The organism is Rhodococcus jostii RHA1 (genome assembly GCF_000014565.1).
Classification (GTDB): Bacteria; Actinomycetota; Actinomycetes; order Mycobacteriales; family Mycobacteriaceae; genus Rhodococcus_F; species Rhodococcus_F jostii_A.
Genome location: NC_008270.1, coordinates 1 through 57,671, shown reverse-complemented (window position 1 = coordinate 57,671; position 57,671 = coordinate 1). Strand labels below are relative to the sequence as shown.

49 protein-coding genes and 2 pseudogenes are annotated in these 57,671 nt (G+C 63.0%); 21 read left to right on the top strand and 30 right to left on the bottom strand.

The window, feature by feature from the left end; all coding sequences use genetic code 11:
- Positions 1-206 precede the first annotated feature (206 nt).
- The 12 genes from RHA1_RS41020 to RHA1_RS40965 form a co-directional block, all read right to left on the bottom strand.
- Complete coding sequence (locus tag RHA1_RS41020) at positions 207-845, bottom strand: hypothetical protein (protein WP_011599920.1); 639 nt, start codon at positions 843-845, stop codon at positions 207-209.
- An 11-nt stretch (positions 846-856) separates the two neighbouring features.
- Positions 857-1,417 carry a hypothetical protein gene (locus tag RHA1_RS41015; RefSeq protein WP_011599919.1) on the bottom strand — a complete coding sequence of 187 codons (561 nt, stop codon included), beginning with the start codon at positions 1,415-1,417 and terminating at the stop codon, positions 857-859.
- Positions 1,414-4,557 (bottom strand): LysM peptidoglycan-binding domain-containing protein, encoded by a 3,144-nt coding sequence (locus RHA1_RS41010; protein ID WP_011599918.1) that lies wholly within the window; start codon positions 4,555-4,557, stop codon positions 1,414-1,416. The genes RHA1_RS41015 and RHA1_RS41010 overlap by 4 nt, the downstream gene beginning before the upstream one ends.
- On the bottom strand, positions 4,554-5,015 hold the full coding sequence (locus RHA1_RS41005) for a TadE/TadG family type IV pilus assembly protein (RefSeq protein ID WP_005560298.1): 462 nt from the start codon (positions 5,013-5,015) through the stop codon (positions 4,554-4,556). The genes RHA1_RS41010 and RHA1_RS41005 overlap by 4 nt, the downstream gene beginning before the upstream one ends.
- Positions 5,012-5,464: a TadE/TadG family type IV pilus assembly protein gene (locus RHA1_RS41000; protein ID WP_011599917.1), complete on the bottom strand. Its 453-nt coding sequence runs from the start codon at positions 5,462-5,464 to the stop codon at positions 5,012-5,014. The genes RHA1_RS41005 and RHA1_RS41000 overlap by 4 nt, the downstream gene beginning before the upstream one ends.
- Positions 5,461-5,877: a hypothetical protein gene (locus RHA1_RS40995; protein ID WP_011599916.1), complete on the bottom strand. Its 417-nt coding sequence runs from the start codon at positions 5,875-5,877 to the stop codon at positions 5,461-5,463. Before RHA1_RS40995 ends, RHA1_RS41000 begins: the two co-directional genes overlap by 4 nt.
- Before the next feature lie 190 nt (positions 5,878-6,067).
- Positions 6,068-6,325, bottom strand: coding sequence for a hypothetical protein (locus tag RHA1_RS40990; protein WP_016880429.1), 258 nt, complete (start codon positions 6,323-6,325; stop codon positions 6,068-6,070).
- A 126-nt stretch (positions 6,326-6,451) separates the two neighbouring features.
- Positions 6,452-7,351: a type II secretion system F family protein gene (locus RHA1_RS40985; RefSeq protein ID WP_011599914.1), complete on the bottom strand. Its 900-nt coding sequence runs from the start codon at positions 7,349-7,351 to the stop codon at positions 6,452-6,454.
- Entirely contained in the window at positions 7,348-8,223 is an 876-nt protein-coding gene (locus RHA1_RS40980) for a type II secretion system F family protein (RefSeq protein ID WP_011599913.1), read from the bottom strand. Before RHA1_RS40980 ends, RHA1_RS40985 begins: the two co-directional genes overlap by 4 nt.
- Entirely contained in the window at positions 8,223-9,869 is a 1,647-nt protein-coding gene (locus RHA1_RS40975; RefSeq protein WP_011599912.1) for a TadA family conjugal transfer-associated ATPase, read from the bottom strand. Before RHA1_RS40975 ends, RHA1_RS40980 begins: the two co-directional genes overlap by 1 nt.
- A complete protein-coding gene (locus tag RHA1_RS40970; RefSeq protein ID WP_237723814.1) occupies positions 9,866-10,645 on the bottom strand; it encodes a hypothetical protein in 780 nt (259 codons plus the stop codon). The genes RHA1_RS40975 and RHA1_RS40970 overlap by 4 nt, the downstream gene beginning before the upstream one ends.
- A gap of 45 nt (positions 10,646-10,690) precedes the next feature.
- The gene (locus tag RHA1_RS40965) at positions 10,691-11,398 is read right to left on the bottom strand and encodes an SAF domain-containing protein (protein WP_011599910.1); all 708 of its coding nucleotides are present in this window, start codon (positions 11,396-11,398) and stop codon (positions 10,691-10,693) included.
- Between the two features lie 805 nt (positions 11,399-12,203).
- On the opposite strand from RHA1_RS40965, the pseudogene RHA1_RS53060 reads away from it, so the two are divergent.
- Together RHA1_RS53060 and RHA1_RS52655 are read left to right on the top strand one after the other, a co-directional pair.
- Positions 12,204-12,425: pseudogene (locus tag RHA1_RS53060) on the top strand (helix-turn-helix domain-containing protein); the annotation flags it as partial.
- A gap of 102 nt (positions 12,426-12,527) precedes the next feature.
- Positions 12,528-12,986: an MmyB family transcriptional regulator gene (locus RHA1_RS52655; RefSeq protein WP_237727118.1), complete on the top strand. Its 459-nt coding sequence runs from the start codon at positions 12,528-12,530 to the stop codon at positions 12,984-12,986.
- Position 12,987: 1 nt separating this feature from the next.
- Here the strand turns inward: RHA1_RS52655 and RHA1_RS40955 are convergent, their stop codons facing one another.
- The 3 genes from RHA1_RS40955 to RHA1_RS40940 all read right to left on the bottom strand — a co-directional run bounded on the left by RHA1_RS40955 (position 12,988) and on the right by RHA1_RS40940 (position 16,357).
- A complete protein-coding gene (locus RHA1_RS40955) occupies positions 12,988-13,776 on the bottom strand; it encodes an alpha/beta fold hydrolase (RefSeq protein WP_011599907.1) in 789 nt (262 codons plus the stop codon).
- 809 nt (positions 13,777-14,585) lie between these two features.
- Positions 14,586-14,918: a hypothetical protein gene (locus tag RHA1_RS40945; protein ID WP_011599905.1), complete on the bottom strand. Its 333-nt coding sequence runs from the start codon at positions 14,916-14,918 to the stop codon at positions 14,586-14,588.
- Positions 14,919-14,986: 68 nt separating this feature from the next.
- A complete protein-coding gene (locus tag RHA1_RS40940) occupies positions 14,987-16,357 on the bottom strand; it encodes a hypothetical protein (RefSeq protein WP_237727097.1) in 1,371 nt (456 codons plus the stop codon).
- 166 nt (positions 16,358-16,523) lie between these two features.
- Between RHA1_RS40940 and RHA1_RS40935 the strand changes: the two genes are divergently transcribed.
- Positions 16,524-17,126, top strand: a complete 603-nt coding sequence (locus tag RHA1_RS40935; protein ID WP_011599903.1) for a helix-turn-helix domain-containing protein — start codon at positions 16,524-16,526, stop codon at positions 17,124-17,126.
- A 23-nt stretch (positions 17,127-17,149) separates the two neighbouring features.
- Here the strand turns inward: RHA1_RS40935 and RHA1_RS40930 are convergent, their stop codons facing one another.
- The 4 genes from RHA1_RS40930 to RHA1_RS50040 all read right to left on the bottom strand — a co-directional run bounded on the left by RHA1_RS40930 (position 17,150) and on the right by RHA1_RS50040 (position 19,296).
- Positions 17,150-17,509: a hypothetical protein gene (locus tag RHA1_RS40930; RefSeq protein WP_011599902.1), complete on the bottom strand. Its 360-nt coding sequence runs from the start codon at positions 17,507-17,509 to the stop codon at positions 17,150-17,152.
- 259 nt (positions 17,510-17,768) lie between these two features.
- Positions 17,769-17,951 carry a hypothetical protein gene (locus RHA1_RS40925; RefSeq protein WP_011599901.1) on the bottom strand — a complete coding sequence of 61 codons (183 nt, stop codon included), beginning with the start codon at positions 17,949-17,951 and terminating at the stop codon, positions 17,769-17,771.
- Positions 17,941-18,312 (bottom strand): hypothetical protein, encoded by a 372-nt coding sequence (locus RHA1_RS48080; protein WP_011599900.1) that lies wholly within the window; start codon positions 18,310-18,312, stop codon positions 17,941-17,943. The genes RHA1_RS40925 and RHA1_RS48080 overlap by 11 nt, the downstream gene beginning before the upstream one ends.
- 69 nt (positions 18,313-18,381) lie before the next feature.
- On the bottom strand, positions 18,382-19,296 hold the full coding sequence (locus RHA1_RS50040) for a hypothetical protein (protein ID WP_148228529.1): 915 nt from the start codon (positions 19,294-19,296) through the stop codon (positions 18,382-18,384).
- A gap of 274 nt (positions 19,297-19,570) precedes the next feature.
- On the opposite strand from RHA1_RS50040, the gene RHA1_RS40910 reads away from it, so the two are divergent.
- A complete protein-coding gene (locus RHA1_RS40910; RefSeq protein ID WP_011599898.1) occupies positions 19,571-20,611 on the top strand; it encodes an IS110 family RNA-guided transposase in 1,041 nt (346 codons plus the stop codon).
- 678 nt (positions 20,612-21,289) lie between these two features.
- Positions 21,290-22,219 carry a hypothetical protein gene (locus tag RHA1_RS40905; RefSeq protein WP_011599897.1) on the top strand — a complete coding sequence of 310 codons (930 nt, stop codon included), beginning with the start codon at positions 21,290-21,292 and terminating at the stop codon, positions 22,217-22,219.
- A gap of 131 nt (positions 22,220-22,350) precedes the next feature.
- Here the strand turns inward: RHA1_RS40905 and RHA1_RS40900 are convergent, their stop codons facing one another.
- The 8 genes from RHA1_RS40900 to RHA1_RS40865 form a co-directional block, all read right to left on the bottom strand.
- Complete coding sequence (locus tag RHA1_RS40900) at positions 22,351-24,711, bottom strand: FtsK/SpoIIIE domain-containing protein (protein ID WP_011599896.1); 2,361 nt, start codon at positions 24,709-24,711, stop codon at positions 22,351-22,353.
- Between the two features lie 1,397 nt (positions 24,712-26,108).
- Positions 26,109-27,755: a M23 family metallopeptidase gene (locus RHA1_RS40895; protein ID WP_011599895.1), complete on the bottom strand. Its 1,647-nt coding sequence runs from the start codon at positions 27,753-27,755 to the stop codon at positions 26,109-26,111.
- A complete protein-coding gene (locus RHA1_RS40890; RefSeq protein WP_011599894.1) occupies positions 27,755-30,034 on the bottom strand; it encodes a hypothetical protein in 2,280 nt (759 codons plus the stop codon). Before RHA1_RS40890 ends, RHA1_RS40895 begins: the two co-directional genes overlap by 1 nt.
- Positions 30,031-32,541: an ATP-binding protein gene (locus RHA1_RS40885; RefSeq protein WP_011599893.1), complete on the bottom strand. Its 2,511-nt coding sequence runs from the start codon at positions 32,539-32,541 to the stop codon at positions 30,031-30,033. The genes RHA1_RS40890 and RHA1_RS40885 overlap by 4 nt, the downstream gene beginning before the upstream one ends.
- Before the next feature lie 14 nt (positions 32,542-32,555).
- Positions 32,556-33,176 (bottom strand): hypothetical protein, encoded by a 621-nt coding sequence (locus RHA1_RS40880; protein WP_011599892.1) that lies wholly within the window; start codon positions 33,174-33,176, stop codon positions 32,556-32,558.
- 158 nt (positions 33,177-33,334) lie between these two features.
- A complete protein-coding gene (locus tag RHA1_RS40875; protein WP_005563479.1) occupies positions 33,335-33,661 on the bottom strand; it encodes a hypothetical protein in 327 nt (108 codons plus the stop codon).
- 6 nt (positions 33,662-33,667) lie between these two features.
- Complete coding sequence (locus RHA1_RS40870) at positions 33,668-34,876, bottom strand: conjugal transfer protein (RefSeq protein ID WP_011599891.1); 1,209 nt, start codon at positions 34,874-34,876, stop codon at positions 33,668-33,670.
- Positions 34,873-35,136: a hypothetical protein gene (locus tag RHA1_RS40865; protein WP_016880438.1), complete on the bottom strand. Its 264-nt coding sequence runs from the start codon at positions 35,134-35,136 to the stop codon at positions 34,873-34,875. Before RHA1_RS40865 ends, RHA1_RS40870 begins: the two co-directional genes overlap by 4 nt.
- Before the next feature lie 492 nt (positions 35,137-35,628).
- Between RHA1_RS40865 and RHA1_RS40860 the strand changes: the two genes are divergently transcribed.
- The 3 genes from RHA1_RS40860 (at position 35,629) to RHA1_RS40850 (ending at position 38,607) form a co-directional block, all read left to right on the top strand.
- Positions 35,629-36,315, top strand: a complete 687-nt coding sequence (locus RHA1_RS40860; protein ID WP_237727096.1) for a sigma-70 RNA polymerase sigma factor region 4 domain-containing protein — start codon at positions 35,629-35,631, stop codon at positions 36,313-36,315.
- The gene (locus tag RHA1_RS40855) at positions 36,315-36,578 is read left to right on the top strand and encodes a hypothetical protein (protein ID WP_011599888.1); all 264 of its coding nucleotides are present in this window, start codon (positions 36,315-36,317) and stop codon (positions 36,576-36,578) included. The genes RHA1_RS40860 and RHA1_RS40855 overlap by 1 nt, the downstream gene beginning before the upstream one ends.
- A 73-nt stretch (positions 36,579-36,651) precedes the next feature.
- A complete protein-coding gene (locus tag RHA1_RS40850) occupies positions 36,652-38,607 on the top strand; it encodes a cutinase family protein (protein ID WP_237727095.1) in 1,956 nt (651 codons plus the stop codon).
- Positions 38,608-39,232: 625 nt separating this feature from the next.
- On the opposite strand, the gene RHA1_RS52650 is transcribed toward RHA1_RS40850, so the two are convergent.
- From RHA1_RS52650 to RHA1_RS40835, 3 genes and pseudogenes are all read right to left on the bottom strand, one after another.
- Positions 39,233-39,565 carry a DUF2510 domain-containing protein gene (locus RHA1_RS52650; protein ID WP_237723821.1) on the bottom strand — a complete coding sequence of 111 codons (333 nt, stop codon included), beginning with the start codon at positions 39,563-39,565 and terminating at the stop codon, positions 39,233-39,235.
- 69 nt (positions 39,566-39,634) lie between these two features.
- Positions 39,635-39,733 (bottom strand): annotated as a pseudogene (locus RHA1_RS53870) (DUF2510 domain-containing protein); the annotation flags it as partial.
- Positions 39,734-40,721: 988 nt separating this feature from the next.
- Positions 40,722-41,018, bottom strand: coding sequence for a hypothetical protein (locus tag RHA1_RS40835; RefSeq protein WP_235214912.1), 297 nt, complete (start codon positions 41,016-41,018; stop codon positions 40,722-40,724).
- 819 nt (positions 41,019-41,837) lie between these two features.
- Here RHA1_RS40835 and RHA1_RS40830 point away from each other — a divergent pair.
- The 13 genes from RHA1_RS40830 (at position 41,838) to RHA1_RS40770 (ending at position 57,439) form a co-directional block, all read left to right on the top strand.
- The gene (locus tag RHA1_RS40830) at positions 41,838-42,506 is read left to right on the top strand and encodes a hypothetical protein (protein ID WP_011599882.1); all 669 of its coding nucleotides are present in this window, start codon (positions 41,838-41,840) and stop codon (positions 42,504-42,506) included.
- A gap of 913 nt (positions 42,507-43,419) precedes the next feature.
- Positions 43,420-44,388 carry a ParA family protein gene (locus tag RHA1_RS40825; protein WP_005574273.1) on the top strand — a complete coding sequence of 323 codons (969 nt, stop codon included), beginning with the start codon at positions 43,420-43,422 and terminating at the stop codon, positions 44,386-44,388.
- A gap of 1,207 nt (positions 44,389-45,595) precedes the next feature.
- Positions 45,596-45,853: a hypothetical protein gene (locus RHA1_RS40815; protein ID WP_011599879.1), complete on the top strand. Its 258-nt coding sequence runs from the start codon at positions 45,596-45,598 to the stop codon at positions 45,851-45,853.
- Positions 45,854-46,044: 191 nt separating this feature from the next.
- Positions 46,045-51,423 carry a telomere-binding protein gene (locus RHA1_RS51250; protein WP_011599878.1) on the top strand — a complete coding sequence of 1,793 codons (5,379 nt, stop codon included), beginning with the start codon at positions 46,045-46,047 and terminating at the stop codon, positions 51,421-51,423.
- On the top strand, positions 51,423-52,154 hold the full coding sequence (locus RHA1_RS40805; protein WP_011599877.1) for a hypothetical protein: 732 nt from the start codon (positions 51,423-51,425) through the stop codon (positions 52,152-52,154). Before RHA1_RS51250 ends, RHA1_RS40805 begins: the two co-directional genes overlap by 1 nt.
- A 149-nt stretch (positions 52,155-52,303) precedes the next feature.
- Complete coding sequence (locus RHA1_RS40800) at positions 52,304-52,789, top strand: hypothetical protein (protein WP_337464503.1); 486 nt, start codon at positions 52,304-52,306, stop codon at positions 52,787-52,789.
- The gene (locus RHA1_RS51010; protein WP_157180065.1) at positions 52,786-52,947 is read left to right on the top strand and encodes a hypothetical protein; all 162 of its coding nucleotides are present in this window, start codon (positions 52,786-52,788) and stop codon (positions 52,945-52,947) included. The genes RHA1_RS40800 and RHA1_RS51010 overlap by 4 nt, the downstream gene beginning before the upstream one ends.
- The gene (locus RHA1_RS40795; protein ID WP_011599875.1) at positions 52,917-53,513 is read left to right on the top strand and encodes a hypothetical protein; all 597 of its coding nucleotides are present in this window, start codon (positions 52,917-52,919) and stop codon (positions 53,511-53,513) included. The genes RHA1_RS51010 and RHA1_RS40795 overlap by 31 nt, the downstream gene beginning before the upstream one ends.
- A 182-nt stretch (positions 53,514-53,695) precedes the next feature.
- Positions 53,696-54,700: a DUF3560 domain-containing protein gene (locus tag RHA1_RS40790; protein WP_011599874.1), complete on the top strand. Its 1,005-nt coding sequence runs from the start codon at positions 53,696-53,698 to the stop codon at positions 54,698-54,700.
- A gap of 128 nt (positions 54,701-54,828) precedes the next feature.
- Complete coding sequence (locus RHA1_RS40785) at positions 54,829-55,044, top strand: hypothetical protein (RefSeq protein ID WP_016880451.1); 216 nt, start codon at positions 54,829-54,831, stop codon at positions 55,042-55,044.
- Between the two features lie 221 nt (positions 55,045-55,265).
- A complete protein-coding gene (locus tag RHA1_RS40780; RefSeq protein ID WP_167541013.1) occupies positions 55,266-55,658 on the top strand; it encodes a hypothetical protein in 393 nt (130 codons plus the stop codon).
- A complete protein-coding gene (locus tag RHA1_RS48040) occupies positions 55,655-56,239 on the top strand; it encodes a DUF4192 family protein (protein WP_011599871.1) in 585 nt (194 codons plus the stop codon). The genes RHA1_RS40780 and RHA1_RS48040 overlap by 4 nt, the downstream gene beginning before the upstream one ends.
- 225 nt (positions 56,240-56,464) lie before the next feature.
- Positions 56,465-57,439, top strand: coding sequence for a DUF4192 family protein (locus RHA1_RS40770; protein ID WP_011599870.1), 975 nt, complete (start codon positions 56,465-56,467; stop codon positions 57,437-57,439).
- The last annotated feature ends 232 nt before the right edge of the window (positions 57,440-57,671 follow it).

Genomic DNA, 57,671 nt, shown 5'->3' with positions numbered 1-57,671 from the left:
GTGACGCCGAAGGTACCTGGACGTAGCTGCCTTGAACGACAATGTTCGCACCCAGATTTCCGGAACCGGGAGCGACGTCGATTCCGCCAGAACCGAAGCCGGGTTGTCCAAGCGCTGAGTGTGGCGACGCAACCAGGCTCCCCAGAACGAGCGCGCCGATCACGGTCACATGAAAACGACGACGATTTGGCATGTGTTCTCCTTGGTTATGGTGCATCGCACGGTGCGTATCGGCCTGCTGCATCGCTGGTGACTCGCCAGCCGTTTGCATCGGGCCAATCCGCATTCCGGACGGTCAACTGAGCGAGCACAAACTGCGGACGGTTGACGTCGTAGGCGGGACTACCGTCTGACTTCGTCCAGGTCATACCGGAGATGTCGGTGCAGGCGCGCACGTGGACCCAGGCAGGCCCGGATATAGCCTTGCCGTCGTCGCCTACCGGTATGCCGGCGTCGGTGATCTTCGCATCGACAACCTTGACGTCGCCCGCTCCGACCACGTTCTGCGATCGACGCAGGGTGATATCTCCCCGCCAGCTATCCAGCACGGGACCACCGGCAACGGTGTCGAGCTGCTCAATCGGCGCAGCGGCATCGCCATCAAGCATGCCTACGACAGCGTAGAAATCGTTGACCTTCGCAAGCGCCTGTTCCCGTGCCAACTCGTCAGGAGTCTTCTTCGACGTGTCCACCCCGTCGGGACCCTCGAACGCCGGGTCACCGGTGACAGTGAGCCCTACCGCCGGATCCGCCGCGTCGGTGTCGGAGCAGGCGGTCACGCCGACCAATAGGGTCGTGGCGGCCAAGGCAGCGACGGCGGTTCGGCGGATGGTGGTGTGTGCCATAGTCGTATCTCCTAGAAAAGTCCGGCATTGCAGGGCGTACCGGGCAGTGTGTAGTCTGCTGTGACTCTCCATCCTGCTGGGTCGGGCCAAGCGGTGTTCGTCAGGATCGGCTTTCCGAGCTCGAGAACGTCGGTAGCGTGGGCGAGGCAGACGTCCATCTCGATGGTCGCGGTGCCGGGCGTAGGGACGCCGTTTTCGTCGATCGGGATGTTGTGGCGGGTGATGGTGTTCTTGAGAACCTTGACCTCGCCTGCGTTCGCCTCGATGCGATGCGCGGTGATGTCCCGCTTCGTCGATTGAAGGAAGTTGCCGGCCGCGACATTGTCGAGATCTGCGGGATTAGCGGCGGGATCGGCACTTAGTCGCGCGAGCACCGTGTAGTACTCGTTGACCTTCACCAGTGCGGCTTCACCGGCCTGTTGCTCGGGGGACTTTCCGGAGCCGGGCGGTCCGGTGAACGTGGGTCCGGTGCTGGTTTCGAGGGTGACCGGTTCTGGGGTCAGGATGCTGCAGCTGGCTGTCAGGTACATCGCGGCAGTGAGTGTCGCCAGTGCGGCGATGTGGCGCGTCATGATGCTGCTCCGATCCGGTAGTGGCTCCCGTAGGTGGAGTCGAGCTGACTCAAGAGCATCTTGGTTTCGTGCTCGGGCTCTTCTTCGAGTGCGTCGAGCTCGGCGATCATGCGATCGACCAACCTTTGGGTGGTCTCGGTGTCACCCGAGAAGTGGGTGGCGATGATCGCCGCACGCCAGCACCCTTCGTGGACAATGTCGACCTTGAGGCCTGTCTCCGCGGCGGCGTGTGCAGCCGCGAGGTCCTGGGGGACTTGTTGGCCGCGGATGTAGCGGGTGGCGAGCTCCTCGGCGACGTCGGTGACGTCGGAGATCATGTCTTGTTTGGTGTGGTCGGCCCACCCGTAAGCGGTGGGGTCATCGCTACTGAAGGGTTGACCGGTGACCAGGGCTAGTGCGGCGGATAGCCGGGCGGTGACGACGTCAGCGGGATGGGCGTTGACGAGTTCTTGCCAGTAGTCCCAGTCGGTCGTGACGGCGTCGTGGAGTCGTTGGGGGGTCCGGCCGGTTCGATCTCCGGACTTGATGAGGGCGGGTTCACCGGTCTCGGTGTCACCGAGCCACTTACGCAGGCGAGAGAGCGCTTCGTTGCGGCGCCGGCGGAGCCGGGCCTTCGCTTCTTTCTCCTGCTCGGCTGTGCCGGTTCTGGCGGCTTCGACGTCATGGGGCCAGATTTTGCTGTCGATGTCCGCGGCGAGGACTCCGCCGTCAGTGGTGATGAGAAGTGCGGCGATTTCGGTCAGGCTCTTCTCTCGGCCTTCGGCCGGCCCTGGTGACGGGGGTGTGACGGCGGGTTCGCCGAGCAGCCTGATCCAGATGTGATCCGCCTCCGGCAGCTCGCCTTCTGCGGTGATCTCATCCGAATCGGACGGCTCTGGGCGGTCGACGGCGTGGTCGAGGTCATCGTTCCCGACCACGCTGAAGGTGGCGGGATCGGAGCTGGTGATGAACTCATCGGTCGAGATGTCATTGTCGAGACGGGCTGCTTCCCATCGAATGTCAGGGTTATCGCCCGTGTGGGCGATGCGAGGTTCGCGTGAGGTGGTGGTCAGGAGGTCTAGGACGGACGCGTAGCTCTCCTCGTCGAGGGTGGTCACTGTGATGCCGGCCGACGCGATTCCTGGACGAGCAAGGACTGCCGAGCCGTTGTCGTCGACCTCGAGGGTCCATGTGGCGTTGGTATGTGCGCTCTCGGTGGTCACTGCGGCGAACGCGATTCGGGGTGCGTGTCGTGCGATGCCGGCGAGTAGCTCGGCCTGTGCCTCGATCACCGGATCGGCGATCAGAACGATCTCCGGTGCGGTCAGCTCGCTGGTGGTGTACGACGTGCGTGCCTGCGCGATTGACTCGAAGTCGTTGTCCGCGAGGATTTCGGAGTCGAGTTCGAGGTGATTGGCGAGTGTCGTCAGTACCGTGTCGGCGTACTCGGAGTGGGTGATGCGGCCGTTGTCGATTGCCTCCGGCAGGTCGGCGCAGTATCCGACGAGGTTGAGGTGGAGGCTGTCGGCGATGGGCGAGACTGCGAGCTCGACGGCGAGCGCACGCAGCACCCCGGCTGTTGCGGTCGGGGTGCCGCTGATGGCGAGGTGGCCGATCTGTTCGAGGTTGAGCATGAGGTCGCGACCGTCGTCGCTGGTTCCGACTGCCGTCAGCGCCGGGTACGGACTGATCTCGGCCTCGGGAACGCTGCGCGGGAACGCTCTCGGGTCTACTGACCAGGTGGTGTCGTCGATCTGTGTCCAAGGTGCGGGGAGTGAGACCTGTTCGACGAGTCCGAGCTCGATGTCGTTGTCACCGACGAATACCGCCAGCAGGCCCGGCAGAGCGATACTCGTGGACCTGCAGTGGTGCGCGAGGTGCCGCAATGCGATGTCGACGTGGGTGGTGGTGAGCGGATCAGCGGCGGCCGTGAGTGCTTGCTCCGTCTGGATCGCGGTTTCGGCGGGAAGGGCGATGCGCTCGCCGCGGCGGCGGCGGTGTTGTTGCTTGCGGCGACGAAGTGCGAGATGCCCGGTGAGTCCAGCTGCAGCAACCGCTGAGATTCCGAGACCGATGAACACGACGTCGGATGATCCGTCCTCGGTATCGGTCTCTGCCGGCGCGTCATTGGTGAGGAGGTCGGCAGGCATTTGGGGCTCGACGGGGTCGAGTTGCCAGTTGGGGGCGTCATCCACAGGCGCGGGCGCGGGCGCCGGAGCGGGAGCCGGAACAGCTTCCGAAGCCGGAGCCGGAGCCGGAGCGGGAGCCGGAGCCGCATCGGCCGGCGGCACCAAGGCCGGCGCCGGCGTAGCGTCAGCCGTCGCGGAGGCGGCGGTGGGCATGATCAATTGCTGGCCGACCGTGATCAGCTCGCCGGCCGGGGCACCGTCGGGAGTCGTGATCTCCGTGAAACGCAGAGGATCGCCGAGCTCTCGCTCGGCGATATCCCACAGGGTGTCGCCCTGTTTGACCGTATAGGCTCCGCGTATCACCTCGGGCTGGGATGCGGGCAGCTGCAGGGTCAACCCTTCGACCAGAAACCCTGGCTCGGGGACAGCGGTCCGGTTGAGGTCCAGGATCTCGGCGTAGCGGCGGCCCTCGCCGAGATGCTGCTGGGCCAATCCCCACAGAGTGTCTCCCCGCACGGTCGTCACTGTCGGCCCCGCCGGTTGTACCGCCACCCGGGTAGCCCGCGGATCCACCTGCGTCTGCGGTGACGCGCTCGGATCTTCCTGCTGCGAGTGCGGCGCGTACGGAGAGGTGCTTCCCCCGTCCGCAGGCTGGGTCAGGACGGGTGCGGCGGTGGCGGTTCCGGCGGTCAGGAGCAAGAGAGCGCCGCTGACGAGGAACGTCGCCGTCCGCTGTTGTGAGCGAAGAAGGCGCAGCTTCGGCGCTTTGACGCCACGCAGTGTCGCCGCGAGTTCGAGCAGAATCGGGACGGTGAAGGTGGCCCAGGCCGCCCAGCCCACAAGGGGAAGAAGGGCGATGAGAAGACTGCCGTCATCTGGACTCGCGAGCAAACCTTCGAAATCCGACCACGGTATGTCGAGCGGATTGCCGCGCAGCGCCCAGAGCGCGGCCGGGATCCCGGCGACAAGCATCACCAGGATCAGGAGGTAGCCGAGTCCGGCAAGGCGGGACCTCGCGGCGTTTGCGCTCACGGTATGTACACCTCCCCGGCGTTGGTGCGATTGAGATTCACCGCAGCCGTACCGACGAGCAGTTTCGTTCTGGGGTATGGCAGAAGTTTCGAGTTGTAGACGATGCGGGTCGTGATCAGGAGGGTGCGCGGGCCGGTGGGGATCACGTCGCCGTCGACGCCGGCCTCGAACAGGTATCTCTTGGCGGCTGCCGTCGCGCGGACCGGGTCGACGACCGTGTCGATGCCGCGGGCGCTCACCGATCCAATGATCTGCTGACCGGCTGCTCGGGCAGCATCCTCGGCGACGTTGTCGGCTCGCTGGTCGGCGGTGAGCATGCCGCCACCGTCGACGATCAGTCCCCAGACGAAAAAGATCAGGACAGGGGCGAAGACCACCGTCATCAGGGTGACGGCACCCTTGTCGCGGTGCTCCTCCGGCAGTCGGGAGGCGAGTCGCTTACGCAGGGCGTTGGTCATCGTGTGCGCTCCCGGTAGGTATCGATCGGCGAGATTGCGGTAGCGGTGACGGTGCGGGCACCATTGACTCCGGGCCATCCAAGAGCGTCGAAGGAGACCTGGCAGGTCACGGTGACCTCGACCGTGGCGGGGACACCAGGTCTGGTGCGGAATCCGCTGGTATCGGCGTTGACGTTCATGGTGGCGCACTTGAGACCTTGTCCGTCCATGCTGCCGGCCGCTGCTTGGTACGCCAGCGGAGTGGCCGTGGCGATGGTGCGGGCGAGTGAGGCTGCACGGGCACCCTCGGTGGCGGCGTGTTCAACCTTCTGGTGCGCCTGTCGGTTGACGCCGTACGCATACATCCAGCCCAGGAGCAAGATCAGGATGACGGTTGCGAGGCACAGCTCGATCGTGACGTCGCCCCGGTCATCTCGGCGGGCGCGGGATAGCCATCGGGTGAGTCTCATCCGATTCCTCCCGGGTTGGTGACGCGTTCAGTCGGTTTGGTGTGGTTGACGACGATGGGGAATTCGAGACCCGGGACGAGGGAAGGGGCCTTTCCGGTGATGTTGACGGTTGTTTCACGGATGTTCTTGCTGACGAGGACAACCGGGATCTGCAGGTCACCGGTGCCTGCCTGGGCGATGCAGGCATAAGCGGCAGCTGTTCCTAGCGCTTGGTTGCCGTACTGGGATCTCGTGTTCTGGAGTGCCTTTTCGGCGCAGCTGTTGGCGACGTCGCGGCCGTGGAAGAACAGAGCGGTTTGCAGCAGGACCGAAAAGATCAGAAGGAATGCGACCATCGCGATGACCGTCACGAGCGTCGCCGGGCCTCGGTCGTCGCGGCGCCATCGGTCGATCAACTGTTCCAGTGTGACCATGGTCTGCCTTCCGATAGTTGTTGGACGGCTGGCTTTTCAGGACGGAATAGGGATATACGGCCACGGCCAGGAATCGATTCCGAGCTGCACAAGCACCGCGGCGACCGCCACCATCGCAGCGGCCTGGAAGACCCTCACGAGGTATGTCACGTACTCACCGTCTCTCCAATCGATGCAGCGCTGTCTGATTTCAGTCGGGGATCGCGTTTGCGCGGGACATGATCTTGCGGACGACGATCGCACCGGCTGCGGCGGCGGCGCCGACGACCAGGACGGCGAGGAAGACGTACTCGAGGGTGGAGGGTCCGCGGTCTGAGTCTTTGCCGCCGGCGCGGTGGAGGAGGGTGCCGGCCAGTGCGGCGACGAACATCATTGTGAGGGTGATGTAGGTGGTCACGGCCTCGCGGGCGGTGCGCCGGGTGGCGGTAGCGACGGTGGTGATGCTCATGGTGGGCTCCTTGTGTTTGGTCGATGTGTAGCAGGTGAGCTGGACTGGATGATCGTGACCGGCCAGGCTCGGCGGTCTGGGGTTCTCGCTCCTTTCGCGGCGCTGGCGGCGCACCGTCGAATCGGATTAGCCGGTGATGATGGTCAGTGCCGGGATGAGCAGCAGCATGATGAACAAGCCGGCGAGTCCGGCCAGCGGCATGGCCAGCTTTTCGGTGGCCTCGGCGGCTGCTCCTTGTTCTGCGCTGGCCTGAGCGGATCGCAGGCCCGCGGCCTTTGCTCGCAGTGATGCGTAGACGGATGCGCCTTTGTCTCCGGTCATGTTCATGATGTCGGCCAGGTCGCCCAGTTCGGTCAGGCCGAGCTCTTGGGAGACGCGTGTCAGGGCATTCCACGGGGCTTCGCCGGAGCGCCCGGCTTCGTACAGTTCCTCGTCGAGGCGCAGGAACACCCATGAATCTCCCACCTGCGCAGCGCGCTCGAGGCTCTGGGTGGTGCCGATTCCACCGCGTCGGCACAGGGCGACGAGATCGATGTAGGAGCTCAGTGCCTGCGCGAATTCGGCTCGTGCCGCGGTTGCCCGGCGTCGGATTTCGATGTCGGGGATGAGGAAGAGCAGGAAGGCGGTCGCAATCGACAGGATGGCCGGGATGGACCATCCCAGGCCGACCCCGAATGCAGTCAGGACGAGGTTGAGGAGGGGGAAGATGAGCAGTCCGAGCAGTGCTGCGACGAGCTTTTCCCCGAGTACGTGGGCGGGATCTCGGTGCAGCAGGGCGAGATCGGCGTTGGGGAGCGTGAAGAATTTGCTGTCCTGCAGGTAGGGGTGGACCCGGATGCCGAGTTTGTTCGCCATCCCGTCGATCAGGGAGGTTCCGGCTGTCGACGTGCGCTCCGGGGCCGGTCCGGACAGGCGCGACATGGCATCGCTGAGTGCGGGTTGTGCGCGCATGAAGTAGAGGGCGACCAGGTAGATGCCGATTGTTCCGACGCTCGTGTAGAGGATGACCGTCATCTGAATGCTCATCGCTGCGCTCCTACGAGGTCGGTGCGGTTGACGCGATCATTGGTGCCGATAAAGCGGGGGTAGGTCGGCGGTTTGGTGGCCTGCTTCATCCAGTACAGGTCGGCCGCGAACAGGGTCAGCAGGATCAGTAGCACGATCTGCATTCCGCCCGACTTGTACGGTTCCATGAAGTTGGTGAACAGGAAGGCTGCCGCGAGTGTTGTGATCGCGATGATGGTGACCCATTTAGCTTGTGTACGGCTGGATTTGCGGTCGGCCTCGGTGCGGCGTCGGCGCGCGACCATGTCACCGACGTCTTCGGCGAGGCCTTCGAGTACGGCTGCAAGTCCCACGCCCCGCAGTTGCATGCTCAGTAGCAAGGCTCCGCAGATCTTGTCGCCGACGCTGTCGTTGAGGTCCGAAGCGAAACGTGTGATTGCATCCACCGGAGGGACGTTGTTGCGCAGGCGGCTGATGAACGCTGTGATCTCCTCCCGTAGCGCCTCCGGGATCGGAGTGGAGATGATGGTGTGCTCGATTCCCGAACCAGCCTTCATGCTGCTGGAGAGGTTGCGGGCCCACTCGTCCATGGCCGCCAGCCGACTGATCTGCTGTTCTGCTTCGGGACGGCCGAGCAGGTACGGCAAGCCGACCAGCAGCGCCGGGACTAGAAAGAGGGTGAAGAGCCAACCCGAGAGGGACGACACGACGATGCCGGCGGCGAAGCCCACGACGAGCAGGATCTGGGTGCTACGCGGGATCTTCGATGAGCTGCGGCGCCGGCGCTGACGCGTGGGCGCGGTGCGATCGCGGCGGTCTTTCCATCCCATGACGATGCAGGCGACCCCGGCGCACAGCAGTAGTACCAGGAAGATGCCGATTTGCTGATACATCACGCCACCTCTTCATCGTCGTAGAGGTCGCGTTCTTCGTCGAAGTGGCGAAGGCTGTCGCTGGGGAGGTTGATTCGCTTGAATCCGCCGGCGAGCAGCTTGCGGAGCAGCGGTTGTGGAATGGATCCGAATTCTCCTGTGCCGTCCGAGTATCCCCGGTAGATGGTGGAGAAGGACGGCTTCTTGTCGTCGCCGGGTTCGACGTAGACGACTTCGTCGACGTAGCGGACCGAGGTGCGTGACCCTTCGCCGTCGACGCGGACCTTCGTGCCGAGTTGGACGATCAGGTCGATGTGCTCTGCGAGCTGGCGTTCGACGTAGTCCACCGTCGCGTTCATCGGGGGTTCGGTCGCCAGGTTCACCAGACGGTCGACTACGCCGCGAGCGGTGTAAGCGTGCGTCGTGGATAGTCCTCCTCTGGCCGTCTGCAGTGCCTTGAGAAGAGCGAGGATCTCGTGACCGGCGACCTCACCGACGATCATGTAGTCGAGCTGCTGTCGCACGAACTCGTACAGGATGTCGGAGAGGGTGTAGCTGCCGGCGAGCTCGCCGTCTGCACCGCGTTCTCCGCCGCCCAGGATTGTCTCGGCGTCGACCACGAAATCCTCGCGGCCTGGCAGTTCGTCGATGAAGAGTTCCCGTTCGGTTTCCGCGATTCCGATTCGCGTCTGCAGAGGAAGCGCATTGGCCAGTGCACGCGTGAAGGTCGTTTTTCCGAAGCCCATTCCGCCGCCGGTGACCACCGAGGCACCGCCTCGGACCGCGCACGAGAGGATGGTCGCGAGCTCGATCGGCATCATCCGATGTTCGGCGGCGAGCTGATCGAGGGCGATGTTCTTGAGGCGGTGGATGCGGATTGCCACCGAGGGCCGTTTGACTGAGTAGCCCATGACCGACAGTCGGTGGCCTCCGCGCATTGTCAGGCGCAGTGACGGATTGAGCCGGGAGAAGGGCCGGCCGCCGTTGTCGGCGCGTGAGGCCAGCAGTCCCATCCACTCGAGGAGTTCCTCGGGGGTGTCGACGACTGGGTCGCGGTGTTCGTAGTGTCCGTCGGGGAACTTGACGTAGACGGCCGCGCCGTTGAGGAAGATGTCGGTGACGTGCGGCTCTTCGACGAGTTCCTGCAGCGGGCCCAGGTTGAACTGCGCGTCGAAGATGGCCTTGATCAGGGCTTCTTCTTCGACGATTGTGAAGGCTTCGCCGCCGGAGTTGATGGTCTTCTGGACGTGGTTCTTGACCAGGCCGGTGATCGTCTCACGGCCGAACTCGCGTTCTTCCTCCTCGGTGAACGGGGCGAAGTATTTGCCGGCGTTCTTCGGGTCGTGGCGCTCGCGGTCACGCGCTGACCGGTAGTCACGCAACAGTTCCGCAGCTTCTTTCTGCAGAGCGCGGACCAGGGCGCGATCGACCTTGACCTTCGCGGCCGGCGGCACAGGCCGTGGCGCAGTGCCGCTGTGCCCATTGGTGCTGGCCGGTGGCAGTTCGTGTAGGCGAAGCGATCGAAACGGATCGGTGTCGGGGAGCGTGATTTCCGATACCGAACTGCGGCCCCCACCTGCGAGGTCGGCGTCCGGGATCGAGGCTGAGAAGAAGGGAAGCTCCGTGATCTTGTTCTGCGGAGGCTGGGTCGCGTCGTCGGAGTTCATCGGCGTTCTCCTGTCAGTGTCGGCAGCGCAGCATTGAGCGCGGGACCGGACTTCCAGTCCGCCTGATGGCTCACCGCGAATTTGGTGATCTTCGGCCAGGTACTGCGGTGGAGGGTGTGCAGGTAGATCGAACGGCGACGGCGCCATTTGCTGATGGACAACCCGTCCGAGAAGACCTTGGCGTCACCGGAGTCGGGCAGGACCGCGATCACGTCAAGACCGGTGACTTTCGTGACTTCCTCTGCGTTATAGGGGGACTCACCGATCAGGATCAACCCCAGACTTGCCCGAGATTGCACCGCGGAGAGCTGCTGTCGCAGGGCGTTCTGCGAGGCGCGCAGCGCTGCGATTGCCGTTCGCTCAGTGCGGGTGACGATTGCGATCGTTGTCGCGTTGACGATCAGTTCGACCGGAGCGCCTCGTTGCCCGATCCGGCCGGCATCGACGATCACGTTGGTGTCGTCGACGCTCAATCCGGCCAGGTGGACACCCAGCGGCCCCCAGACGGGCCGCATCGCATCTGCCTGGGCGGAGTGGACCAGTCCCGGGAGCAATGACACCGACGACTGCGGGATCTGGATGAGTTGCTCGGTCAACGCAGTCTTGAGGCGCCCGTGACGATTCGCGTCGACGAGATTGATCAGGGAACGATCGTGATAGTGGTTTCCGAGCATGTATCCGGCCAGGACCGGCGAGGACCCGATGGCATCCGCTTCTACGAGCAGAGTCCGGTCGGTCGGTGAGTTCAGGGCCAGGGCGAGCGCCGTGGTGCTCACACCGGGTGAGCGTGAGGCGGATGTCAGTGCGAGAAACATCGCCAATCACCGCACTCGGTTGTCGAGGACGATCGCGACACGCTTGGTTGCGCCGCGGGCGGCGACCCAGTTGGCCTCTGCCTCGGGCACGAGCAGGTTGAGCGTTGTCTCGCCGGCTTCGGGGATCTCCTTGGTGGAGTACACCTGCGCCTTCGTGTTGATCGGGCCCTGGACGGGCGGGTCGTCCTGGTCGCGTGGTGTGTCCACGACACGGACCATGTCACCGGGGACGATCGGCTCGGAGGGGAGGTGGCTGTAGCTCACCGTGATGCCGACCATCGTGAGGCCTTCCCCGGGAACAACCTGATCGGTGATCGCGGACGGGAGCAGGACGGTGCCGGCCGGCAACCGGGTGCTGGCACTCATTCCTACGACGCGGCCGCGTTCGCTGGCGGGCAGCGCCCCGAGATCGGCATCGACGTTGACCGACTTGGCGGCCAAGTCCTTGGACTCGATGGTCTCGCCTTGCTGCACCTCGTTCGTCAGGACGAGCACATCGGTGGTTGCGCGCATCGCGTTGACCGCGGTGAGCATGCCGATCACTGCCACCACGACGAGTGCGACACCGATCGCCAGGTAAATGGGGCGTCGACGGACGCGCGCGCGGGTATTCAGATCGGGTGGCTCGTCCTGATCTGCGCCGTTGTGCGCCAGGGGCAGGTCATCCCCGGACGAGCGGAGCTTGTCGATTTTCTTGGTCAGCAGGGATGCCATGTGGTGGTCCTTCACAGTGGACGTGTGGACATATCGGACACTTTCGTACGGCGAACAGTAGAGAGCGACCTGGACAAGTTCGCTGCGACCACGTCACCTGCAAAGCTCCGACGGACTGGCGACGCCATCCGGTGCGACTGGTCCGGTGCGTGTGAGGGCGCCGCTGGGCGCGTGAACCAGCTGCGTTGGATGGCGGATTCCGTTGGGGCGGCGACCGTGTTGCTCGCCATGGCAGTAGTGCACGCCGCTACGTTTTCGCGGGTATGCACATGAAAACCAGTGCGTCCAGCGACATCCCGACCTCGGGTGCCGGAAACGACGGTTCCAACCATCCGGCGTTGGGCAAACTGCGCGGCATGCCGTTGACCGACTACTTCTATTGCCCCGTATGGACAGTCGGGTTCGAAATGGTCCTTGTAAACATTCCTGCGGCCCGTTTCGGGAGTCGCTGCTTGGGCCGACCATCGCCTCAGCACGACTAGCGATCCGTGCCGTGCCACGTCGAGCACGAGGAGCCGAACGCCGAGCACCGTCCCCGTCGATCGCACACGCGAACCCCATTGTGCTGCACGTGGCATAAACGCTTTCCCCTCCGCAACCCGCCTGGGCCCTCCCCCTCGGCGCGACTGTCGACCCGCACTCGTCTGCCTGCCACGCAGCTGTGAGCCTTCTGGGAAAACATTCCATCAGGTCGGGAACTGCGTTGTCCAGCAGGGGGGTAACACTCAAGAGTGTTACCTACAAGGCTTGACATTCCCCGGGAGTAGGGTAATGCCGCTGTATTCGCTATCGGAAAGGCCAACCAATGGACTCGATCAGTCCGCCGAGTCTCGGTGATTTCATCCGTGCTCGGCGCACCCGGGCAACGCCGACGCACCCGGATGGAATGACTCGGGCCCAACTGGGCGAAGAAATCTATTTGAGTGTCAGCTACATCGCGCGGCTGGAAGGAAACGTTAAGGACGCGAGTCCTTCTCCACAGGTTCTCGACGCCACCGCCAACGCACTCTGTCTCGATGATGCAGAACGTCGGCACCTATTCAATCTGGCACGGCGAACACAGACCGAGCGTGAGGACACCACGACACCCTGGACGATCGCCGACTATCGAACACTGATCACACCCGACATGAAGACCGCCATCGCGGCGCTGAACCCGCACCTGGTGGCATACCTCGACGAGCGCTGGAATGTCATCGACTGTAACTCGGCGTACGACAAGGCGTTCCCTGGACTGGTCGACGAGGGAAACGTGTTGCGCTGGTTCTTCTCGACTCCGGCATCAATGAAGGTCATGGTGGAGTGGGAGGCGGAAGCCGCCTTGACCGTCAGCTGGTTCCGAGCGTTGATGGGTCGCTACTACAACCCCGACTGGGCGGTGGAAACCCTCGAAGAGTTGAGCGCGTTCCCTCTCTTCCGCGAACTGTGGTCACGCGAAGAAGTCCGGTTCGGCCGGCACCAGCCGTTCATGCACCTCCGCGACACCGAGACTGGTGAGCGATACAGCGTGCACGTACAGGTCCACGCGGAGATGCGGGGCAAGTATCCGCTGCAGATGTACCTCGGAGTGCGCCTCCCCGCCTCCTGAATTAGCGGAGCGCCTTGACGAACGCAGTGATCGCCGCGTTGACCGGCTCGGGGTGTGTCCAGTTTGCGGCATGGCCGGCCACCGGGATCGTGACAACTGGCGCAGCACCGGGAAGACCTGCTTTGAGCTCGTCCGCCTTCTCTGCGGGCGCTGACAGGTCATTTTCCCCACGGATGATCAACGCCGGAACGTCAATGTCGGAGAGTCGGTCCACGACGTCGTCGCGTTCGATAAGGCACTCCGCGGCCGGCCGGACAGCCATGCGATCGCTGCTGTTCCATTTGCTGATCCACGACGTCCAATCCGCAGGTTCTCCACCGATCAGTTGGGGGGCAAGTGCGCTGGTGAGCGGTTCGAGTGGCTCTGTGCTGCACCACTGATTGAACAGGACGCGGTATCCGGACTTCTGCTCGGGTGTACAGGCTGGGGCTTCCGTGTCGAGCAAGATCAGAGCCGTCGTGCGCTCCGGTGCGAGGAGTGCTGTGCGCAGCGCGGTATAGCCGCCCTGGGACATGCCACCGATGATTGCCTTCTCGACACCGATGTCGTCGAGAACGGCGAGGGCGTCGCGCGCAAGGTCCCAGTATGTGAACGGCATACCCGTATCGGTGGTCTTTCCGTGGCGGCGCGCATCCCAGGTCACAACCCGAAGGTCCGGGGATAGATCGCGCACCTGGGGCGTGAACATGGATGAGTCCATGAAGAACCCGTGCCCGAGTAGAAGTACGGGCCCCTCTCCCCCACTGTCGGTGTAAAAAATGTCGGCGTCGGGCGTTGTCACTGTCGGCACGTAGCCGATCCTAGGGTGAGGTGACTATCCCCGGTCCAGGCGAGTCTCAAGGAGCGCTGTTGCCAGTGCCCCTTTCAGAGGTTGCCGCTCACTCTCAACAAGACCCTCTCGCCACAACCTGCGGAGACTATCGACGCGTTCTGCCGAGTGTCCGTGATCGGTGGGGCATCTCCCGTTCGAGGGCCGCCCGCGACTGGGTGCGTTCGGTTCGTCCATTCGGTCAGAGCGCGGGCGATCCAGCATCGCGCTACCGCGGAGTCCGCCGCACAGGCGGCGAGGGACTCGAATGCCAGCGCTATCGCGACTGTGAACTCGGGGTGCGTTTCGTCGAGGCATTCGAGTGCGATGTCGTTCGCCGCCGAAAGTGCCAGATAGGTGGCCTCTGAACTGGTTACGGCCGAGCCGTGGGCCAATCTCTCCGTGGCCTCGTACGCCGCCCGCCGCGCGTCGGGGCTGAGCGCCTTCGTTTCCGATGTTCGGCACATACCGGCGACGCGCTCAAGTTCGTGAGTGCATCGTCGCCGGCGGCCGGGAGCCTGCCGGTCAAGCCCCAGTCTGAGTCGAGCACGTCGGCGAACCAGCACCAGCGAGCGAACTCCGGCGCGTCGTCGAGCGCGAGTTCAACGGTTCCGGACGCCAGCTGCATCACCGCATCGGCGACCGACATCTCGTTGAGAGCGGAAGAAAATGACTCATGCATGGTCGTTTCCCGTCTCCGTGTCCCGTAAGGGACGTGAGGGTCAAGCGCAGGGTTGAAACTTGTTGTGGTAATTGCCAAACTCCGCACTGCGGAGCGTGCACGACCGGGGTCAAAGCGTTGTCAACCAGCACTCGACGGCGCGCTTGGCAGCGTCGGTTGGATCGGCGAGGTCGACCGCAGTGGTGGCATCGACCCCCTCAGTGCGCTCCCAGCTGCCGTCGTCTCGTTGGTGGTCGACGATGGACCAGATTTCGACCGTGGCTTCATGCTCACCGCGGGTGATGAGCCGAAGAGCCGGGACGAATCCGGGGCAGAGGTTGCTGAGGGCGATGTATGTGCGGTCCTCGTCAACGGCGAGGTCAAGGTCGTTGTGATCGTTCGCGTCGTGGGCGGCCGCAATGAACGCCGTGTGGAAGTCCTCGGGGATTTCTATGAGGGCCATCGGGTCTGGTCTCCTTCAAAAGGGTCGTGATCTGGGGTGCACAGCAATGCCTCACACGGTCGCCGGCGTCAACAGGTATCAGCGAACTGGAACAAGGCCTGCCTGGTCGACCGGGTCGGGGTGCCGATGCCTGATCGGCGAGGCGATGCCATCGTTGACGCGAAGGGGTGCCACCCCGACGACAGCCGCCATCGCTCATCTGAGTCAGGCCAATTCTGCTCGGCACCTACGGCTCTCGTTGAACCCGACCGGCAGGCCGGCCGCCATAGTTTCGAGCGCCGGGCTATCGGCCAGCTCCCTGGCACCCCGCCTTCCGGCGCTGAACGAGCACAGTCGATCGTTGCATCGTGGAACTGTGCGCTTGCCGTGAAGGCGCCGGTCCAGCGGCGCCTGTTCGCACTCACTCGGTTGGCGGAAGCCCGCGCCGGCGCGTTCACCCTGGAGCCGGCGGGCGACTGTGACTCGGCGGCATCCGACGTCGCTGCTGCTTCTCGCGGAGAGTCAGAACCGGGTGCGTCTGTCAGATCGGCCGCGGCAGCGTCTGCGGCAGTCTCGCCCTTTCCACGCTCCCTCGCAGGCGCGTCGGTCGGGGTCGACGTCTCCGCCGTGGAATCGGAACCGGCGACGTCCGTCTGGACGAGAGCTCGGCGGTACCGGCTCAGCTCCGTCACGGCCGAGTCGTACTTGATGGCGAGCTTGTCCGCGAGGAGGCTCGGTGACCAGCGCTGCTCGTAGGCCATCCGAATGATTTCTCGTCGTTCGCAGTTGCGCATGGGGACTTGTTCGCCGCTCAGGCGACGAACGATGACGACCTCGTCGGCCGCGACCGCTCCCGTGGCCCGCTCGCGCTCGTGACTACGCGCCTTAGGATTGTCGATCTCGTCGTCGTCCCATCCGAGAGGCGGCACCAGTCCTTCTGCGCGTGCTTGTTCACGGAGGTCGGCGTCGGGTCCGGGGCGCATGGAAAGCTCGTCGTAGATCTCGTCGACCGCTTCCCACAGCTCGCTCGGGATGAGACCTTTTTCCGGCATCGAGGTGACAACGTCGACCTCGACGTTCAACCGGTGAGCGAGGCTCGGATCGCCGTAGCCCATGGCGTTGAGTGCACGCAGTCGGCGGCGAGCCCCCACTGCTGGGGTCAGATCACGCCCACGGCTGGGGTGAAAAGTGATCGAGAGGATCGCGTCCGCGATGGCGGAGGTGGTGGTGCGAGTCGAAGTGCTCCTCAGCGACCGGATTGTCGCGACCGGCACAGAGGCCAGGTCAGCGATCAGAGCGGTCGTCATGCCGGCGCACATCAGGGCGTTGATGCGGTAGCGCACATCAACCGTGTCGACAGATGTATCGACGTGACGGGCAGGTGTCCAAGCCTGCCCGTCACGTCCCCCTAAACCCGACTGTCGCGATGTCTGGAACCACCCGTCGTCGCGACTGGGCAAAGCAGACCGGGCGGGGAATCCGGCTGCATTCAGTCTAGCTAGCTGAGCGGCGCATACGGACGAGCGTGCGTCGCGTCGATGCGCAGAAGTCTGGGACAAGGGTGGGGCAGCTGAAACGGTAGTCGTCATCGGATGCTCTTTTCCGTTTAGCGGCTGGTCAGGCCGCATGTACGTGGGAACTGTTCGTACTCGAGCGCACCGGGTTCGAGTTCAGCGAGTGATCGTCAGCGCTGCACCGCATCGCATTTACCACTGGAATTTAAACCCGGTATGCAACGATGGTATCTACATCTTCAATAGGATGTCCAGCGATGAACGGAAAATCGCAGTGAGAGCGCCCCTGAACGGCTTCCAGCCCCAGGCCCTCGAGGACGCGCGCACTACTGCCGGAATCACGCGCGGCGACCTTTCCCGCGCAATAGGCGTCGACCCGACCACCATCCACAACTGGGAAACCTCGCGAACGCACCCTCAGCCCGACCACCTCGCCCGGGCCGCCGAGAAGCTGGGAATACCCCTCGACCGCCTCGTCGTCGTCCCGGAAGACAGTCGGACCATCGCCGACCTGCGGAATCTTGCGGGATTGACGCAGAAACACGTCGCAAACCGAACCGGACTCAGCACCACCACCATCGGCCGAATCGAGCGAGGCGAAGGAAGCCTGTCCGATCGCCATGCCACAGCACTCGCTGAGGCTCTGCGCCTGGAAGAACGGACAATCCGCGACGCATTCATCCGCGCACGGAATCGACCGCTTCCTTCTCGATAGCTCGGCAACAATCACCACCGCGTTCATGCACTATCCCCGCGGCGCAACCGCTGCTGCCGACGACGATCGATGGAGCGCCGTGCTCCGCTGAGAGCCAGAGTCGCAGCGAGCACCAGAACTGCCGCGACGATGATCAGCCGGCGGAGGTCGAGACCGGCACCTTCCGTGCCAGGGATAGTCACCAGCGGTGATGCCGAGGCCGCAACGATGAGATCGTGAGCGAGCAGCCACGCAGTTGCCTTGGTCGACATCTCTGGAAGAGCCGCGACAAGGAGGCCCAGAATCAATGGGGCCGCCATCAACAGAGATAGTTGGTCCTCGTCGGACAGGCCTGTTGCATTCTGCGCGGGTTGAATGGGCCGCTGAGGTTGACTGGGGTGCATGGGATCTCCCTCCTAAACTGGCTTCTATCTGGAGGAAGATCCGGTGCAGCGGGCTTGTGTGACAGACGGCGGCGTTCTTTTTCACAGCCCAGCGAAAGCCGTATAGCTCACGCCCGAGGCAGGCTGCATATCTCGAAGGAGCCGCGGGCCGCGCCGAGAGCTGTGCAAGCGGAGACCAGCGAACTTTCGCAGCGCTGAAGACCTAATCGAATCGCCCCCGCTCTCCTTGAGGGCGGGGGCGATTCTTCACGCAGGCACGTCAATCGACGATCTTGAACCCTGCTGTAGCGAAGGCTTCATCGAACTCGGAGACTCCCTCGAAGTGGTCGACGAGCCGCGCAAAATCGTACTCCCAGCTGCTGGTGACAACGTCGCCCTCGTCGGGGCCCGAGAACTGCTCGTGTGCCCAGGGCAGGAGGACGCGACCTCCGTCAACGACCACGAGGAGCACTCGATCGACGAGAGAGCCGCGGTAGAAGATGTCGCCTATTGAGATCCAGACGTCCTCGTTGTGGAAGTTCTTCGCCCAGTCGAAGCTTCGAGGTGGCCCTGCTGCCGGCGTCGCGCAATCCCCTGAAGTCGAGATCGAGTCCCCAAGCAATCGAGATGTCGAGGTCGTCTCTCAAGATGGCGACGTTGCCGTGGCTCTCGACCTCGTTCTCGATCGCGTCGGTCTTGCCGACCAACGCCGTGACCGTCCTGTCGCGGTAGCTTGGCCCGGCGCCACCACCCCAGCAGTGGATGTGATTCCAATCCTCAGTTGTTGTTTCGCGGATCATCTTCCGCAGCTCGTCCAGCTTCATTGGCTCCCCCTCGTTGGTGTGGGAACGGGATCTGTTTGATCCGGATATTGTAATAGATCAATAGTTACACTAACTGGGGAATTGAGTACTTGCAGTGCCAGCCACGGCTAACCGTAGGGTTCTGACCCACTTAGCAGACTGATCGGCGTTAAACTCGTGCTGCTTTTCGGGGCCATACCGAAGGGGAGACGCAGTTTCCGAAAAGAGCAGGTTCCTAATCTTATCGGTCTCAGAATTCGCAAGTGTCAAGAAGAGCTTCGACACCTGATCCATAGCCCTTACAATAAGGTCTGTACCGGCACCGATACTAAAGGTCGTATAGAAATCATCGAGCGGCGTTCGCCTGTGATCGCATAGGGAGGAAAGGACAGAGTCCACATCTTCGTGTAGCCACGATAGGTTCTTCTCCATCCGCCGAATACGCACCTGCTCATCGATTAATTTCCATTTGTTCGTTATAGAAATCCACTTAACTCGATAGTCGGCCGAATCTGGAATCATAGGCTTGGCAGCGAAGAGCATCTCTTTTATATCCTCGCCAGCAACACGCAGACAGTTGCTTAGACTCTCGTCGTCGCCTTCATCCAAGTGCTGCCGGGCAGAGGTCAACGTAGCTCGATAGAGTTCGATCATCGGCGGCGTTCTAACAATCAGTACTTCTTCGAGATCGTCATCGCACAGGTTCAGCGCCGCATCTCGAAACCCCGTCCAAGCCTCGGCCGTCAGGGTGTTAATTGCTTCTGCTTCGATCAGGTCGGCACGCTGTTCGACGACTGTTGCGATAATGAAGAATGCGACAGGAACGCCGATACAGAACCCAATCAGTGCAGTCAGCACGTTGAGGGTGAAGGCCAAACCGGTCCACACGTCGTGCAGATCACCGACTACGCCCGCAGCGACTCCGCACCATCCAGCAACGAACATGATGCCGAGAATCCATCGGACTGACAGTGGCGTGTGCTTGAACGCCGCCTTGAAGTTCATAGGCATATGCTGCCCGGTCCAGGTGTCGAGGAATCGACCCGACTCGACGTTAGCGGGAATCCCCATCTGATAGAGAGTTCGATCCTGAGCCGAATCCCCCGACCAGAACGACCATCGAGGCGGTCTGGGAAGCCAGCCTCTATGTCTCAACTGGCGTAGTCCCTGCTCAGCGCCATAGCCACCGTTCGAAAGATGACATGTGATGAGGACCCCCTCAGCTCGGACGCACGATGGGTGGCGTCAGAGATTTTTCGGGGAGCTTGAGGAGGTCCCAATGACTATCGTAGGCGGGTTCGACGTGCACCGGCAGCAGATCACCTTCGACTATGTGGACACCGACACCGGTCGGGTGCGGTGGGGGCAGATCCGTCCGGCGACGCGGCACACGCTGCGGGCCTGGCTGGGCGAGCACTGCCCCGGCGGGGACGCCGAGATCGCGGTGGAGGGCTGCACCGGGTGGCGGTATGTGGTGGAGGAGCTGACCGCGGCGGGGGCGACGGCGCATCTGGCAGACCCGGCCGAGACCGCAGGGCTGCGCGGACCGAAGAAACGCGCGAAGACCGACCGCGCCGATGCCCGGCTGCTGCGCACGCTGCTGCTGGAGGGCCGGTTGCCGCGGTCGTGGATCCCGCCCGAGCAGGTACTCGAGGTTCGGACGTTGGGCCGGTTGTACTGCGCGTTGATGGACGAGCGGCGGGCCTGGCAGCAACGCATCCACGCGCAACTGTTCCATCAGGGCTGCCCACCGATCACCGCACTGTTGACCGTGGCCGGCCGCGACGGGCTCGCCAGGGCCGAGTTGTCGGTCGCGGGCCGGCAGTACGTCGACACCGCACTACGCACGATCGACTCGCTCACCGTCGAGATCGACGCGCTACGTGCACAATTGGTGTCGTTCGCGCACCGTCAGCCGGGGTGCCGGGCGCTGCAGGCCGCCCACTACGGGGTGGGGTGGCTGTGCGCGGCGATCATCTGGGCCGAGATCGGCGACGCCCGCCGGTTCCGCAGTTCCGATCAGGTGGTGCGCTTCGCCGGACTCGACATCACCGTCTACTCCTCCGATGGCAAACGTTCACCCGGGCACCTGTCCCGGCAGGGGTCGCCGGAGCTGCGGTGGGTGGCGTTCGAGGCCGCCCGGTGCGCCTCCCGCCGGGGGTCCCCGGACTACGCCTACTACCACAAGGTGGCCGACGTCCTGGACGGCAAACGGCCCGCGTTGGCGGTGGAGCGCAAACTGCTGCGCCGCTGTTACCACACCCTGCGTGAGCTCGGCGACGTCGCGATGGCGCCGGTCATGGAACGGGAGGTCGCCTGACATGGCCTGTGCGCGTGCCCTGCCCATGATTCACCTGATGCCTGCGGCCGGCTCCCGCGAGGTTCCTGACGCCACCCCGCGCGGGGTGCGGCGTCCCGGAAAGAATGAGCGGCCGCACCCTCGTCGGCCCGGCATGCCGGGCACCCCATCGATCATCATGTCACCGGGCTCGTCGCCCGTGGACCCAGATAAGGCTGGGCGCCGGCACGCGCGGGCCGCACCCTCGTCGGCCCGGCATGCCGGGCACCCCATCGATCATCATGTCACCGGGCTCGTCGCCCGTGGACCCAGATAAGGCTGGGCGCCGGCACGCGCCACCACACACGGCTGCTCCCCGACCAGAACACCGGGAGGCGCCCACCGCCTGAACCCCCAGCGTCTTCACCCCGTCAACCCGCTCCATCAGGATGCGGCGGATCCTCGCCGGCCTCAAGGTCGTTCGTCCTCGCTGCGCTGCGGGCGCTCCACCTTGACCCCCGGCTGCGGTCCCCCGCGGGCCGGCACGGGCGACGACGAGGGCAAACACCGGAAATGACCCCCCCAAATGACTAATGGATCCCACCTTTACGGGGGTCCGCATCACAGATAAGGAACCTCTGGAGGGACGGTCAGCTCGCCGCAGAACAAGCTGTCGGACGCCCTTCCCGGACCGGCCGTTTCTGGACACCGGATCCCTGGATGATCGCCCGCGCCGATACCCTTCGCACTGTCAACGACAGGAAGGACGTGATGGTGGCTCGCAAAGGACGTGCTCAGAAGGGCGAATCAGACGTCGAGCTGCTTGCCCACCGCATGGTCGAACACAACTCTTCTGTGTGGCTGGACCCGTATGACGACGGTAGCGAGAACGGAATGGTCGACTACCGGGTCTTCGACAAACCCGAGATCGACGAGTGTCGGCGGTGCATCGGAGTCCTGGAAGTGGGTTCGATTACCAACTCCGACTACCGCAGCTCTGTTGGCCAATACCGGCAGCGGTTCAGGGGGTTCGACGATTCCACTCTGTCTTGTTGTTGGGCTGTCATGTGTGAGTTCGGCGTGACTTTTCGGGGCTTACAGGAGCGATTGAGTCCACTGCTCCGCAAGCTGGAGGACAAGGGCGTAGATGCCCTTGTCCGAGGCAGGCGAGATACCAGCACGGTGGAGCTCGAACGCGAACTCAACGCCATCGCAGGAGTTGTCCAGATAGTGAGGGTCCGCGAAGGCGAGCGGTCAACGCGAGTGGCCATAGACTTCATGTCGCACGCCACAGGGACCACGACTCCCGACAGCACGGTCGAGGTCGTCGAGGCGTTCCTGGCCAGTGACAATAAGGACCCAGCCGGTATCCGCAAAAAGGTCATGTCGGAACCGGAGCTCCCCTATCACGGCGTGTACCTCCACCTCGACGGTGCTCCAGAGCCCGTGCAGGACTCGCAGTTCGGCGAGCACCGTCACTTCGCGGCGCCGCTCCAGTTCGACAAGATGCCCAGCCGTTCACCCAAACTGCCCGAGGGGTTCACGGACCTGTGGCTCATTGGGAGGTTCGGACAAGGCTGGCACTGGGATCGCGAGTCGGGATGGACCTTCGTCGCAGCTCCCCCGTTCGGCCCGCAAGAGCAGCCCTGATCCTTCGGACGCCGGACAGCGTGCGCTCGGGGTGACCTGGTCAGAAGACGGTCAGGTCCACGCGGTACACACCGCCGTCGGGATTGATCGACTCGAATCGATCCGCTATGGAGAGCCGTCCCGTTGCCAGCTCAGCCAGATACATGGATGGGTTTGCGAATCGATACGTAGGAACTATCAGGTAAGGCGAGGTCGCCGAACTCATCGGTGTCGCTTCGCCAGGTCAGTGACAGCAATGAGTCTTCGATGATGTCCGGTTCGGGATCGGTGTCTACGACGACCCATTCGTCGATGTCCTCCATCAGCAACAGGTCCCCGAGTGCTACATCGGCAGCGCGAACATCGCGGACCGGCCCGTACTGGTCCTCGTAGGTGTCAGGTGAATCCTCCGGTATTCCGAAGACCTCGGCTCCGCCGTCCGCCGGAATCTCTGGTTCGGTTGCTGCTGTCTCTTTGACCAGGGCTAGTCGAGCGCGTGAGGACTCCCCCCGAGCGGCGGAGGATTCACCGAGTTGTGGAGCAGAGAGCTGATCGAGGAACGAGGCGGCGTCAGTGGCGCCGTTCTTGACGGCCGTCGGGGTGCGGTAGTCGTCGAGCTCTACCGCCGCTTCGTTGGTGGGCTCGGCGCGGCCCCCGAGCAGCCCGAGAAGCGCCGTCGGTGACGCGAGACGCCGATCGGTTTCGTGGGTCATCTTCGCTCTTCTGAGTACCGGATCGAGGTCGGGCCGGTCGCTGGCCAGTACCCATTCGGCCTCGATGTAGTCGAAGTACGTCAGCGGTGTTGGATCGGACATGTCGTCGGTGGCGTCGATGTCCGGAAGTTCGTCCGGTGGGACGATCAGCAATCGCGGATGGCGTGTTATCGGCGGTCGGAGGGTGTCGAGCAGATCGGACTCGAAGGTGCCGGCGCGCGTCTTGCGGGGGTCGGGTACGCGGTAGCACTGGATCTCGATGGGCTGATAGTTGTCGGTGACGGTGGTGCCGCGGCCGCGGCACTTGCGGGGCACGCTGGTACCGATCGTCGGTGATTGCCACATCATGAGCGCCCCTTGTGGTGAGAGCCGGCCCATGGAGATGCGCATGGCGAAGTTGTCACGCATGTCGCCGAGGAAGTACTGCGCGTCGGGACGCTGAGTTCCAAAGACTAGATGCACTCGCGAGGTTCGGGCCTTGCGTGCCATCGACGCCAGCATGTTGAGCACCGGTGGCTGTCGGGTGCCGCCTTTCGGCTTGACCCTGGAGTACCAATCTTCGACGTTGCCGCGGAACTCGGCCCATTCGTCGAGAAAGACCAGTACTGGTTCGAAGTCCGCTTCGGTCGCCTCACCGGTAACGATCTTCTGGTAGCGGAACTCCATGAGATCGCGGGCGCGGTGGACCAACGCCACTTGCTGCTCGATGGTCGTAGCGACGACTTGTACGTTGGGCCAGTCCTGGAATCCCAGGAATTCGACGTACTTGCCGTCGAGGACCCAGATCGGCCATCCACGTCGCGAGAAGTTGACCAACAGATTGTGGGCGGTCACGGTCTTACCGCTTCCGGGTGGGCCGATCAGCATCAGGTTCGGGTCGATCGCCGGCCTCCACACAACCTCGTTGCCGTCTTCGTCGATTCCGTACGGAATTTCCACCGAGTCGTAACTGGCCAAGAGATCGGCCCCGGGGTCGAGGTCCGGTGCCGGCAACCAGACGCTGTCCGGGAATGCTGTGCGTTGCTCGAATCGAACCCAATCCGTTTCAAGGTTCCACCGTGCTCTCCAGCGACCGGGCAACGTCGCGCTCATTCCTCGTTCGACGCGGGTCCGGTAGCCATCCGATTCCAGTTTCGGACCAAGTTCATGACGTACTTCCATTGAGGTCACTTCGCCGGTTTCGGCGGCGACGTCGATTGCGGTTACGGTCGCGGTCGGGCCCAACAGCTGGGCGATGATCCGCTTCGCGCGCACAACCTGGTCGCTGTCGGAGACTTCTCGTTCCGGCTCGGCAGCGGGCGTGAAGATCAGGCGCCGGCGGGCGGGGTCGTGCTTGTCGAGTTCGAAGAAACCCCACCCTTGATCTTCGAAGACCCCGCAGATATCAGCGAGCCACGTCTCGTCATTCAGTGCCTGTGTCGAGTCGTAGTGCACGGTGAGTTTCCCCGGAAGTCCCGGCCATCCACGACTCCATTTCGACGTCGACAGCACCGCCCGGGTGGCCTCCGGCAGCCCCACGATCGGGCACAGCCTTTCGATCACCTCGTCGACGTCGACATCGCGAAGCTGCTTACGTTTGCCGGCTACTCCGGCGTAGACGGCAGCGATCGACAAGCCCGCCGCGGCGGGCATCGCGAGGGCGCTGTATCCGAACAGAGGAGCGGCGGCGCTGGCACCGACCGCGGTGGTACCCAAGCAGAAACTGTCGCGAAGCCAGGTGTGCGGCCGCGGCGGCAAGGAACTGATTCGGGGAGAGCGTGCAAACCGCGCACCACTTTGCTGCGGAGGTGTGGTTGTCATCGCCAGGCCTCGCCTTCACCAGTCGGCGAGGAGATCACGAGCGTGCCGGCACCGCGATTGCCTTCCGCTCGCCGATTCGTACTTCCTGACTCGGCGTATCCAACTGTCGATCCGTGCCGCGGCCACCTTGCGTTCGCAGTTCGCTGATCAGTTCGCATTTCCACGCTGCTCCCTCCTGCGCGAGCGAGCACACCACCTCGCCGCTGATTGATCTCTCCTACTCGGAGGAAGATCCCGGTAAGGGAGCTTGTGTGACACGCGCTGGCCAAGTTTTCTGATCCGCGCTCGCTCCACATCTGGAGGCGGTGCGCTCATCGCCTCATGGTGGAGTCCTCTGGGAGGCATCCCATCCTCATCCCATTGACCCGACCTTGCGACACCGCCATGCCGGTACGGCAATCCCCTGTCCTGGCTCAGTGAATCTGATGCCGCCGACCTGCGGTGCGTCAGATTGTCTGAGCCGCAATGTTCGACTTCGCCTCACTGAATCTGATGCGCGTGGAATTTGTTGGCGTGCCGCCCGACCGATTGCACATGGCCTGAGTCCCGACGCACGAGGACGTCGACCGCGACCAGGGGACCCGGCATCAGATTCACCGAGTCAGGCATCAGATCGACCGTCGGCCGCATCTGATCTGCTGAGTCGGCATCAGATGCACTGAGCCGGGACATCCCCGATTTGCACCACCACCCCCTTGACACGTGGGTTACGCTCCGAACAGCGCAACGAAGAGAGCATGGACGGAGCGAATCCCCCGCGTAGGGATATATTTCCGCTCAGGCAACAACCCATCTCACGCGTGTTGATCCGTTCCTTGACCCTCGCGTGCGTACCTGTCCTTGGTGCCATGCCACTGATCTCGCTGGTCTCGCACAACGATCGCGAACCCGTCCCAACGCCGTCCCGCCACCGCCGGCATCCGTAACGGGTTCAACCGGCAGGGCTCCTCTGAACGAACAGTTCGGCGTTGCCGCTCGCTCGCGGCAGGGGCGGAAGAAATGGTTGCTCCTCCCGTCCGAGTAACGCTGCCGGCCGGGCAGCAGTCAGTTACCCTGGGCCTGGGTTTGCAGTACGAGTTTCACGAGTTTCGAATGCGCCAACTTTCGACCTCACCTCAGAAAAGTGACGGCCCGGCCAAGGCCATAAGCGGAGGACCTGCCAAGTCCTCCTCGCGAAAACACCCCCGCCAGGGGGTTTTTCGTGTCGCTGAAGATCTGCGCTGATGTCCCGAGGCGGGACCGCTTACCCCTTATTGCCAAGGGGTCGGACTTCACCCGGGACGGGCATGAATTCGCCTCACCCTGCCCGAGTGCGCACTTTCCACTACCGAGCGGTGGGTGGCCGGCCTTAGTGCCGGGCGCCGATCTTCGGTGTGGCAATAACGTCCGAGCGAGTGTCAGGCCGACAACTTCTTCATGTGCTCACGCACGGCCGGCACGTATGCCTGAGTCTGGCCGAATGGCGGAATCCCGCCGTAGGTGACGACGGCACCCTCCCCGCCGTTGTAGGCGGCGATGATCAGATCGGTGAAGTCGCCGTTGACGGCTCCACTGTCGTGATGCGGTCGAAGGTAGTCGGCGATGTGGCAGAGATAGTGCCCTTCCGAGGCGATCGCGTCGTACGGATTGAACGGGTCGGCAGCGTTCGGTGGTTCCGCTTTTCCGTTTCGATCTAGACCGGAATCCGTACCGAAAGCCTTCCAGGTCTCCGGCATGAACTGACTCATTCCTTCGGCGCCGCCCTGGTTTACGCCATCGCCCTTGCTGACGGCCTTTTCGTTGAACCCGGACTCTTGTTGAACGATGCCGGCAATCAGAACCGGGCTCACCTCTGGGCACAGAGACCCAGCAGCCGAGACTGCGTTGGTGTATTGCGGCGGGATGCTGCCAGGGGCGAACTTGGTCTGATCACCGCCCTCTGGCGGGCACGGCTCCGTGGTGGTCGTACCGCCCGGAGCGCTGCCGTAGTGGGAGTCGACGGTCGGCATCCCGCCGCCCTCGAGTGTGACGTGTACGTGGTCGAAGTGGTTTGCGGTGTAGCCGTGACGGTCCTCCATCAGTGACCAGTCACCGGTGCCATCCCAGTAGCGCTGTTGCCAGATCAAGTACTCGACGTTGAGGGCCACTTTGTTCTGTTGGAGGTACAGGGCGATCTTGTCGCCGAGCGCCTTCCCTTGGGCGCTCGCGGAGTCGGGAATCATGATGTCGACCGCGCGGCCGTCGGGGTGGTCCTGGGCGACGTCGCCGGTGGGGCGCCATCCGCCGATGGTGGCGATCTCGGGGAAGGCCGCCGCGATTGTGCGCATGACGCGGATGGAGTCGACCTGCATGTGCGCTTCGCTGCCTTTGTCGGCGGGCAGCGGTGGTAGATCGCCACCGGTGGAATGTGCGACCAGCTCTGCTGGTCCTCCATTGGGCGATATGGTTCCTTGTTGTTTGAGCCACGGAATGGGATCTACTCCGCCGCCCAGTGACCAGCCTCCGGGGTAGATGCCGAAGTGAAGATGCGGTCCACTCGACTGTCCTTCGCTGCCCACCTTGCCGATCAGTTGGCCCGCTTTGACCTTGTCTCCGGTGTGGACGAGGACCCCGGACGCCTGCATGTGCCCGTATAGGGATTCGACGATCTGGCCCTCGATGGTGTGCCGGATCCGAATCCAGTGTCCGTAGCCGGCGGCGGGCTCTGCGGCGATGACTTCGCCGTCACCGGCGGCGTAGAACGGGGTGTCCAGTGGTGCTGCGTAGTCCTGGCCGTCGTGCATGCCTCCCTCGCGCATACCGAAGGGTGAGCTGATTGTGTAGGTGCCTTCGGCCATCGGGACCGCGAGGGATCCGGGCTTGATTCCCATGAGGCTGCCGCCGCCGGCGTCTGGCACAGGTTGACCGCAGTTCGTGTCACTACCGGTCGTCGCGAGGATGACCAGTATCGGAGCCATCATGATGACCATGGCGAAGGCGGGTATTCCGGCGAGCAGCCACCACCACTTTTTCGAGCTGCCTTCCTGTGTGTCCGGGGTCGACGGTGGTGTGTCGAGGAGCGTCATCAGCGAGCTCGGTGGGCCAGTGCGCTCGGCTTGACTACCGGCGCGGATCCGGACTGCGCTGCGGCAGCGAGCAGCTGAGCAGTCTTCGACGCTGAACCGTTGGGGATCCCTGTTTCAGGAGAGGCGGGTCTGGCTGGTCGCGGGGTGCGGCTCGGTGTAGTCGGCAACATCACCGGCGCCCCAGACGTGGTGGTGAATTCGCGGAATCGGCGACCGTCAGGGCTACTGGTCGTCGTGGCCGAGGCGCGGACCTGGCCAGGATTGGCGACCGGCAATGACGGGGCGACCCCGATGGGGTGCTTGATGCCGGCCTTGTCCGACACCGCCGTTTTCGACAGTCGACTCCGGACAGCGTCGGCAGCAGCGTTCGTAGCGGCGGTTCCACGACTGGTCTGGGCACCGACCGTGCCTGAGGTGGACTTCGGGTAGCTGTCGGGATCGGCGATCGAGTCGACCTTGTTCTTCGCTCGCTTCGCCGTCGAGGAGAGGACCCGTCCGGCAACCAGCACTGCAGCTGCCCCGCCGGTTGCTGCGGTCGACGTGGCTCCGGCTGCGACTTTTCCGGTCGTTGCCGCGGCAGTGCCGGACTTCTTCGCTAGTGCTCCTGCCCCCTTCACCGCGGCCTTTCCGCCCTGGTACAGGTGGCGTCCGTTGGCGGCCATCGCAGCGATGTCGCGCGCTGTGGTGGGCGTTGAGCGACTAATGGCGGTCGGTGCGGCGTTGGGCCGTTTAGCCAGAATTGTTGCCAGGTTGTCCGACAGTCGCTTCATTCCCTTGACCGCTCGGCGGAAGAGGAGAAGTGCGGTGACCAGGAAGATGTCGACGAAGAACACCGTGCGGATCAGGTTCGATTCGTCTGCAGCGAAGAGATCCTCGACGACCATGACGTATCCCACGAGGAAGACGATGGCGAAGATCATCTGCAGCAACGCCATTGCGACGTTGGCAATGGTCCGCCAGAACTGCCCGCGCATCGAGGGTGCGATGGCGAGGACGACTCCTGGTATCGATTTGATGGCATTGCCGATCGAGACACCTGCGGCGATGATCAATCGGCCGGCGAGGTAGATCGCGAAGGCCATGAGGAGTGCGCCGGCGAAGATCAGGAAAAACAGGCCCATTGCTTGTCCGGGACCGGGGTTGTCGGCATAGGCCTTCATCGGCCCGTCCTCCCCCTCACATTTGGCGATGGCATCTTTGACGCGGTCTTCCGGTTTCGCGTCGGGATTGATCAGGTCAAGGGCTACGCCTGCCCCAGGGGCGATCTCGGAGACGACGTCCTGCGCTTTGTCCGCGAGTCCAGGCTCCTTGGGCTTCACGAGGTACGCGGCGTCGAACTCTTTGACGCATTTCCCGTTGTTTTCCGGGGCATCGAGAACGACTCCGAAGTTGATCAGTTGCGTTGGTTGGCGGATGAACGTGTCGACGAGTTTCGATTCGATCGTCTCGATCTCGGTCTGCGGGTTTCCGCTGGTATCACCACCGTTCGCCAGCCCTGAGGCGACTTCCAGGCCCGCATCTCGCGCCGACAGCACCAGCCCGTCGTCCCCGAGGACGCGATCAACCGGGTTCGAGAGAACGCCCACGGCCGCGGCCGCGATGACGCAGGACATGAGGAGCTCGTAGATTCCGGTGGAGAATCGGCCGCGGATGATCCAGATGGCGACGCTGAGTCCGGCGACTGTGAGCATCAGCGGGGTCAGCGCGAACTGGTCGGTGATGGAGGTGACCGAGTCGGCGATGGCGCGCACGGGCGTGAGGATCAGGTCGAGCCATTCGAACGAGAGCACCCAGGTGATGAACCAGATGCCCGTTGCCATCAGGAAGCGGAAGACCTCGTATTCGAGGGTGATGATGTACGCCCAGATCATCCGCCAGCCGCCGCCCACCGACGCGTTGCCTTTGTCGATGGACAGGAAGTAGCCCCACGCGTCGATGCCGTGCGAATCTTTCAGATTCATCCAGGCGAAGAACGGGCTCGCACCGCCGCCGCCGGCGGGATCGGCGAGAGCCGGGGTCGCCACGATCATCACGATGGCGCCGGCCGCGTGCCAGCCGGCGATGAGGCGGATCAGGAGCCGGCTCCACCAGCGTGCCCACAGCCAGCGGGTCACTGGACGGGTCAGGTGTATCAGTGCGGTCAACCAGGATTGCGGAATCCACGCGGTGACAAGCCGCAGCAGTGAGCGTGTGGCCGCGGCGCGGACACTGAAATACTCCCGGGGTTCGGGGGCGCCGACCACCTCCCGTTCACGGGAGGACGCCGCGGCCGCGGTCATGCTTTCACCAGCTTGTTGTCCTTCGGAGTGGTCGACACTGCACTTCGGCGAGACTCGGTTGCCGGCAGCAGCGTCTTGATACGACCGACGTTTCCGCTGCCATCGCGCATGTAACCTTCACCGCGGCGGTGCGGTTCGACGTACTTGTCTTTTCCGGTTACCGGAGCTGTCTGCTCCATGTATTGCTTGACCAGTCCGTAGTCGTCCGGGTCGAGGCCGAGCCATTCAATGGCGCGCTTGGCGAGGGTTTCGTCTGTATGCCGGTGCGCGATGCGGGTCTTGATCAGTCCGCGCAGCTTCGGGGTGCCGAACGCGCAGTCCTGGTCGCCGAGTCCCACGGCGGCAGAGGACTTGCGGCCCTGCAGCACGAAGTCCTCGACGATGTCGACTCCGTCGTCGGCGCCCAGGAGGTGGTGTGCCTCGTCGACGAGGAACAACGCCATCTGGTCGGGGTCGGCGAAGCACTGTCCGCGGGCGACCTTCGCGATCAGGGTGTACACCGCGTGACCGAACCGCTTCTCCAGCGGCAGGTTCTCATAGAGGTGCTGCTTCTCGGTCTGCAGCTGGGTCGGCAAGTCGACCTTGTGGGTGCGGAAAATGATGCCGGGAGCAGTAATGGGCAGCGGGGGTAGATCTTTGCCGAACAGTACCGCGGCGTAGGTGCGGCGGGCGTAGACGTTCATCGCTTCGCCGAGATCTTGGGCGTGGGCGATCGGGCAAGCCCCGGACAGGAGGTGTTCGGTCAGCTCGCCCAAACCTTGGTAGGGGTGCTCTGCGCGGTACTCGGGCTCGAGCACCTTCGCCAATGCGATGCCCAGGTCTGAGGAAGGCTGGATCCGGAGCAGTGTCAACAACACGGACTGGGCCATTTCTGCTGCGACCCCGGCCTCGAAGATCCTCAGTGGATCCATGCTGTATTCGGGTTCGACGAGGTCGACCACGACTGCCTCGGTGACGGCCTTGGCCCAATTGGCGTACTCGCCGAGATCGCTTTGGTCGATACCGATGACCTGCCCCCCGCAGTCGACGACCTGGCCGGCGATCACCTTCATGGTGACCGACTTGCCCGATCCGAGCTCACCGGTGACCGCGAAGGATCCGGACTGGTCGCGCAGGGACTTTCCGGCGACGTCGTGGTGAACCACACCGATCCGAGAAGTGGTGATGTTCAGTGCCAACAGCGGACCGCTGCCATCGCCGAGATCGTTGCGAATGAACGGCATGTACGCCGCGAAATGCGTCGATGTGGTGATCTGCGCGAACTCGCGGACGATCTTCGAGGTGGGAACGCCAGGCAACATCGCCCACCACAGGTCTTCCTGGTAGCCGACCGGCGCGACCACCTTGTATTCCTGCTGTTCGAACGCTTTCACCAATGCCTTCGCATCAGCGAGTGCACGCTCCTCGGAATCAGCTCCTACCGCGAACAACGCCGTCCAGGCAACCTCGACCTCATCGCGGTTCGTCTCGAGCAACGAGGTGTATTCGGTCAACGCGGCGGCAGCGAGGTCGAGAACACCTTGGCCGCCGGCCAACTCTCCTTCCCGCTGTTCGTACTGCTCCTTCAGGTTCTCGAGCGCGCGCTTGTTCGCTCGCATGACATCGGCACCGGCGGTGACCTTGAGCCGTACGGCAAAGTCGACATCGATATCGCCGAAGTCGTCAGCGAGGGTGAAGAACTCCGAGCCGGGGAAATAGACGCCACCGGCGGGGGTGTCAGCGAGCGCGAGGAGCACTTGGTAGGAGGCAGGGTGGTCGACGAATTCGTATGGCTGGTCGACTTTCAGGACCCGACTGAACGTCGGGACCTTGCCTCGCCAACCCGAAGCCTTCTCTCGATCCGATTGGGCGCCCTCGTCGATCCGGCATGCGGACAGGGCGGCACCTGACTTTGCTCCTGGCGTCACGGCTGCGTCGGGCAGGTCAGGGTCGACATGCAGTCCGCGCGTCATCGCGTGCTGCCACAGCCACACCATCTGAGCGGGAGTGGCAGGTTGCGCATCGAAGACACCGGGGATGTCGGCCATGATCCGGTTGGCCTGCCGGACACGGGCCCGGATCTCGTCATCATCAATTGCGGTCCGCGGCAGCCCGATGTAGTCGGAGAGTGTGGTCCAGGCCGAATGAGCCGCGGCCTTGACCTGATCGACGACCTTGGGTGTGGTCAGCGGAATGCTCAGCCAGTAGATCCTCTGCCCCGGGCGGTATAGCTCGATCGAGTCGAGAGTCGCTTCGCATTCGGTTGCCCAGTCCGGGTGTGCATCGAGATCGACGCCTTCGGTCATTCGGGAAACGACGGCTTCGGCGCTCAACGATGCTGCGATGCCCATCAACAGTGACTCGCCCGGCAGGGCGCGGACGAGCATCGTGTGCAGGGTACGAGCAGTGCGCTTGTCCACGTCGGGGCGGTAACCGTAGTCGATGCCCGTGAGCACGTAGTCCGCCCAGACAACGCCGGACTTCGTCCACCGGATGTTCGCGGCCATTGACAGTGTCGGCTGTTCCATAGTGGCGGTGCTTTCTACTCGGAGGTGCCTGCAGCAGCCAGAGCGAGGAGTTCCTTGACGCTCGATCGGCCGGCGCGATGGGTGGGCCCGCTTGCCGGTGTGGGCACCGGCGCGGAGGTCTGCGGTCGTGGTGCGACAGGTTCCGCCGATGCGGTTTCGGTGACCTCGGCGGCGGCGATGTGCACGGCCTGCGGGACGACCGTGGCGCTGAGTTCGGCGGCCGTGGGGTCGGCAGTGATGTAGCCACTCGGACGCACGAGGTGGGGTGGCCGGATGGTCACCCGGCGGCCGTTGATCTGGATCTTGGCACCGGCCGGCGCGAAGGCTGCGGCGCAGATTCCCTGTGCCACTGAGGCGGGGCTCCGGCCGGCAAACCGGAGTTTGCCAACGACAAAGACGGTGCCCAGTGACCAGAAGGCGAAGAATCCGACGTTCCAGGAAATGCTGTCCCGAAGCCACAGTGGATGCAGGAGCCACAGGAGCCCACCGACGATTGCGCCGCTGACGGCCTGCGGAACGGTATAGGGACCGAACGGCAGCTTCTTTCCGTCGGGTGTACGCCCGATCAGCTGCGGCACCTTGCGAGCGCGGGTGAAGTTCTTGATGACTTCCCCGGTGGTGCGCTCGTCGCTCATCGCAGCACCGGCCCACTCGTGACTTCATGCCGGCGAAGCCGCGAACCCGCTTCCGCAGTGCTAGCTACATCGAACACTGGAGCCTCCCTTGTAGAGGTCGGTCGCGCAATGAGGTCATTGCAGACAAGCGTCTTTCAACCGGTGCGAACGAGCGGAGATCACACGGGAAGGTCTAAGCCGGAACTCGGCTCGGCCACGAGGTGCACCGCGGCGGGAGCGCTCTCCAACTCCTCACCTGTCGAGTCCTTCAGGACGTCCATGTTGAAGACGACCCACAGTGCTGCACCACCGATGAGCGCTGATGTGATGAGTCGCGCAACTGTGAATGAGGCCATCAGATTCTTGAGAAGGAAGAACAAAACGAGGCAGCCGGCGGCCGACTGGAGGAGCAGCTTGCCGTCGCTGGTGAACTCCTGCGCCTTGTCGAAAAGCCCTACAGCGAGGACCGCGTTGTTGGGATCGGTGGCGGCGAGCGCAATGGACATGATGGGTTACCTTCCGGATGAATGAGGATCGGTTCCTGACGGGGAAAACAACGGCACGTCGCCGGCAGCCGGCACTGAAAGTGCGGGGGTCTGCCCTGATTCAGACGATGCGGGAACCTGACCTGAATCAGACGATGCGGATTCCGGGGCACCCGCACTCGGTGTGGTCGAGCTCGGTGCGGTCGTTGACGAGGATGGTGTTCGGGGTGCCGCCGGCGGGTACAACGGCGTTGCGTCAATTGCGCTGACCTCCCACCGGCCGCCGCGGGAGGTCATCGTCAGCGCGTACTGCCCACTGACCGAACCGACCTCTGTGACGTTCTGCGCTGCCGTCACCAGGAGGCGCACAACATCACCGTCAGGCAGCGGTGCCGATGCACTGGCAGCACTCAGGTCTTCCGACGAATAGACATCGGTGATTGCCACGCTGCGATACGGCGCCGGAACAATCGGTGCGATCGAAACCCCCGGCGTGAGATAGCGCGCTACTTCCCCGTTGCCGGTCAACATCGCGGACAGGAACTCGTGAGCGGACGTGGCGATGGGATGGTTGGCGACCCGGTACTTGTAGCCGAGTCTGACGTCGATCGAGGTCGACGGGCCAGCTACTGCGGCGGGGAGTGCGGCGGCCCTCACGCCCGCTTCGGTGACCACAACCGGCACCTGAAAGTAGCGACGAACAGTGGGCGCATTCGCATCAGTGGCGGCTCGAACTGACACCGAGACCGTCACCGCGTACGTCCGTGACTTCTGCTCGTAGTCGATCGACGCGACGGCCGGATCAGTCGCAGCAAACAACGGCGCGCTCGGAAGGCTCGGTTTTCCCGAGACGAAATGATCGAGTTCTTGTTCATCCCCACGCGTCGCCTGGAGCCAGGCAACGACGAACTGCCGAGCAAGATCTTCGGCTTTCGCCTGACCGACTGTGTCGACGTCTGTGGTGTCCTTGGTGGCGTTGTCGGTGAGGCTCCGGGTGGGCGAGGATCCGAAGACGACGAGGATCAGGGCAACTATTCCGGCGCCGAGCGCGGCGACGATTCCTGCCTTGAGAAGTCGGGTGGTCCACACCTGCCGAAGGCCCCACTGTGCACGCTCCGCGCGCGCCAACTCCTCGGCTTCGTCGACAACGGAGTCGACGACATTTTCAGACGCGGGATCGGTCTTGCTCATGGGGCTGCGGCCGAAGTTGTTGATTTTCGCGAGGTCGATTTTCATCGGATGCCGGCTTCTGTCGTCGGGTCGGACGTTGCGCAATCGGGGACGGAAACTGTGACGTCGAGTGCGGACGCCCGCGACAGCGCGGCGCGCGCGGCCGGGGCTTCGACGAACACCAACAGCCACAGCGAAGTGCTCGCCTCTTCATCGAGAGGGTTCACCGCCAGGGCTGCCGCGACTCGGCGGATCTCCTCGGTGACGGCGTGCACGTAGCCGAGATCGTGCAGCTGGGCTTGCAGCGAGTTGTCGAGCTCATGCATCCGGTCCTCCTGGCGACTGGGGTCTGGAAGAGCGCCACACAGAAAAAGTGGGCCTCTACTTGGAGGAAGATCCGGGTCCGGGGGCTTGAGTGACATCGCTCGCGAAACTTTTTTGAAGTTTTCTCTGCAGTCACCAAGGGGTTATTGCCTCCAGCCGAAAGAGCGCACGTGAGGGACACTTCCTGCCCACCGCCGCACAGCCGGAACCTTCACGGCAACAACGCCCTGGCAATAACGACAACCCCTCCGGCAACAACAAACACGCAGGTCAGAGGCAATATCCGGTTGCTGTACTGGGCGCGAGACCACCTCGCCCGCGCCCAAAGGAGACCGATCGTGGAAACGTCCACCCACGCACCCACCGCCACCACAGCTTCATCGGCAACGCCGGTCCGCAGCACCGCGCAGAGCAATCTGTACAGCCGCTTGAACACCGAGTGGATGTACCTCTGCACTCGCCCCGCAGCCGCCGCCGAAGTCTTGACGTGGTCGGTGAGCCAGGACGCGCTCCGCGAGGTCGCGGACCTCAACGATCTCGCCGCGGCGCACCGCCGAGATCGTGATGGTGTGCTTCTGGCGCTGCTGACACTGCATCAGGAAGGAAGCTCCCTTGCCGGGCGAGCGCTACTGCAGCTGATGCTCGGCAAGCTCATCTCCCTGACGCGCCACGCACGGGTCAGTGGGCACGATCGGTATCACGCGTGCGATGAGAGAGCTGCCTCCACTGTGGCCACGTTCATGTCACTGATCGCCACCTACAGGCCCTCCGGTGAGAACGTCTACGCGGCGCTCTTCCTGCACACGCTGAAGAAGATCACGCGCGAGGAAACCTTCGCCCAGGAGATCCCCGCCTCCGATGTCATGGACGAGTCCGACAGTGCTGAGAACGAACCGGAAGCGAACATCTCTGCTCCGGCGCTGCTCTCCTGGGCGGTCGAAAAGAAGGTCATCAACGACCTCGATCGCACCCTGATTCAGCGGGCATACCTCGAGCAGACCGATTGCGACCTGGCAGTGATTGCCGCGGAGATTGGGATGACTCCGGCAGCGCTTCGCCAGCGGCTCTACCGCGCGGTCACACGCATTCGTAAAAGTGTCGTCGCCTCCAACCCGCCGACTCCTCGACCCCGGTTTGCACGTGGTCGTCGTCGGGCTGCAACGACTACTGCGGCGATCTGATGACCCGTAGTCTCGCGCCTCTGTTCACCGTCATGGTCTTCATCGCGGCGGCGTTTCTTCTGACCGAAACGTCCTTGCTCCTCGAAGCGACGCGAGGATTCGATGCTGCACTCACCCACCCCACAATCGCTCGTCCCGGACTGCTCGCCGAGTCCTCGCATGTGATGAGCAGAGTCGCTCTCACTGTCGCTAACTTTCTCCCCCGCGACATCACCACTCATATCGACAGCGGTCGGGTCCTCGTGCCGGCGCTGTATCGCTGACGAAAAGAGAACACTCATGACGAACCTTCACACACCAACACCTGAGGCCGGTCACGCCAACTACAGCGCCCGGGTGCCCCTGCTCGTCGCCTCCCTGCTCGCTGCACTCCTCGCCTCCCTCATCGCGGTTGTGTCGCCAAGTCAGGCCGAGGCGGCGCCGGCATCATCGGGCTGCCCGGCAGTGGAAGTGGTGATGATGCCGGGAACGTTCGAAACGGACTCGACCGCTAATCCTGACGTCGCGAAGGGTCTACTCAAGCAGGTAACCGATCCTCTTTCCCAGCTGTTCGGCAGCTCCATCAAGATCACCTATCCGGCGTACGAAGCGTCCGCCTTCAACAAGGGCAAGACCTATGGCACCAGTAAGGCATCTGGCATCGCGGCCGGCGCGCGCGTGATGCAGACCCGTGCAACGCAATGCCCGAACACTCTGTTCGCACTCGGCGGCTACAGCCAGGGTGCGGACGTGGCCGGCGACTTGGCATGGTTGATCGGACACGACAAGGGACCGATCCCGGCAGAGAAGTTGATCGCCGTCGGTCTTGTTGCCGACCCACGGCAGAGTTCGAATGGCGACAACACTCTCGTCGGTCCTCCCATCGACGGAGTCGGGATCGCGGGGGCCAGGCCGGGCGGGTTCGGAAAGACAGCTGCAGTCACGCGTTCGTACTGCGCCCCCGACGACCTCTACTGCTCGACCAACGCCGGCAAGGATGGATTGCTCGCAGGACTTGGGCGAGTGCTTGCCCAGCCTCCGACTGCTTCCGCTCCGCAGCAGAGCGATGGATCTCAAACCACCACCGCGGGTCTGCAGAACGCCTTGGTGTCCGACTACTCGACGGTCAATCTTCCGGGATTGGCCGGCAACATCGAGACCCTGCAGCAGCAGCTGCAGTCCGGCGCTCCGGACCTGGAGAGCATGGAATCGGCGGCGACAGATGTTGCCAACACCCTTGTTCCGCTGGCCGATACGACTAGCTGGGTAACCCAGAATCCGGCCGTGGAACAGACGCTCATGACCGCGGACGCTTCGACTCCCGAATACGCCGCCGGCCAGATCGTCGACAAGGTCAAAGGCATCGACCTGAGGAGTGCATTTCAGGCCGCGGACACCATCGCGCGGACGGCTCAGAATGCCTCCACGCCGGATCAGGTGCAGCAGCTGCAGACATCGGTGGACACCTTGTCCAACCAGGTCTCCCCCCTGGCCGCCACTCCGGCTGATGGTCTGTCACTCGCGGCGGACGCCCTCTCGATCATCAAGCCGAGCGTGCTCATCAACCAGGTCACGCACATCGGGACGAACGCATTCGACCTCGCCAACAACATCCCTACAGTCCTCGACATCTTGTTCAACCGGATCCCGCACATTGTTCTCGATCCCGGTCTCGATCCGATGGCCAAGGTCAAGGCTGTCCACGCCGAGTTCGACCGCATCAACGTCCTATTCGAGCCACTCATCAAGCTCGCCGCCGGACTCGACTACAAGACCGCGGCGGCCCTGATCGCGATGATGCCCGACCCATCCGGCGCCGCACAGATCATCTCGATGATCGTCGGCCTCGTCGGGAACCTCGACATCATCGGTCTGGCCAACACCGCCGGCGAACTCCAAAAGCAGCTCTGGCACGCCATCGAGACCGGCGACATCATCGGAGCCGGCCTCGGCGCACTCCCCCACATCCTCGACTTCGCGAAGATCGCGGTGGGCACACTCAGCGGTGGCCAGAAGACCGAGGCGTCCAAGCTCGGTTCAGTGTCTGCGGCCACGACGACTGGACAGCAGATCACCCAGCAGTCACAGGCTGGGGACCTTGGAGGGCTCGCCTCGAGCCTCACCGCCTTGGCGGGCTCTGACGGTGCAGACGCCCTCTCCCAGATCGGTGCTGAAGGGCTCAAGTTCGCCTCATTCATCGGGTCCGGAACTCACCAAAACTACGGGGAGCTTGTCGTCGATGCATCAGGCACAACGGCCCTGCAGGACATGACCAACCACTTCCGTGATCCGATCGCCAAGGCCGTGGCGTAATCAGTCGTACCGAATCCGACCAACAGATCCACAAGCGCGGCGTCGCGACGAACCCTGCGCCATGGACCGACCGGCAACTAGGACTGCTCTCACTAGCATCGCGGGGTTTCGGCAGCCTCTGCCACACCGCCAGCGGATCCGCCCGGCTACGCTCAGCTCGACGCCTTGCAGGAGGTGGAACCATGTTCCGAACCGCTTCGATGCCCCGCAGCATGACTACTCTCGCTGGGATTGCACTCGCAGCATTGTTGCTAGCCGCCCCGACCGTGAGCGCAGCCCCGTCCGACACGGTCCTGCCGATCCCCTTCGCGGGACTGACCAACGGACCGACTGGATTGACTAACCAGCCGTCCAGCACGTTCATCACTGTCAGGACCAACCCAGACGAGCCGGGGATCACTCGAGTCCGCTGCGGCGCATACCCCTACTGCGATCTTGTTGTCCACTGGCGCAACCTATCGACCGGCGCGAGTGGCGCTGCGGACCTCTTTTACGGATCGAGCGCCCCGGGGGTCGTCCAGACCGGATCCGGGACGGTGGTCGCTGCCTTCACAGCGGGCGGTATGCCCGGTTACCTGGGCACCCCCACCGCGCTGCTACCGGGAGCTGGCGTTTGGACAGTGCCTTAGCTGTTCGCTGGTTGGGTGTGCAACGTCCATTGTGTGCCGTCGTGCCACCGGACAAGGCTCGCGTCTTGCTGGTCCGGGTACCAACCAGCAGTGAGACCCGGCGCCGGCGCGACGACAACGTGCACGGGGGTAGGACGTCTGTCGCCGAGTCTGACGAGAGCGCGGACCACGAGAACTGCGAGTGCGGCGATGCCGAGCACGAAGCCCCAGAAGATGACCTGAATTCCGGAGACGTCAACGCCGACTCCGGATGCCAAGAGGATGATGGCGGCAATACTGCCCAGGAACCATAGAATCCCGCGCATACGTCTGCCTTGTGCATCGGTCATGGTTTGCCGTCTGGGTCCGCCGATGCTCGGCGCCGCTTCCGGACTCGCAATCTGGCTGGCCGACGGGATGGCACGAGTTTGCGCCGTCCACTCGGTGCCGTTGTACCAGCGGACGAGCCGTGGGTTCGCCGGATCCGGATACCAGCCTGGCGAAGTGGTAGTCGTCACCCGCGCATCACATCAGACGAAATGGTGGACTGCTTCGCGTGACAAGTGCGGCCCGGGGGCGTACCAAATATTGCCGGGCTCACGCGCCTTCAGCTGGCCCCCTGTGCACAACGAGAAGTTCGTTGGCTCCGATGATAGAACCGAGCGCAGCTCAAGCGAGTTCTTCGCACCGGCGAATACATTCGCGCAATGGATACCACACAAGCGCAGCTACCCTGCACGCCATGGCTCCCCTTCACCGTTTGAATACCGTGGCGATCTGTTCGTCGCACACGTGACGACGTCAGGAAGCGGTGACGGTATTCCCCAGGTGAAGGACATCGCTGCCATCAACATGAGCACCGGAGGGTACTGGAACATCACCTTTCCGAGTCACGGCGAGCTCACAGACGACGCCACTGCGATACTCGGTCTCGGACTCTCGCGAGGAGCATAGAGGGGCACATCGCCGGCGGATTCCACCCCGACGCACATATGCGATTGCTCACTCAACTGTTCGGCGAAGTCAACCTCTCCCCCACCTGGCATCAGAGCGCTGATATCAGGCAATTGACAGCTGGCGCTTTAGGGATCCCACCGACTCACACACCCACTGCGGAACAGACGTGCAACCTCTGGGGCATTTCGGTCAGGAACGCCCGCCACAGCGCCGCTCAGATGGCAAAGGCGGCCGCCGCTTGCTTTGACGCGCTCGAACATTTCGCAGCTGCAGGCCGGACTGCCAGTGTCGATCCGATGACGAACTGAGTGACAGATGCTCCGACGCGATCTCCAGATCCCACCGCGAATCCTCGGAATCCTCCGGCGCCTTCGCGGTCGTCACATTGCAGGGTTGTGGTTTCTTGCGGCCCTTCTCGTCAGTGCGATCGATGGTTTCGCCGCGACCGGGACGACCGTCCACTCACTTCTGGCCGTCCCCGTCGCTGTTGCTCCGATGATTGTTCTCGCGGTCTGGGTAGTCGCGAACAAGAAGTAGGGCTCGTCGGCGCTACTCTGCGGCCTGTGTGCGTTCGTCGTCCCCGAAGAAGTACCCCGTCAGGGCCGCTGTGATCAGATGCGACCGGGACTTCGCGGCAAGATCGATGACAAGTTGATCGATGACGTCAAAGTCGGCCTTGAATAGGCGGTATGTCACCTGCGTCTCGGCATCGTCACGTGACGTTTTGGCGCGAATGCCACGGGGTGCGAACAGTCCTCCCCCGATTCGGCCACCGGGATACAGCAACTCGGGCAGACGGTCGTGTGTGGCCTCGATCGCGACAATGAAGATCTGACCGTTGGTCATTCCTGTCTGCTCGCGAAGCTGCTCGAGTTTCGCGTGGCACTTTGCCGGCACTCGAACGCTGGACGACTTCCCGCCGCTGTCCGGATCCGTCACCACGGGCCCTCGTTCGGGTGGCGCTTCTCGAGACGGCTCGTCAACTCCCGAATCCTCCCCACCCTCAATGAACTGGGATGCGATGTGTTCGACCGATCGAGCAGCCGGTGACCGAAAGGTCGAAGCTAACGGACGGTGTCCCCCGGTGGCTTGAGGTTGACCATGTTCCTGCGTCACGACGATGTACTCCGATGCTGAACAGGGAGCGAGGCGCGCTCGCTCGAACCCAAATGATCTTGATGTGCTTTATACAGCCCGCCCTGGACTACTTCGACCAACAGTGCATACGACCACCAGTGCATGAAGGGCGCACTTTCAACGTTAAACGTGATGTTGTAAGAAGAACATAGACCAACACTGACATACGCCGAAGACAGTAGCGCAACTTCGCGTGAGCGGTATCGACAGATGCTTTGCGATCGACCTCAATAGCGTCCCAGTCGCGTCCCATAACCCTCCCAGTTGTGTCATTCATCGGATTTGCTAGATCTATGAGACGAGTTCCAGTCATGTTGACTTGTACTAATAGTCGATTGTGGGACGCCATTGGGAGGCTGTTTGGACGGTAAAGGGAGAGACACGTAGCACTATTTGCACGTTTTCTAGAGGCTTTGATTGTCATGCTCGATATCTATGTGTTGTGCGCTAGAGCTACGCCTTAGAAACGTTTGGGACGATTGCATAACTATGGATGACACACCTATCGCCCGATGTCATCATGTTCGTATGACGGTGCCAAACGGTGAGGGCCTTGAGCTTGGCCGCCCGTGGATCGAAGATCTGCGCTGGCACCGCGATCAATACAGACAGTCTCGCTTTCAATGGAGTGGCAGTGAGGCGCTCCTCGCGGCTACAGAATTCACCCACGGGCGTCAGGACTTCACCTCACTGATGGATCTGCGCGAGCTGAATCTGGGCCGGCGTGCTGCCACTGAGTACGCCGCAGTCTGCCAACGCGCGTTCGGAGAGGCTGTAAGGCAGGCGCGTCGGTCCATCTGCCCAACTTCCTGGGTCGCTGTCGCCATCGAACTGGACTCGACAGTCGACGACTGTTCGGCCAGCTCTCACTTCGCGACCTGGTCGAGCCCTGCAGATAGGACAAACACCCAGGTGGATCGGGTTCAACGGATTGTCGACGGCCTCTACTTCTCGAACCCTTTGATCCGGGCCTGGGAGCTCAAGCAGCTCTGGGACCTGTACACGGCCGCCGAGAACATTCTCGAGGACACCTTGGTCGATCTCGTTGTCGAGCTCGACGGACATCGTCGAGCTCAGGACATTGCCGATGCGATCGGCGTCTTCACTGTGGCGGGCCTCAGTCATCGGGTAGACCTCCAACGAAGCCAGCGCGGCGTCGTCGGTGATCCCCGCAGAACACCGCATCAGTACAGGTAGAGGCCCTCTTCACGCAGGTGTTCACGCAAAGGATTCCCCATACGTTCACGCGCGTAGACCATCCCGACGGGGCATTTGCCCTGTGCCGCACTCGACGTTCGATCCGCAGAGTTTTCCGCTCGGGTGCCAGTGCGCTCTCACGCACTGTGCCTAGCAGCGAATTACGGCACCCTGTCACGCATCTGATTCGGTGCACCCCCTCGCGCTCGAACCAGCAGCGGCGCACGTAACTGCTCACGTCTTACAACCAGTGGTGTTGCCCGCATTGACGACATGTTCAAGTTCACGCGCACGTACCGGCATTGCCTCCCGTGTCTGATCACTCACTCCAACACGCGTTGTTACCGGCATGGAGTCACGTGCAATCCGTCGCGGTTAATCACGCCCACTTCCACGTAGGTTGTCCCGCTTCGCATCCTGCGTGACATCATGCGTGGCTTCACGCAGCTCTTCACGCAAGTTGTCCCGTTGCTATTCTTGCGGCTTCATACGCGTTATCCACTGCATACCGTCACGTAGTGTCTTCCGCTTGTCTCCAGGCGAATTCACACGCGTGAAGACCCGTGTTTCTATATGCAGTTAGGTCCGCATGTTTTCCCACTTGACTACACGCCTGGCGCTACGCCAGTTCACATGCTTGTTCTCACGCTGATTGCCATGCCTGTTTACGCGCTTGTTTTCACACCGGTAGCCATGCGTGTTAACACACCTACGAGCACGCCAGTCATCACGCTTAACTCCACGCTTGACCACCCGCCTTGCCTCATACGGTTGACCCCGTCGCATCTCACGCGTTTGCTCACGCAGATCTACCTACGGTTCACCCCGCGTGGCATACAGCAAGTTGTCCAGGAATCCTGCTAGCTTCACTGGGAACCACTCGTCACAACCAAAGTCCAATGGGAGAACTGCCATGTCCATGCATGTCGTCGAGACCTCAACTGCGGAGCAGCAGGAACTGCCGGTGTCGTTCGGATTCTTCAACGGCAAGGGGGGAGTGGGAAAGACAAGCTGTGCCGCCAACTGCGGCGGACTCCTTGCCGCCGCCGGATACCGAGTTCTGATCGGTGACTTCGACCCCCAGGGGAACCTGTGCCGCGATCTGGGCTACGACAAGCGAGACGGATCTGAACTGTTCACCGCGCTCCTGCAAGGGTCCGCGCCTCCGATCGTCCACAATGTCGGGGGCCGCGAGAATCTCGATGTGGTGCCGGGTGGTCCCGCGATGTTCGACCTGGCGGCCGTCATGGTTTCCCGGCAGCAGCGTCAGGGTGGTAAGCGGCTCGGACAGCTCGTTCGCGCCATGCTCCTGCAGGTTGCGCACAACTATGACGTGATCATCTTCGACACTCCGCCCGGTGATTTGACCATCATGGAGGCACTGATGGAGGTCGTCCAGGCTGTGGTCATCCCGGTCAGGGCGGACGACGCAAGCCTCGACGGGTTGGAAACTATTGCCGGCCAGTTCTCGGCGACACGGGATGGTGATCCAGACCGTAATCTGCCGGCTGTCAACCCGCGGCTGCAGTTGGCAGGTATTTGCTTGTTCGGTGTGGGCTCGCGTTCAACCAAGCTCACGGCGAAGATCCGTCAATCCGTCAACGAGATGATCGGGGATGCCGCCCCGATCTTCGAATCCCGGATCCGGACGATGGAATCTACTGCCTATGATGCCCGCCGGGAGGGCTTGTTGGTCCATGAGCTGGAACAGCAGACCGAAGTCGCCAAAGTCGCACGTTTCGCCGCTTTGAAGAAGGGCGCCAAACCGACGGATCAGATACTTTCGCGCAATGCGTCCGGGTTGGCCGAGGACTACGCAGAACTGACACGCGAAATCCTCGTGCGCCTGTCGACCATCAGCGAGGAGGTGGCTTCGGCATGACCGAAACCAGCACTCCTCGTCGCAAGAGCCTTGCCAGTGCTTTCGCTCCGAAAGGTAACCGAGCGGAGGGTTTGGCCGGCCTCCTTCCGACTGCTGGCAGCCCCACCCAGCCGCGGCGCTCTACCCCGGTCACCGAGGTAGAACCAGCCGCGGAGGAGTCTCGGCCTGTCGAGAAGGCGCCTGCAGCGCAGGAGCCGCCACAAGCTCAGGCCGAATCACCCGCGCCTACTACTACGGTGCCCGTGCCCGTTCGCTCCGAGCCGGTCAGTAAGCCAGAACCAACCCCACCACCCGCACCCACACCCACCGAGAAGCAGGCTCCCATTTATGAGCCGGCCCCGGACCCGACCCCGGTCACCGACGATGATGTCGAACCTCCGACGGAAATTGGGAAGGTGACCGTGACGGCTTACCTGGATCGCGCCACGCGTGATGCACTGCAAAGCCGCGCGGCCGAGCGTAGATGTGATCACGCTGATGTCGTTATCGAGGCCTTCGATTCTGTGGGGATCGCGGGACTTCGTAGCCTGTTCCAGCCGGTGGCCGGGCGATCCGCAGCCGGGATCCCCGTGCATCAGGAGCCATTTGCGGTCAAGGGTCCCGTTGAGACGTGGTTCCGGTTCACGACGGCTCAGCGGGACTGGCTTGACGCTCAGGTGAAGGTGGTCGGGTCGAAGTCCAGGAGCCGGCTTCTTGCTGGTGTCTTGTCGCTACATCTTCGGACGGTGTCTCGCTAGTGACGATGGGGTAGGGCGACGGGGGAGTAGAACCTCGCCGCCTACCTCTCAGTCGATTCCCGACAGCTCATCGGTGGTGCACGCGAAGGCACTTCGGGTGTCTTTGAACCCACTCCCCACCCCACTCCCCACCCCACTCCCCACCGCCGTGGGGAGTGGGTTTTACCGTTTGATCAGGTATTTCTTCCCACTCCCCCCACTCCCCACCGATTGGCCCCGCAGGTCACACGTAGGGGTAGTTGTTCATCTGAAACCGCGGTCGGGCGAGTTTGGTGAAACAGTCCATGCTCCGCGGCATGATGCGGCGACGAAGATCTTGTTTCCCATCTGTCACACAGCGTTGGGCCGAAGGATCTTCCTCTAACCAGAAGCGGATTTTTGGTGAAGGTGAGGGGATGCACGATGAACGGCGACACACCGACAACACGACCTTCGACGTTTCCGAAGCAGTTTCTGTTTAGGCTCATCGCATGGGACGGCCACACAAGGGAACGCGCAAGTGCATATCAGTTCGTGCACCCCTTCAACAGCACAGCTTCTACGAAGCACGCGCCGAAGAGCTCGGACTTGAGCTCGGCGACTACGCCCTGCTCGTCATGGCCCGTGCGTACAACCTGGATGTCCCCGACTACATCCTTAAGAAGTTGGACCCGGAAAAACTACGGGCCCACGACGAGCGCTATGCGGTCTGCGATTCGTCCGACAACGAACTTTCAATCTCGGCATGACCTGGCCATAAATAGCGAAAGACCCCCACTGCTTGGCGGCCTGCGGGGGTCCTTCGATCCGTTGATTACGAACTGAGTCCTGGAGGGGACCTAGTTCATAAATACGAGTCCTGGAGGGGACCTGTGCCCATACTAACCCGGGCCGCACCGCGCCTGCCAGATCTCCTGGCGCGTGTGTCTGAGGCGGCTTCGTGACTGCTATCACTGCTGGAGCTATTGAGAACGGCCGGATGTCGTCATTCGACCGGGTTCGTGCTGCTGCCGAACGCAATGGCGGGGTGACCGAACGCGGCTCTACCCAACTGATGGCACGGTGCCCGATACATGGCGACCGTCACGCGTCAATGTCAGTGACCTGGGTCGATGGGCATCGGGGAGGAATGGTGCTGCTTCACTGCCACGGCTGTGAAGCTCCCGTCTCGAAGATCGCCGACGGCCTGGGGTTGTCGATGACCGATCTCTTCGACGAACCGCTGTTTGGTCGCGACGCGCTCACACGCGTAGGCCGATCTCCGCACCAACGTGGTGCTGGGCGGCGTAGGCCGAAGGGAGGACGACTGCCCGCCCGAATCGCGTTTCCAGACGTAACACCGGACGCGCAACACCGGTGGGATCGGGTCAAGGTCTACCCGTACGTATCAGCCGACGGTGCCTTGGTGCAGGAAGTGATCCGAGAGGAATGCACGAGCTGTGAAGCTGGCCGGCACAAGCAGTTCCGACAGGTTTTCGTGGATGCCGCAGGGACCCGGCGCAAGCGTAAGCCGGAGGGTTTTGAACCGGTCTTGTATCGACTACCGGAACTGCTGTCGGCAATCTCGAGCCATTCGCCTGTGTGGTTACTCGAGGGGGAGAAGGATGTCGAGACAGCCGAGTCGCTTGGACTGGTTGCCACGACCAATGCTCAAGGCGGACTGAACTTCCCTCTCTCGTGTGCTGACCTTTTCGAAGGCGCTGAGGTTCGCGTAGTGCTTGATCGCGACTCCGTCGGATGGAAGCGGGGTATCGAACTCGCATCTCTATTGGGTGGCAGTGGTGCCCAGGTCCAGCTCTTGCTGTCCGCACCGGCGGCACCTAAATCTGATTTCACTGACCACGTCGATGGCGGCCAATGGTTGACCGACTCGACGTGGGGTGGTCTCATCCCTGTTCGGCCTGGGGAGGTCGCTGCCCACGGCTTTGCTGCCGACGTAATCGAGAAGCAAGCACTAATCGAACTTGCGCTGGCAGAGGCGACCGCCAGAGCTGATCGTGCAGATGGGCGGGACGGAGACGAAGAGTTCCGACGCGCACAACGTTGGGCGCTCGAATCGGAGCGACGTTTCGAAGATCTGACTGAACTTCTGGACAAAGTTCGACAGCAGGCCGCGGCTGAAGGCACCGATTGGGCGGGAGAAGCGGTCGAGAATGCCATGACCGCATGGCGTGCTGCGCGTGTTGCAGCGCGAGCGGCACACGATGTCGCGCGAGTTCCCATTCCGCCGATTCTGCAAGATCCCGAGCTTGAGCCCGTACCGGGTGCGGTTCAGGACTCGCTCAGCCCAGTTGATTCACAGTCGGTCCGGTCTGGCTCGGAAAGCCTCGTTACGCCGCTGAACACGATCCGGGGGCGCAATGTTATCGCTCCGGTGTATCGGATCATTGACGGGAACTTGGTCGAAATCGTCACGACCAAGAGCGGTGATCAACAGGCGAAACTCGTACTGGACCTCGATGCCCGGATCGTTGAGATGGAGTATCTCGAAATTGCCGAAGCGGGTATTGACGTCGACGAGCCGGAGTTGATGGGCCGAGCGGCGATGGCCGGTCAGAGTGAAGTCAACCCCGCCGCACCTCAAGAACTCACCGCAGTGGTTATCGGCTACACCCATCCGGAGAGCCGAGAGTTTCTGCGGATTCGGATCCCGGCGAAGGAGTACCGGGATTGCGGCTGGGTCGATACCTTGCCAGGTCCGCCTGCCTACGACTCTCGCCCCAGCGGAGTGGCGAAGCTGCGAGATGCACTCAAGGGCGCAGGTGGGCGCGAAATCCAACGGGTGGTGCGTTACCGCTCCACCGGGTGGCGCCGCGATGATCAGGGAAAGTGGTTCTTCGTTCATGCTGGGGGAGCCATCGACGAGAACGGCGGACGGGTAGCCCCCGTTCTGCTGACCGGCCCCCTGAAGATGTATGACCTTCCCGCACCGACGCCCGACCCAATAAGGATCCGAGAAGCATTCCTTCTTCATTCCGGCTCGATGCTCGAACGCACCCCGACGCGGGTTTCGGCCGCTCTACTTGGGCAGGTATTCAGGTCCGCATTGGGTCCGAACCCGTGGGTTCTTACGTTGGTCGGATCGCCTAACAGCTACAAGACATCACTCGCGTCATTGGCGATGCACCACTGGGGAGAGAAATGGGATCGCCGGCGACCGGCGACATCGATGTCGGGCAACGGCGACACATTGAATGCATTGCGTATCAAGCTTAACGCCGCAAAAGATGCTCTGTACTGGGCGGACGATGTCGCACCAACCCGAGACTTCGGGACTGCGCAGAAGGCGCTCGAAGAGTTCGCTCGCATGGTGCACAACGGTGAGCAACGCTCGAGAAGCACACGTGATGGTCTCGGTGTTCTGGACGGAACCCCACCCCGCGCGTCTGCTTTGGTCACCTCCGAGATCATGCCGCGGCCAGGATCTGCAGCTCAGCGGATGCTCGTGGTGCCGTTGCAGGCGCGGGAAATCGAACTGAACGTTTTGAAGGAACTCGATACTCCGCATTCCCGTCATGGCCGTGCCTTGTTGATGGCCACGTACCTGCAGTGGTTATGTCCTCGGTTGGACAGTGTCCGCGCTGAGGCGTTTGCCGAAGGTGAGCGGTATAGCGAGCGTTTGCGCACGAGTGGCGAGAGTGTTCGTCAGGCAGACGCTTTGGGGTCTCTGTGGGCGGGCTGGCATGCGATGTCACGTTTCCTTGTTGATGTCGGGGCGTTAACAGAGAACGAAGTCGCGCAGGTCGGGGACCTGGTCACGATGGGCTTGTCTGATGCCGCTGCTGCGGCGACTGACCCAGATCTGCCCATGCGGACCGGTGCGCGAGTACGGGAGTTGTTGGTACACGCACTGAGAAATGGTCACGCCTACGTGGAAGACGTCGACACCGGGCAAGCTCCAGCGGATTGGTCGATGGCTGCATGTCTTGGATGGCGGCGCAGTGTGGTGGGTGAAACATCCGACGGCACCCCTCGATGGCGTGCGGAAGGTCGAGGCGTTCGGTTGGGATATGTCGTCGCCAACCCGCGGCCGTGCGATGGTCAACCACAAGTCTTGTTGGACCCGATGGCCCTCGAACAGGTGTTGAAGGCCACTGGTCAGACGATGACCGATACCTTGCAGATCGATCGTGGTACCGCCTTGAGGGCTCTCTATGACGAGGGCGTGCTGATCGCGGAGGAACGGAAAGGCCGGATGCCGCGGTACACGGTGCAACGGATGGTCAAGTGCGAAAACCGCAGGCAGCGCATGGTTGCACTGCGGCTACACAAGTTACTCGGTAGCGATGATCCGGAAGACCAAGTAACCAGCGATGCAGGATCAAGTGACCCGACACCCGGCGGCGATTCCAGCGACTCTTCCACGCCTGATATACCCGGTGGTCCGGCTCTGTTCGACGGTTGGCTCGCCGATCTGAACAGTCCAGGGCCCGGCGTAGCTTCGGGTGATTCGTCCAACGAAGTCATGAGCCTGACCAGCTCTCATTCCGAACAGGAGCCTGAGATGGCTATCGAGACCGATGCCGAGGGGCATTCCGCTGATGGAGTGCAGATTTCACCGGTTTCCACCTGCGCCCTGTGCGGCGGCGAGGACGCCGGATGGCAGATCGACGGCTTGGTGATGCACCTTCCCTGCTGGTGGCAGAGCACCGCCGCCACCCGATCTGCAGCTGCAGCAACCGGCGACACAGTCGGACAGCCTTCGCCAATGGTTGTGGACGAGCTGGAGTCGGCTCCCGTCGAAACGACGTCTCCTGACACTGCTGCAGCAACGCCGGCCATCGTCGCGACAGCGGAGACCACGCAGCAGCCGACCACGACGACCCCGGCGCCGAATCCTGCAGCAGGAGAAGCACCGACCACCTTCACCGCACCCGCGGCAGTACTCGACGTCGATGGCGCATGGCTTCCCGATGGCACCCGTCACGACCTTGCCGCGCCGATCACCCATGTCGGCGATGTCGCGGAGCTCGTAGCGACGTTGAACCTCGGCACGTGGACGTCAGACAAATGGTCGGTGCCTGGGCAGATCTGGATCACCGACGCGATGGCGCAGCACGTGGGAATCGACACCAGCAGTTTGGGCAAGCGCAATCGAAACGACCGGATCAAGGAACTGACCGCACAATCTCCGTTCGTCACAGAGGCTCTCTCCGAGGGCTGGCAGCTCGGCGGCAAGGAGGGGGACCGGCTCGGCACTTGGACCCGCGTGTGGAAGGGCGAGACGCGTGGTGTCTGGGTGGCACTAGTCTCCGGCATGAGCCAAGACCCCAAGGAGATGCCCATTCTTGGCGACTCGCCGGCACCCGCCACTCTGGCGCGGCGCCTGTCACTGCTTGCAGGTGCTCTGCGGTTCCCCTGGGCTGTGAGCCCGGCATCGACGGGCATCGACCTGATGATCGCCGCCCGGCCGAAGGAGTGGAAGCGCGTATTCGCATCGTCGGACGCGGAGTTCGCGAAGAAGTTCCAGATCTTCGAAGCGGATATCAACTGGTCACGGACCTTGACTGACGAGGAAGCGAAGTGCCGTTACGTCCATGCCTTCGACCGTGGCGGTTCGTACGCGGCAGGAATCGCCGGTCTCGAACTTCCGATCGGCGAACCTGTGCATCATTCGAACGGACTGCCGTTCGATCGCAAGCTCCCCGGGTACTGGCTCGTGGAGATTCCCGAGTGCGCGGACTGGCGGCTTCCGAATCCTCTCAACCCGATGGGTTTGTCGATTTCTGAGCCGAAGTGGGTGACTACACCCACCCTCGAACGTGCCAGCAGTCTCGGGTACGAACCAGAGATTCTGGAGGCCTACGTGTGGCCTGATCACGGACGGGTCCTCGTCCCGTGGTACGAACGGATCCGGGATGCGCGCACCGCTTTGGATGTCAAGGACGATCTCGACGCGCAGTTGGCTCGCGAACAGAACAAAGTCATCTATACGCACACCATCGGCATTCTCAATTCCGATTTGCACTTGGCAGGACGGCCAGGATATTCACCGGAGCGTCACCACCACATCGTCGCCAAGTCGCGGGCCAACATCATGTACCGAATTGCTCAGATCGGCGAAGACACCGGACAATGGCCCGTCGCAGTCACCAAGGACACCGTGCTCTACGTGTCGGATGAATCCGATCCCCAGCTGGCGTGGCCTGGAGGACCGAAGCAATTCGGACGTGGTTTCGGCCAGTATAAGCCGGAAGGATCCGCACTCCTCGCTGAACATCAGCAGTACCTGGACGGCAAGGGCTACCGGGGCAAGTCGGATCTGATCGCACCGGCTGAGTCGATGTCCGCCGATATCAGCGAGGGAAGTGATTCGTGATGGCACGGAAGCCCCTCAGCCGCACTGCCTATTCGCGGATCGCCGACAGTCTGGCGGACTACGGCTCTGTGGTGGACAACCAGATCAATGTCGTAAGAGCCGCCAAGGAACTTCGTGTTGCCCAGACAGTGGTGCGTGAAGTGCTGCGCGCTGAGCGCGGAAAGATGCAATCAGAATTCTTCGGCAAGCTGACTGGACGCCGAGGCGCCGACACTTCCGGTCGACCTGGATCCGCCAACCTCAAGGCTCAGCTACTTGCCGCTTACGGGCCCGGCAAACGGAGCGAGATCAACACTGCCGCCGCAGCACGCGATCTTGGGGTCTCTCGACGCACCGTGGAACGCTGGCTGGCCCCGGAAGGTCGGCAGCGAATCGCTAAACCACGAGCAGAGACCCTCAAAGCCCTAGCCCACAAGGCCAAACGCGCGGCATCTACGCAGAGCGCACGTCGCGCGGCGATGTCGACTATGCGAAGCAGCAAGCAAGGTAAGGCGCTGGCCAAATACGGCGGCAAGATCAGAATCGATGCTGTTCAGGGTCCGGGACCGCGCGAGTATGCCCGCGATCGGCTGATCACCTTGGCGCTGACGCCCGACCAGGTCGAGGCGATGTGGAGTGCGTATGAACGCGGTGGCGACAAGGGAATGACCGACTGGATGAACACGCGAGCGCAGGACTACGTCGGTGGGTGGGAGTTCTTTCAAATTAACAGCTTCGACGTGGAACGGTAGTTGTGGTCGACCATCGAGGGCCTCGCTGGACACGCAAACGTCTCGAGGCGATGCTCCGGACCTGTTACGGCGAAACTGCGCGTGGAAGTGTTGACGTGCAGGCGGTCGCGGACGCTATGCATGTCTCGTCGCGCACGGTTAGGCGATGGTTGGCCGGCTCCAACCGACAGTTGGCGGCCGTCCCACATCGTCGACTCGAGCAGCTGCGTCTGCCGGCCGCCGAGTCTGAGTTGCGGGGCCGGCAGCAGGCCGACTACGCCCGCGAGGCGATCGCCCAGATCGCTCTCCCGAAGGACAAAGGAATTTTGCCTGTTTGGCGTGAGCGGGGTTGGCTCGAGCCACACGTCGTGGCGATTCTTGACATCACTGGCAAGCCCTGGAAGCAGATTGTGATCAGCAACGGTTCGGGCCGCTCGATGAACGAGTGCCGGCGCCGGGGCTCCATTGTCGATGTCACGACGGTGCCGACGCGTTTCCATGGTGTCGTGCTTGCTCAGGAAGTGCTCGATGAGATCGAGCCGTGGAGGTTGCACCCGCTACCGGAGTTGCTTCCTGTTGGTCGTACGCATGTGTGGTCGAACGACGCGCCGGCAGTCGATCTGTCGGTGTTAGCTGTGTCGAAGGAGTTGAGATGACAAACGAGAAGGGTATGAACATGGACAACGAAGCCAGCTCTGTCGAGAAACGAGCCAAGGCGCTGCTTTCGGAGATCGTGCTCGATGACAACGCTGAGGGGGCGCACCGTCGTAAGGTCGATCTTTCGTGGTCATCGTCGGGCCGCTCACTGCCGTGATCGATTCGGTGGGGCCGCGCCCATGGTTGCGCGTAAAAGATCCGCAGCCGTTGCCCGAGGCATCGAAGCCAGCACTCTTGGCGCGTCAGCTGCGTGAGCTGGACGAGAACAGCCTCGGCCGGCTGATACGCGATCACCTTGTGCCGCTCAGTTCGGACCGCAGTTACCGCACGCGGTGGAACGGATTCTGGTCATCTCTCGGGTTCGACCCGGTGCTGCGTGACCGCGCGACGGGGATTATCAATGAATTTCTCGATCTTGCTGAGGGAGCGCTCGAAGCCAACGATCAGGATGACAATCAGACTAAGCGCACTGAGAAGTTCTTCGACCGGTGTGAGGGTGCGCTCGATCGGATCCTGAAGCGCGAGGACGAGCCACTCGCCTGGGCGGGTGCGGCAGCCATGACGTTCAATCCGCCGGCTCGGGCAGTGATTGACCAGCTCGTGTCTGCCATCGAGAAGCACCGAAGCGATCTGGACAACGAAGCGCTGTGGGCGACACTCGACAGCGTCCGGAAGCAGTCCCTGGGCGGATCTGGACCGCGGAAACGCCGATCTCAACGCTGAGGATAGTCAGTCGGTTACAACGTCAGTCAGTCGCTAGACACAAACGTCCCCGGCACCGGGTGTGCCGGGGACGTTTTCACTGTTCAAGGACTGTTTTTGACGGTGCGTAGGGGTAGATTCGGTGTTGTCCTGTTGAAGGGCGGACTGACCATCTGCCCCCTTGTTTTGGGAGTTGTTCTGGCATGGTGACGATTTCACATAGTGCGGCCGAAGGGACCTTGATAGAGGGGACGTCGCGCGGCGATGGTACGAACGAGGCGTTGAAAGCACTGGGGTGGCGGTGGTTTCGTTCGCTCGGGACCTGGGGTATCCGCGGGAGCCGGGATCGGGCGCCGATGTTGCACTTGATCGAGAGCACTGCGGCGGCGTTGCGCGCTGCTGGGTTCGAGGTACAGATTGAGATCGATGCCACCGCGCGGCCAACTGCCGAGGTCGAGGCCGATCGGATTGAGCGTCAGGCCGGCCGCGTCGCTGCACTCGAAGACAAGGCACAGCGACGAGCCGATCAGGCCGACCAAGCATGGGAGGCTGACCGGCGCGCACACGATGCGCTTCCGGAGGGTGGCGAGCCGATTCACGTGGGGCACCATTCGGAGAGGCGACACCGGAGGGCTATCGAGACCGCGCATCGCACGCTCGAGCAGGCCGTGGCTGCCGAGGAGGATGCGAAGGCGGCTCGGCGGCGGGCTGAGTCGGCGGCGGTGACGACGTCGGCTCGGTACAACCCGGAGACGGTCAAGAATCGTATCGACGCGCTGCAGGCGAGCCAGCGTGCAGATCAGCGGCTTTGGGACGGGCACGAACGGACATTGTTCGTCGTGCGGGGAGTCAAGCAGGTCGAGAAGACTGCGCCGGTCGAGGGTGCTTACCGGGAATCGGTTATTGCTCGGATGGAGGAACGCGCAGATCAGATCTCGTATTGGGAGGGAGTTCGCGCGGAGCAGATCGCATCGGGGCAAGCAACGAACTACGGGCCCGATGACATCGCGAAGGGTGATCAGGTTCAGCGTCGCGGCCAGTGGTACAGGGTCGTTCGTGCGAACAGGAAGACCGTGAGCATCCCCTCGATCGTGGGTGGGGGCTGGACGGACAAGGTTGCGTATCACGAGCTCAGCGGCCATATCCGCGCCGAGGCTCAGAAAGAGCCGGCGGAGACCTTTGTCGACGTGGAGGACGCCCGGTCATGAATCAGTTCCGATCCGAGATCCACAGTGGCGAGTTTCGGTGCTCACGGCACTACCCGGTTTCGCGACGGGTGGAAGATGCCGCAGCACAGGCCTTTATGGAGTGCATGCCTGGGTCGGAGTGGCCTCCGGTGAACACTCAGTTCGCCGATGTCTTCCGTCTGGCGGCCTGGCGCCTTCTGGTGCCGATCGAGACGGTCGCGGCGCTGGACTGCTCGACGCTGACCGGGCGGGACTGGTCAGCGCTGGCGCCGGACGCGCAATCGGAGTGGATCAATCGGACGCGCGCGAGCACTGCTCGGCTCACGCGCATGCCGCACTGGAAAAAGCTCAGCTGCACAGCCTGATTGAGCGTGACTCGATGGTGTCCAGCCTGTAGCCGCGGCCGGCCGCTGGGCGCCGCCGAGTCAGTATCTGCCGGCGTCCCCGGCACCGGGTGCCGGGGACGTTTTCGCTGTTCCGGGGGTGTTTTTGCCGGTGGGTTCGGCTAGTTTTCGATGTGCAGTAAGTCCAAATTTCAGCGGGTGAGTCTGACCAGCTCACCCACCGACCCAAAGGGGTTTGTGTGATGGAACCGATTCGTATCAGTTCGGCAGTGGATGCGGCCGCGTTGGCGGTGAGTTTGGCGGGGCATTTGCCTACGTCGGAGGTTGTGGTGGCTCCGCTCGATGAGAAGGCGTTCGGGACGGTGTTGCTTGCCCAGCTTCCCGAGGTTGTTTCGGAGGCCGATCGTGAGGAGTGGGTCGAGGTCGCACGCGAGCGTGTCGGTGACATCGAGGCGCTTCTGGTGGTGGTGTTCGGCTCACCGGCCCACGCCGAGCTGGTGGTGCAGGCGCTGCGCGAGGCTGCGCCCGATCGGACGTTTCACACGTCTTCGCCTACTTCCAGGGCCAGGCTCGGCGGTTTCATCCGCTGCCGGGGGAGTGGGAATCCGGCGACCTGGCGTCGCATCCGGTCGTGACGCTTGCCTTGACGGAGGGCAAGGTACGGCTGCAGACGCGTGGGGAGATCCGTGCAGGGTTTGCACCGGCTCAGCTCGGCGAGGAGCAAGCACAGGCGGTCACCGAGGCCGGCACAGCGGAAGTGACCCGACTGGGCCGCGAGGACGCGTTCAGGGCGGAGGAGCTCTCCCTTGATGTCATCGCCCGGTATCTCGAGGAGTACGAGACTCGTGGGGTGTGCGTCAGCGATGAGCACGCGGCGCGGTTGGTGGCGGCGGCCTGGCATACGCCGGTGCGGGATGCGCTGCTGTCGGGCATCACTGTCGAGCATGGCCGGGCGCTGGGCGAGATGTGGCGGCAGGTTGCGGCCGTGACGATGCGGTATCCGGCGGCTGCCCCGCTGATCTTGGCCGGGGCCAGCTTCTGGGTCGGTCGGGACGCGGTAGCGGCCAGGGAGGCGATCTCTGCCGGACTCGAGGCGTTCCCGGATCACCCCTTCGGTCAGGTGATGGAGCAGATGCTCGACGCCGGATTGAACCCGTCGATGTGGGACCAGTTGTGCGCGGCCGTACGTGTGGCCAAGGGTGCAGCCGACCAGTAGTCCAGTGCTGTTGTGAGCGGTGGCCGGCGCCCGACCGGCGACCGCTCACAGCTGTGTGCGCCTATGTCCCCGGCACCGGGTGTGCCGGGGACATAGGCGCAGTTCAATGCGGGTTTTTGTCGGATGCTTCGGCTAGGTTCTGAGGTGTTCGTAAGTCCAATCCACGGGTGAGTCTGACCAGCTCACCCACCCGACCCAAAGGGGTTTGCTGTGAGTGTTTTTCGTATGTCTTCGCCGTCCGATGTTGTTGCCGGTGCGGTCGCGTTGGGCGGTCATCTTCCGGTCGACGAGGTGGCGGTGATGAGCCTTGACCGCCACCCGGCGGCGGTGATGCTGGTCCAGTTGGGTGACGATGCGGAGCGGGAGTCGGGGCGCATCTTGGACGCCCTCGAGAGCGCCGCACCGTTGGAGGAGAGCCAGTCGATGCTGGCGGTGGTGTTCGGCCCGGCCGAGCGGGGTGATGTGGTGGGCGCGATCCTCGAGCGGCTTCGCCCCGATGCGGTGACCCCGGTGTTCGTGTTCACCGATGGTCTGGTGCGTCAGTGGCACGGGGCCGGGTCCTTGATCGGGCAGCCGGGCATGCCGGTCGATCTGGCGGCGCACCCGATCATCGCCGAGGCACTAGTGGTCGGCTCCACCACCCTCATGACCCGCGCCGAGATGCGAGCGAGTTTCGCACCGGCCCAGCATGGTCCAGACCGCGCCGCTATGGTGGCCGCTGGTTTTGGGCGCGAGCGCGTGATTCTGGCCGCTAGGGACCCGCAGAACGCCGCCGACCGTGCCTACGATTTCGCGTTGGCACCGTACGTGGGGGGAACCGCTGGAGCGGGGGAGCGGGGCATCAGCGTCACGGACGAGCACGCCGCGATCATCGCGGCCGCGATGCACGATGTGCCGGTGCGCGATCTGCTGTTCGCCCGGGTCGACGCACACAATGCCGATGCCGCCGCCGAGGTAATGCGCCAGGTCGGGGCCGTACTGCCCCATGATCTCGCCGGTGCGGTGATCATTCTTGCCGGAGTGTTTCATTGGGTGAGCCGTCACGCCGCGCTGGCACGTGAGGCGGTGAACGTGGGCCGTGCGCTCGATCCTGCGCACTCCTTCGGGAAGCTGTTCGAGCAGTTTCTCAACTACGGGATGAACCCGGCACTGTGGGAGCAGCTGCGTGCGGCGGCGGTGCGCGCCCATCAGGACCAGTAGGTAACGAAACAGCGGTGCGGTGATCGAACGGGACGGTTCCGCACCGCTGGATTCGGCCAATTCCGTTGGTAATGAACACTTCCGAAGTGATCATTTTGCTTTTTCCGGATTCCGTTATGCAGCAAGCTAACCCGTGACCCTGCGCGCAGCGCGTTGGGTGAATTCCGTTATTGGGCGGCTTGCCGCCCAGTCGGTTCAGGCCCCGGGCGCAGCCCGGGTACCCTCCCGACGG

Excerpts from the sequence above, each read along its gene's own strand:
- RHA1_RS40985 (WP_011599914.1), bottom strand. The coding sequence starts at position 7,351 with ATGAGCATTCAGATGACGGTCATCCTCTACACGAGCGTCGGAACAATC.
- RHA1_RS40980 (WP_011599913.1), bottom strand. The coding sequence starts at position 8,223 with ATGTATCAGCAAATCGGCATCTTCCTGGTACTACTGCTGTGCGCCGGG.
- RHA1_RS51010 (WP_157180065.1), top strand. The coding sequence starts at position 52,786 with ATGACAAACGAGAAGGGTATGAACATGGACAACGAAGCCAGCTCTGTC.
- RHA1_RS40935 (WP_011599903.1), top strand. The coding sequence starts at position 16,524 with ATGTACGTGGGAACTGTTCGTACTCGAGCGCACCGGGTTCGAGTTCAG.
- RHA1_RS40870 (WP_011599891.1), bottom strand. The coding sequence starts at position 34,876 with ATGAAAATCGACCTCGCGAAAATCAACAACTTCGGCCGCAGCCCCATG.
- RHA1_RS41020 (WP_011599920.1), bottom strand. The coding sequence starts at position 845 with ATGGCACACACCACCATCCGCCGAACCGCCGTCGCTGCCTTGGCCGCC.
- RHA1_RS40830 (WP_011599882.1), top strand. The coding sequence starts at position 41,838 with ATGACGGTGCCAAACGGTGAGGGCCTTGAGCTTGGCCGCCCGTGGATC.
- RHA1_RS40885 (WP_011599893.1), bottom strand. The coding sequence starts at position 32,541 with ATGGAACAGCCGACACTGTCAATGGCCGCGAACATCCGGTGGACGAAG.
- RHA1_RS40805 (WP_011599877.1), top strand. The coding sequence starts at position 51,423 with ATGGCACGGAAGCCCCTCAGCCGCACTGCCTATTCGCGGATCGCCGAC.
- RHA1_RS40865 (WP_016880438.1), bottom strand. The coding sequence starts at position 35,136 with ATGCATGAGCTCGACAACTCGCTGCAAGCCCAGCTGCACGATCTCGGC.
- RHA1_RS40895 (WP_011599895.1), bottom strand. The coding sequence starts at position 27,755 with ATGACGCTCCTCGACACACCACCGTCGACCCCGGACACACAGGAAGGC.
- RHA1_RS40945 (WP_011599905.1), bottom strand. The coding sequence starts at position 14,918 with ATGGCCCTCATAGAAATCCCCGAGGACTTCCACACGGCGTTCATTGCG.
- RHA1_RS40825 (WP_005574273.1), top strand. The coding sequence starts at position 43,420 with ATGTCCATGCATGTCGTCGAGACCTCAACTGCGGAGCAGCAGGAACTG.
- RHA1_RS41005 (WP_005560298.1), bottom strand. The coding sequence starts at position 5,015 with ATGACCAACGCCCTGCGTAAGCGACTCGCCTCCCGACTGCCGGAGGAG.
- RHA1_RS48080 (WP_011599900.1), bottom strand. The coding sequence starts at position 18,312 with ATGAAGCTGGACGAGCTGCGGAAGATGATCCGCGAAACAACAACTGAG.
- RHA1_RS40890 (WP_011599894.1), bottom strand. The coding sequence starts at position 30,034 with ATGACCGCGGCCGCGGCGTCCTCCCGTGAACGGGAGGTGGTCGGCGCC.
- RHA1_RS40790 (WP_011599874.1), top strand. The coding sequence starts at position 53,696 with ATGGTGACGATTTCACATAGTGCGGCCGAAGGGACCTTGATAGAGGGG.
- RHA1_RS40780 (WP_167541013.1), top strand. The coding sequence starts at position 55,266 with ATGGAACCGATTCGTATCAGTTCGGCAGTGGATGCGGCCGCGTTGGCG.
- RHA1_RS40900 (WP_011599896.1), bottom strand. The coding sequence starts at position 24,711 with ATGACAACCACACCTCCGCAGCAAAGTGGTGCGCGGTTTGCACGCTCT.
- RHA1_RS40965 (WP_011599910.1), bottom strand. The coding sequence starts at position 11,398 with ATGGCATCCCTGCTGACCAAGAAAATCGACAAGCTCCGCTCGTCCGGG.
- RHA1_RS40855 (WP_011599888.1), top strand. The coding sequence starts at position 36,315 with ATGACCCGTAGTCTCGCGCCTCTGTTCACCGTCATGGTCTTCATCGCG.
- RHA1_RS41015 (WP_011599919.1), bottom strand. The coding sequence starts at position 1,417 with ATGACGCGCCACATCGCCGCACTGGCGACACTCACTGCCGCGATGTAC.
- RHA1_RS40770 (WP_011599870.1), top strand. The coding sequence starts at position 56,465 with ATGTCTTCGCCGTCCGATGTTGTTGCCGGTGCGGTCGCGTTGGGCGGT.
- RHA1_RS40880 (WP_011599892.1), bottom strand. The coding sequence starts at position 33,176 with ATGAGCGACGAGCGCACCACCGGGGAAGTCATCAAGAACTTCACCCGC.
- RHA1_RS40995 (WP_011599916.1), bottom strand. The coding sequence starts at position 5,877 with ATGGTCACACTGGAACAGTTGATCGACCGATGGCGCCGCGACGACCGA.
- RHA1_RS40835 (WP_235214912.1), bottom strand. The coding sequence starts at position 41,018 with ATGACCAACGGTCAGATCTTCATTGTCGCGATCGAGGCCACACACGAC.
- RHA1_RS40815 (WP_011599879.1), top strand. The coding sequence starts at position 45,596 with ATGGGACGGCCACACAAGGGAACGCGCAAGTGCATATCAGTTCGTGCA.
- RHA1_RS40910 (WP_011599898.1), top strand. The coding sequence starts at position 19,571 with ATGACTATCGTAGGCGGGTTCGACGTGCACCGGCAGCAGATCACCTTC.
- RHA1_RS52650 (WP_237723821.1), bottom strand. The coding sequence starts at position 39,565 with ATGACCGATGCACAAGGCAGACGTATGCGCGGGATTCTATGGTTCCTG.
- RHA1_RS40875 (WP_005563479.1), bottom strand. The coding sequence starts at position 33,661 with ATGTCCATTGCGCTCGCCGCCACCGATCCCAACAACGCGGTCCTCGCT.
- RHA1_RS40975 (WP_011599912.1), bottom strand. The coding sequence starts at position 9,869 with ATGAACTCCGACGACGCGACCCAGCCTCCGCAGAACAAGATCACGGAG.
- RHA1_RS50040 (WP_148228529.1), bottom strand. The coding sequence starts at position 19,296 with ATGAACTTCAAGGCGGCGTTCAAGCACACGCCACTGTCAGTCCGATGG.
- RHA1_RS41000 (WP_011599917.1), bottom strand. The coding sequence starts at position 5,464 with ATGAGACTCACCCGATGGCTATCCCGCGCCCGCCGAGATGACCGGGGC.
- RHA1_RS40930 (WP_011599902.1), bottom strand. The coding sequence starts at position 17,509 with ATGCACCCCAGTCAACCTCAGCGGCCCATTCAACCCGCGCAGAATGCA.
- RHA1_RS40990 (WP_016880429.1), bottom strand. The coding sequence starts at position 6,325 with ATGAGCATCACCACCGTCGCTACCGCCACCCGGCGCACCGCCCGCGAG.
- RHA1_RS40905 (WP_011599897.1), top strand. The coding sequence starts at position 21,290 with ATGATCGCCCGCGCCGATACCCTTCGCACTGTCAACGACAGGAAGGAC.
- RHA1_RS52655 (WP_237727118.1), top strand. The coding sequence starts at position 12,528 with ATGAAGACCGCCATCGCGGCGCTGAACCCGCACCTGGTGGCATACCTC.